This is a genomic window from Chitinophaga sp. CF118 (assembly GCF_900112615.1).
Classification (GTDB): Bacteria; Bacteroidota; Bacteroidia; order Chitinophagales; family Chitinophagaceae; genus Chitinophaga.
This window is the reverse complement of the sequence record NZ_FOMK01000014.1, coordinates 115,344-173,014: the sequence shown is the minus strand read 5'-3', so window position 1 is coordinate 173,014 and position 57,671 is coordinate 115,344. Positions and strand designations below refer to the sequence as shown.

Annotated in this window: 52 protein-coding genes and 1 pseudogene (1 of these 53 only partly in view); 23 read left to right on the top strand and 30 right to left on the bottom strand. The window is 41.3% G+C overall.

Translation table 11 applies throughout. The annotated features are described in order from the left end of the window. Nucleotides 1–70: 70 nt before the first annotated feature. Nucleotides 71–1,051 carry a GSCFA domain-containing protein gene (locus tag BM176_RS30685; RefSeq protein ID WP_255373619.1) on the bottom strand — a complete coding sequence of 327 codons (981 nt, stop codon included), beginning with the start codon at nt 1,049–1,051 and terminating at the stop codon, nt 71–73. A 433-nt stretch (nt 1,052–1,484) separates the two neighbouring features. Between BM176_RS30685 and BM176_RS32300 the strand changes: the two genes are divergently transcribed. Further along, a complete protein-coding gene (locus tag BM176_RS32300; RefSeq protein ID WP_143097958.1) occupies nt 1,485–1,907 on the top strand; it encodes a hypothetical protein in 423 nt (140 codons plus the stop codon). Nucleotides 1,908–1,970: 63 nt separating this feature from the next. On the opposite strand, the gene BM176_RS30680 is transcribed toward BM176_RS32300, so the two are convergent. Next, on the bottom strand, nt 1,971–2,807 hold the full coding sequence (locus tag BM176_RS30680; protein WP_090108225.1) for an AraC family transcriptional regulator: 837 nt from the start codon (nt 2,805–2,807) through the stop codon (nt 1,971–1,973). An 87-nt stretch (nt 2,808–2,894) separates the two neighbouring features. Here BM176_RS30680 and BM176_RS30675 point away from each other — a divergent pair, with 87 nt between their 5' ends. Further along, nucleotides 2,895–3,287, top strand: a complete 393-nt coding sequence (locus BM176_RS30675) for a DoxX family protein (RefSeq protein WP_090108224.1) — start codon at nt 2,895–2,897, stop codon at nt 3,285–3,287. A 66-nt stretch (nt 3,288–3,353) separates the two neighbouring features. Next, complete coding sequence (locus BM176_RS30670) at nt 3,354–4,301, top strand: polysaccharide deacetylase family protein (RefSeq protein ID WP_090108223.1); 948 nt, start codon at nt 3,354–3,356, stop codon at nt 4,299–4,301. Between the two features lie 60 nt (nt 4,302–4,361). Here the strand turns inward: BM176_RS30670 and BM176_RS30665 are convergent, their stop codons facing one another. Further along, nucleotides 4,362–5,237 (bottom strand): alpha/beta fold hydrolase, encoded by an 876-nt coding sequence (locus tag BM176_RS30665; protein ID WP_218162315.1) that lies wholly within the window; start codon nt 5,235–5,237, stop codon nt 4,362–4,364. A gap of 97 nt (nt 5,238–5,334) precedes the next feature. Here BM176_RS30665 and BM176_RS33020 point away from each other — a divergent pair. After that, nucleotides 5,335–5,562: pseudogene (locus tag BM176_RS33020) on the top strand (helix-turn-helix domain-containing protein); the annotation flags it as partial. On the opposite strand, the gene BM176_RS30655 reads toward BM176_RS33020, so the two are convergent. The 7 genes from BM176_RS30655 to BM176_RS30625 all read right to left on the bottom strand — a co-directional run bounded on the left by BM176_RS30655 (nt 5,555) and on the right by BM176_RS30625 (nt 11,885). After that, on the bottom strand, nt 5,555–6,394 hold the full coding sequence (locus tag BM176_RS30655; RefSeq protein WP_090108222.1) for a hydroxymethylglutaryl-CoA lyase: 840 nt from the start codon (nt 6,392–6,394) through the stop codon (nt 5,555–5,557). The pseudogene BM176_RS33020 and the gene BM176_RS30655 sit on opposite strands and share 8 nt — an antisense overlap. A 77-nt stretch (nt 6,395–6,471) precedes the next feature. Continuing rightward, the gene (gene rlmB / locus BM176_RS30650) at nt 6,472–7,260 is read right to left on the bottom strand and encodes a 23S rRNA (guanosine(2251)-2'-O)-methyltransferase RlmB (protein WP_090108221.1); all 789 of its coding nucleotides are present in this window, start codon (nt 7,258–7,260) and stop codon (nt 6,472–6,474) included. 21 nt (nt 7,261–7,281) lie between these two features. Beyond that, complete coding sequence (locus tag BM176_RS30645; protein WP_090108220.1) at nt 7,282–7,839, bottom strand: NUDIX domain-containing protein; 558 nt, start codon at nt 7,837–7,839, stop codon at nt 7,282–7,284. A 105-nt stretch (nt 7,840–7,944) separates the two neighbouring features. Then, on the bottom strand, nt 7,945–8,877 hold the full coding sequence (locus BM176_RS32645) for a GNAT family N-acetyltransferase (RefSeq protein ID WP_177230601.1): 933 nt from the start codon (nt 8,875–8,877) through the stop codon (nt 7,945–7,947). Nucleotides 8,878–8,920: 43 nt separating this feature from the next. Next, complete coding sequence (locus BM176_RS30635) at nt 8,921–9,823, bottom strand: EamA family transporter (RefSeq protein WP_090108219.1); 903 nt, start codon at nt 9,821–9,823, stop codon at nt 8,921–8,923. Nucleotides 9,824–9,894: 71 nt separating this feature from the next. Beyond that, nucleotides 9,895–11,292 (bottom strand): pyridoxal phosphate-dependent decarboxylase family protein, encoded by a 1,398-nt coding sequence (locus tag BM176_RS30630; RefSeq protein WP_090108218.1) that lies wholly within the window; start codon nt 11,290–11,292, stop codon nt 9,895–9,897. A gap of 104 nt (nt 11,293–11,396) precedes the next feature. After that, complete coding sequence (locus tag BM176_RS30625; protein WP_177230600.1) at nt 11,397–11,885, bottom strand: methylated-DNA--[protein]-cysteine S-methyltransferase; 489 nt, start codon at nt 11,883–11,885, stop codon at nt 11,397–11,399. Between the two features lie 66 nt (nt 11,886–11,951). Here BM176_RS30625 and BM176_RS30620 point away from each other — a divergent pair, with 66 nt between their 5' ends. Beyond that, nucleotides 11,952–13,379: an aminotransferase-like domain-containing protein gene (locus BM176_RS30620; protein ID WP_090108217.1), complete on the top strand. Its 1,428-nt coding sequence runs from the start codon at nt 11,952–11,954 to the stop codon at nt 13,377–13,379. Nucleotides 13,380–13,390: 11 nt separating this feature from the next. Here the strand turns inward: BM176_RS30620 and BM176_RS30615 are convergent, their stop codons facing one another. The 8 genes from BM176_RS30615 to BM176_RS30580 form a co-directional block, all read right to left on the bottom strand. Further along, a complete protein-coding gene (locus tag BM176_RS30615; RefSeq protein ID WP_090108216.1) occupies nt 13,391–14,506 on the bottom strand; it encodes an ABC transporter permease in 1,116 nt (371 codons plus the stop codon). After that, complete coding sequence (locus BM176_RS30610) at nt 14,503–15,597, bottom strand: ABC transporter permease (RefSeq protein WP_090108215.1); 1,095 nt, start codon at nt 15,595–15,597, stop codon at nt 14,503–14,505. The genes BM176_RS30615 and BM176_RS30610 overlap by 4 nt, the downstream gene beginning before the upstream one ends. A gap of 11 nt (nt 15,598–15,608) precedes the next feature. Continuing rightward, on the bottom strand, nt 15,609–16,352 hold the full coding sequence (locus BM176_RS30605) for an ABC transporter ATP-binding protein (RefSeq protein ID WP_090108214.1): 744 nt from the start codon (nt 16,350–16,352) through the stop codon (nt 15,609–15,611). Between the two features lie 24 nt (nt 16,353–16,376). Continuing rightward, complete coding sequence (locus tag BM176_RS30600) at nt 16,377–17,294, bottom strand: ABC transporter ATP-binding protein (protein ID WP_090108213.1); 918 nt, start codon at nt 17,292–17,294, stop codon at nt 16,377–16,379. Then, a complete protein-coding gene (locus tag BM176_RS30595) occupies nt 17,275–18,195 on the bottom strand; it encodes an HlyD family secretion protein (protein WP_090108212.1) in 921 nt (306 codons plus the stop codon). Before BM176_RS30595 ends, BM176_RS30600 begins: the two co-directional genes overlap by 20 nt. A gap of 6 nt (nt 18,196–18,201) precedes the next feature. Continuing rightward, nucleotides 18,202–19,428 (bottom strand): TolC family protein, encoded by a 1,227-nt coding sequence (locus BM176_RS30590; protein ID WP_090108211.1) that lies wholly within the window; start codon nt 19,426–19,428, stop codon nt 18,202–18,204. Nucleotides 19,429–19,478: 50 nt separating this feature from the next. Further along, nucleotides 19,479–20,087 carry a TetR/AcrR family transcriptional regulator gene (locus tag BM176_RS30585; RefSeq protein ID WP_090108210.1) on the bottom strand — a complete coding sequence of 203 codons (609 nt, stop codon included), beginning with the start codon at nt 20,085–20,087 and terminating at the stop codon, nt 19,479–19,481. A gap of 205 nt (nt 20,088–20,292) precedes the next feature. Continuing rightward, on the bottom strand, nt 20,293–20,562 hold the full coding sequence (locus BM176_RS30580) for an ArsR/SmtB family transcription factor (RefSeq protein WP_090108209.1): 270 nt from the start codon (nt 20,560–20,562) through the stop codon (nt 20,293–20,295). 83 nt (nt 20,563–20,645) lie between these two features. Between BM176_RS30580 and BM176_RS30575 the strand changes: the two genes are divergently transcribed. Then, nucleotides 20,646–22,094: an aminotransferase-like domain-containing protein gene (locus BM176_RS30575; protein WP_090108208.1), complete on the top strand. Its 1,449-nt coding sequence runs from the start codon at nt 20,646–20,648 to the stop codon at nt 22,092–22,094. Between the two features lie 46 nt (nt 22,095–22,140). On the opposite strand, the gene BM176_RS30570 is transcribed toward BM176_RS30575, so the two are convergent. Further along, nucleotides 22,141–22,752 carry a MarR family winged helix-turn-helix transcriptional regulator gene (locus BM176_RS30570; RefSeq protein WP_090108207.1) on the bottom strand — a complete coding sequence of 204 codons (612 nt, stop codon included), beginning with the start codon at nt 22,750–22,752 and terminating at the stop codon, nt 22,141–22,143. Nucleotides 22,753–23,020: 268 nt separating this feature from the next. On the opposite strand from BM176_RS30570, the gene BM176_RS30565 reads away from it, so the two are divergent. The 8 genes from BM176_RS30565 to BM176_RS30530 all read left to right on the top strand — a co-directional run bounded on the left by BM176_RS30565 (nt 23,021) and on the right by BM176_RS30530 (nt 28,717). Then, the gene (locus tag BM176_RS30565) at nt 23,021–23,533 is read left to right on the top strand and encodes a hypothetical protein (RefSeq protein ID WP_090108206.1); all 513 of its coding nucleotides are present in this window, start codon (nt 23,021–23,023) and stop codon (nt 23,531–23,533) included. Next, nucleotides 23,530–24,195 (top strand): hypothetical protein, encoded by a 666-nt coding sequence (locus tag BM176_RS30560; protein WP_090108205.1) that lies wholly within the window; start codon nt 23,530–23,532, stop codon nt 24,193–24,195. Before BM176_RS30565 ends, BM176_RS30560 begins: the two co-directional genes overlap by 4 nt. Nucleotides 24,196–24,230: 35 nt before the next feature. Beyond that, a complete protein-coding gene (locus BM176_RS30555; protein ID WP_090108204.1) occupies nt 24,231–24,971 on the top strand; it encodes a sensor histidine kinase in 741 nt (246 codons plus the stop codon). Nucleotides 24,972–25,031: 60 nt separating this feature from the next. Further along, nucleotides 25,032–25,697, top strand: coding sequence for a response regulator transcription factor (locus tag BM176_RS30550; RefSeq protein ID WP_090108203.1), 666 nt, complete (start codon nt 25,032–25,034; stop codon nt 25,695–25,697). Between the two features lie 59 nt (nt 25,698–25,756). Next, nucleotides 25,757–26,338, top strand: coding sequence for a histidine phosphatase family protein (locus BM176_RS30545; protein WP_090108202.1), 582 nt, complete (start codon nt 25,757–25,759; stop codon nt 26,336–26,338). Between the two features lie 78 nt (nt 26,339–26,416). Further along, nucleotides 26,417–26,803: a MerC domain-containing protein gene (locus BM176_RS30540; RefSeq protein ID WP_177230599.1), complete on the top strand. Its 387-nt coding sequence runs from the start codon at nt 26,417–26,419 to the stop codon at nt 26,801–26,803. Between the two features lie 85 nt (nt 26,804–26,888). Then, nucleotides 26,889–27,779, top strand: a complete 891-nt coding sequence (locus BM176_RS30535) for an NAD-dependent epimerase/dehydratase family protein (protein ID WP_218162314.1) — start codon at nt 26,889–26,891, stop codon at nt 27,777–27,779. Further along, the gene (locus BM176_RS30530; protein WP_090108200.1) at nt 27,776–28,717 is read left to right on the top strand and encodes an AraC family transcriptional regulator; all 942 of its coding nucleotides are present in this window, start codon (nt 27,776–27,778) and stop codon (nt 28,715–28,717) included. The genes BM176_RS30535 and BM176_RS30530 overlap by 4 nt, the downstream gene beginning before the upstream one ends. A gap of 53 nt (nt 28,718–28,770) precedes the next feature. On the opposite strand, the gene BM176_RS30525 is transcribed toward BM176_RS30530, so the two are convergent. Both BM176_RS30525 and BM176_RS30515 read right to left on the bottom strand, forming a co-directional pair. Beyond that, nucleotides 28,771–29,658, bottom strand: a complete 888-nt coding sequence (locus tag BM176_RS30525; RefSeq protein WP_090108199.1) for an RpnC/YadD family protein — start codon at nt 29,656–29,658, stop codon at nt 28,771–28,773. Nucleotides 29,659–30,280: 622 nt separating this feature from the next. Then, complete coding sequence (locus tag BM176_RS30515; RefSeq protein ID WP_177230598.1) at nt 30,281–32,755, bottom strand: DUF5686 and carboxypeptidase-like regulatory domain-containing protein; 2,475 nt, start codon at nt 32,753–32,755, stop codon at nt 30,281–30,283. 607 nt (nt 32,756–33,362) lie between these two features. Between BM176_RS30515 and BM176_RS30510 the strand changes: the two genes are divergently transcribed. Then, nucleotides 33,363–36,308 (top strand): VWA domain-containing protein, encoded by a 2,946-nt coding sequence (locus tag BM176_RS30510; RefSeq protein ID WP_090108196.1) that lies wholly within the window; start codon nt 33,363–33,365, stop codon nt 36,306–36,308. 303 nt (nt 36,309–36,611) lie between these two features. Here BM176_RS30510 and BM176_RS30505 read toward each other — a convergent pair whose 3' ends face one another. Beyond that, nucleotides 36,612–37,361 carry a hypothetical protein gene (locus BM176_RS30505; RefSeq protein ID WP_090108195.1) on the bottom strand — a complete coding sequence of 250 codons (750 nt, stop codon included), beginning with the start codon at nt 37,359–37,361 and terminating at the stop codon, nt 36,612–36,614. A gap of 220 nt (nt 37,362–37,581) precedes the next feature. Further along, nucleotides 37,582–38,031, bottom strand: coding sequence for a winged helix-turn-helix transcriptional regulator (locus tag BM176_RS30500; RefSeq protein WP_255373618.1), 450 nt, complete (start codon nt 38,029–38,031; stop codon nt 37,582–37,584). Nucleotides 38,032–38,044: 13 nt separating this feature from the next. On the opposite strand from BM176_RS30500, the gene BM176_RS30495 reads away from it, so the two are divergent. The 6 genes from BM176_RS30495 (at nt 38,045) to BM176_RS30470 (ending at nt 46,555) form a co-directional block, all read left to right on the top strand. Further along, nucleotides 38,045–38,926 (top strand): NAD(P)H-binding protein, encoded by an 882-nt coding sequence (locus BM176_RS30495; protein ID WP_090108194.1) that lies wholly within the window; start codon nt 38,045–38,047, stop codon nt 38,924–38,926. A 267-nt stretch (nt 38,927–39,193) separates the two neighbouring features. Then, on the top strand, nt 39,194–40,294 hold the full coding sequence (locus BM176_RS30490; RefSeq protein ID WP_090108193.1) for a caspase family protein: 1,101 nt from the start codon (nt 39,194–39,196) through the stop codon (nt 40,292–40,294). Next, a complete protein-coding gene (locus tag BM176_RS30485) occupies nt 40,284–41,762 on the top strand; it encodes a hypothetical protein (RefSeq protein ID WP_090108192.1) in 1,479 nt (492 codons plus the stop codon). The genes BM176_RS30490 and BM176_RS30485 overlap by 11 nt, the downstream gene beginning before the upstream one ends. A 20-nt stretch (nt 41,763–41,782) precedes the next feature. Then, nucleotides 41,783–44,299, top strand: coding sequence for a S8 family serine peptidase (locus tag BM176_RS30480; protein WP_090108191.1), 2,517 nt, complete (start codon nt 41,783–41,785; stop codon nt 44,297–44,299). 329 nt (nt 44,300–44,628) lie between these two features. Beyond that, on the top strand, nt 44,629–45,960 hold the full coding sequence (locus BM176_RS30475; RefSeq protein WP_090108190.1) for an AAA family ATPase: 1,332 nt from the start codon (nt 44,629–44,631) through the stop codon (nt 45,958–45,960). After that, nucleotides 45,944–46,555 carry an RloB family protein gene (locus BM176_RS30470; protein ID WP_090108189.1) on the top strand — a complete coding sequence of 204 codons (612 nt, stop codon included), beginning with the start codon at nt 45,944–45,946 and terminating at the stop codon, nt 46,553–46,555. Before BM176_RS30475 ends, BM176_RS30470 begins: the two co-directional genes overlap by 17 nt. A 77-nt stretch (nt 46,556–46,632) precedes the next feature. On the opposite strand, the gene BM176_RS30465 is transcribed toward BM176_RS30470, so the two are convergent. Together BM176_RS30465 and BM176_RS30460 are read right to left on the bottom strand one after the other, a co-directional pair. Further along, a complete protein-coding gene (locus BM176_RS30465; RefSeq protein WP_090108188.1) occupies nt 46,633–47,433 on the bottom strand; it encodes an alpha/beta hydrolase in 801 nt (266 codons plus the stop codon). A gap of 9 nt (nt 47,434–47,442) precedes the next feature. After that, on the bottom strand, nt 47,443–47,901 hold the full coding sequence (locus BM176_RS30460) for a DUF1569 domain-containing protein (protein ID WP_090108187.1): 459 nt from the start codon (nt 47,899–47,901) through the stop codon (nt 47,443–47,445). Between the two features lie 248 nt (nt 47,902–48,149). Between BM176_RS30460 and BM176_RS30455 the strand changes: the two genes are divergently transcribed. Next, nucleotides 48,150–50,603: a WG repeat-containing protein gene (locus tag BM176_RS30455; RefSeq protein WP_090108186.1), complete on the top strand. Its 2,454-nt coding sequence runs from the start codon at nt 48,150–48,152 to the stop codon at nt 50,601–50,603. A 22-nt stretch (nt 50,604–50,625) separates the two neighbouring features. On the opposite strand, the gene BM176_RS30450 is transcribed toward BM176_RS30455, so the two are convergent. The 4 genes from BM176_RS30450 to BM176_RS30440 all read right to left on the bottom strand — a co-directional run bounded on the left by BM176_RS30450 (nt 50,626) and on the right by BM176_RS30440 (nt 54,341). Further along, nucleotides 50,626–51,465 carry an alpha/beta fold hydrolase gene (locus tag BM176_RS30450; RefSeq protein ID WP_090108185.1) on the bottom strand — a complete coding sequence of 280 codons (840 nt, stop codon included), beginning with the start codon at nt 51,463–51,465 and terminating at the stop codon, nt 50,626–50,628. 217 nt (nt 51,466–51,682) lie between these two features. After that, nucleotides 51,683–51,889, bottom strand: coding sequence for a hypothetical protein (locus BM176_RS32295; RefSeq protein WP_143097957.1), 207 nt, complete (start codon nt 51,887–51,889; stop codon nt 51,683–51,685). A gap of 276 nt (nt 51,890–52,165) precedes the next feature. Continuing rightward, nucleotides 52,166–52,849: a response regulator transcription factor gene (locus BM176_RS30445; RefSeq protein ID WP_090108184.1), complete on the bottom strand. Its 684-nt coding sequence runs from the start codon at nt 52,847–52,849 to the stop codon at nt 52,166–52,168. Nucleotide 52,850: 1 nt separating this feature from the next. Further along, nucleotides 52,851–54,341 carry a sensor histidine kinase gene (locus BM176_RS30440; protein WP_090108183.1) on the bottom strand — a complete coding sequence of 497 codons (1,491 nt, stop codon included), beginning with the start codon at nt 54,339–54,341 and terminating at the stop codon, nt 52,851–52,853. Between the two features lie 149 nt (nt 54,342–54,490). On the opposite strand from BM176_RS30440, the gene BM176_RS30435 reads away from it, so the two are divergent. Then, a complete protein-coding gene (locus BM176_RS30435) occupies nt 54,491–55,291 on the top strand; it encodes a GLPGLI family protein (protein ID WP_177230597.1) in 801 nt (266 codons plus the stop codon). 49 nt (nt 55,292–55,340) lie between these two features. On the opposite strand, the gene BM176_RS30430 is transcribed toward BM176_RS30435, so the two are convergent. After that, on the bottom strand, nt 55,341–57,671 hold the 3' portion of the coding sequence (locus tag BM176_RS30430) for an outer membrane beta-barrel family protein (protein WP_090108181.1). The gene runs 480 nt beyond the window's last position; the window shows 2,331 of its 2,811 coding nt (coding positions 481–2,811); the start codon falls outside the window, past its right edge — the gene reads right to left on this strand; its stop codon occupies nt 55,341–55,343.

The following is a 57,671-nucleotide window of genomic DNA, read 5'->3' as shown; positions in this document are numbered from 1 at the left end:
CTTAATTTGAGATAACAAGATAATTATTTATTTAGGGATGTAAAGACTCTTTGGCAGCTTGTATTATTCTTCACCCTTCGAAATATGCCAGCTTCTCTTCCAGTTTCAGATAGGGATATTGTTCTATCAACGCCCTTGTCTTCTTCGCATAAGTTTCTAAGAACTTTTTATGTTGCTGGCTTTGCGGGTTAAAAGGCCTGTGTTGCATAGCGCGGTTAAGGTCTTCAATAAGAGGTAATAGTTTTTGCCCTTCGGGCGATAAACAACTGCCCGTAAAATGTTCCCATACATAGTTAATGGCAGTTTCATTCGGATGAACCAGATCATCTTTATAAAACCGGTAATCGCGGAGATCATCTAACACTAACTCATATGCAGGGAAATAAAACAAGCGGTTGAATTTATTGACGAGATGATGTACAGCCTGTAACAACACTGCTTTACTCAGGTTATTCTCCACTACTCCATCACGGACATAACGCACTGGGCTAACCGTAAACATGATTTTAACCTTCTTATTCCGGAAAAACAGGCGGTGCATCATATTATCGAGTGCCGAGATTATCTCCTGCGGAGTCACCAACCTTTTGTGAAATGAAGAAGCGGGTACTTTATGGCAGTTGCCTACTATCCGGTTATTATCTTTTAATGTGTAGATATGTGCAGTTCCCAAGGTGATAAAAAGCCAGTCGGCGTTTTCCAATCGCTCTGTAGCGGCAGCGGCGGCGGTATTCATCTTTAACAATGCCTCTTCAGGATCCAGTGCTGAAAACCGGCTGTGATGATCCCAGCTATGCCACAGGTCTCCATGCTGAAACAACTCGCCTGCTGCATATTGTTTACCATCCAGGTAACGTTGCAGCGCTTCGGCGATATTTAAAGGATTGTATAAGATACCATGTGGATTCACCAGCGTATCAAAATGATGATGCAGCAAACGGTCTCCTATCTCCTCAGCAAAGCAGGAACCCATCAGCAGGAGTTTATCAGGATACTCCAGTGGTGTTGCTATTGGTTCTACGGGAAATGTAAGGCGAAAGTTATTCATCATAAAAATATACTGTCTGCACGCAAATAAGATAAAGCTGCGTCAGCAAAATTAAGCAAAAGAAAGCCAATAAGTTACATATAATTCATACGAAAAACTTTATATAAGTAACTCAAATAGTAGAAAAAGCTAATCCAGGGTTATCAACTAAATATCTTACCATTTTAAGCGTTGAAACTAGCCATGGTACTGCTCAATCCCTCATTTCTTATAAGCTGCTACCTACCTTCCTATAACCTTCTTATAAGGTTCCTATAAGCTAAGCTTATATAAACCTAGGTAGAACCTTATAGGAATGGGCTTGGCAGGATATAAGCATATAGGATTTTGGGGCCGGTTTGTGTCAGCCATTGCGCAAAGTGATGGATTATTCAAAAACGGCTTTAATTACTCGTATTTAATACTTATATTGTATTGAACCATTAAACCCTCCCAAATGAAAAAATTAACCCTTCTACTATTAGTTATGATTATGCTGGGTACAGCAGTATTAACTCAATCAACTGCTCACGACCCATTAAGACCTTCTAACAATCCAACGGGATTGTCATCAATTAAGAAGAATGCCAGAAACTTTTTAGATTGTTCGGTAACACTAACGCGGGGATCAAACCTTTCAGGATCGTGGGTTATCGAATTTATGGGATCATCCGGTAGTTATCAGTATTCTTTTTACAATCGTACAATTACAGTACCATCAGGAACTTACACAGTAGGGATACACCAGGCAGGTAGTAGCTCAGGCAATTATTCCTTTTCGGGAAGTGTTTGTACTTTAAATTACAGTGCCAGCGGAAGTTCGGCCTTATTTAACAATGTGCCGTGTACCTGCGGAGCTGGTAGCTTTTCAGTGAATTAAAAACAGGGAATAATTGAGTGAAACTAAACTCAATTATTCCCTTCCTTAAATATGCTAATCTGACTATACCAACCTAATGGATTTCCTGAATTCAGTTGGACTTAATCCTGCATGCTTTTTGAATAACCGGTTCAGGTGACTGGCATCTGTAAAGCCAAATTCATGTACAATCTCATTCATCTGCATATTAGTGAAACGAAGCCTCCTTTCTATCAATTTCAGCTTATAATTCTGGATGTATTGCTGGATACTCTGATCGGTTTTTGATTTAAAATATTCGCCTATATAACTGGATGCAATATTAAATTGGGTTGCTATTACAGCAGATTTCAATAATTCGGGCGCATAAATATTCTGATGGATATAGCTTAAGATCTGCATAATCTCATCCCTGTTTCCGGTTGAAGGATGCGTTGATTCCATCAATTGCATATTACGGGCAGCAATAGTAATAATAGTATTTACCAGTTGCTTCAACACCTCTTGTTGTTGGGGATGCTGGTTCGTATTTTCCAGTATCAGTCCCTCTACAAGTGCCCTTACCAGTGGTTTGTCACTTATCGTTTTCAGTACACAGCCGGGTAAATGGTTATGTGTATGAAAAATGTATTCCAGTTTTCGCACCCAATCCTGATCTTGTGTTCGTAAATAGCTTTCGTTGAACCGGATAAAAAAAAACCTGGTAAAACTTTCTACTTCAAAACTATGGCTATCCTGTGGGAAAATGACAAAAAACTGATCACTGATATAAGGTAGCCTGTGGTCGTTAATTATTTGCACCCCCTTACCCCCCAAAACAAATACCATTTCAAAAAAAGTATTCTTGTGCTTCTGTATATCGTATTCCCGGATTTCCAATAAATCCAGTTCAAAAGGTTGATGTAAGTTCCGGACTTCCATACTGGCAAAACTACAAATATATCCCCTATTTATACAAATGCGACAGAGAAGGAAGTTGCACTTTTGTTCTGTAAAAAATAAAAATTTATGGACACAAGTGTATATCTTTTATTACGCATTGCAATAGGAACAAGCATATTCGGACACGGCCTGGTAAGACTCCCTAAACTGTCTGCATTTAGCACCTGGATGGTAAACGGATTTGAACATTCTTTACTTCCCAAAGCATTGGTTTTGCCCTTTAGTTATGCGTTACCTATTGCCGAATTTCTGGTTGGATTGTTATTGATAGCTGGCTTGTTTACAAGACCAGCCCTCATTATTGGAGCAGCCATGATGATAATTTTAATCCTGGGAACAACACTTATAGAAAACTGGGAAGCCCTTCCATCCCAATTGATTCATGTGCTGTTTCTGACTATTCTGCTACAATTTATCCAACAAAACAACTGGGCATTGGATAACATCATTAAAAAATAGGATTAATACCAAATGGACACGGCCCGTTATCCTGCCTGAGTATAAAAAAGTAACAAAAAAACTACAATGGGAACAAGACGTAATTTCATTAAACAAGGAACGCTATTAAGCGCAGCCGGTTTAGCAATGCCCCTGGGTGTATTTTCCCAGGCATCTGAGCAACCCCGGACAAGAACAGAAAACTCCAGATGGTCAGATGGTTCAAGATTAGTCGTATCGGTTTCCATGCAATTTGAGGGAGGTGGACAACCAGATAATGCGGAAAGCCCTTTTCCTCAAAATATACAAAAAGGATATATCGACTTACCTGCAGCAACCTGGTATGAGTACGGTTATAAAGAGGGCATACCCAGAATGTTGGATAACTGGGATAAGCTGAAGATAAAAGTAACATCACACATGGTAGGCACGGCTGTATTGAAAAACCCCGGACTAGCCAGAGAGATTGTTCAAAGAGGGCATGAAGCAGCGGCACATGGTATGAACTGGAGTACCCAATATACAATGCCTTATGAAGAAGAAAAGAAATTCATAAAGGATGGGGTCGATGCCATTAAAACGATTACAGGTTTCAACCCTGTTGGCTATAATGCTAATTGGTTACGAAGAGGCCCCAATACACTGAATATTTTGCAGGAACTTGGTTTCTTATATCACATTGACGATATCAGCAGGGATGAGCCATTTATTATCCAGGTAAGGAATAAGGATTTTGCAGTAGTTCCCTACACAATCCGTTGTAATGATATTGTATTAATAGAAGGGAAACATTTTTCGGCAAACCAGTTCACTAATCAGGTGAAGCTTGAATTTGACCAGCTCTATGCAGAAAGTGAATATCAGAGAAGGCAGATGTCTATTAGTTTCCATGATCGCATTGGCGGTACACCGCAAATGGTAAAAGCCGCTAATGAACTGATACATTATATTCAAGGCCATCAGGGCGTAAATTTTAAACGAAAAGACGAAATTGCCAGGATGACGTTAGAGGATAAAACCTCTTTAAGAGAGTGATATTATTAACAGTTTTCGAGGTAAACCAATAGGGTGCACCATACCTGATGCACCCTATTCCTATTTTTTAACTGTTGCAAAAAACTCAGTAAACACTCTTAACATTTCCTCTGGCTGTTCTTCTGGTATATAATGTCCGCAATCAGCAATGTTCACTGCGGTAACATTATCCTCACACATCTTATTCATAGCCCTTCCCATATTCAATCCCTGGGCTTTTTCTCCGCCAATAGCCAGTATGGGTATATCAAGATGTTTTGTACGGGCATTATTCTGCTCACAACTTTCCGGAAAAGACTTATAATAAGCGAAACTATTTGCAAGTCGCTTTTTCCCATTATAGGCTTTAAAGTAATGCTCTATATCTTCTTCCGTAATAGCATCTTTTACTGCAGACTTATTCACAAAGTACCATGTAAGATATTCCCTTTCTTTTCCTTCAATCAGCATCTCCGGCAGTTCCTGAATAGAATGAAAATAAAATTGCCATATTTTACCCGCATTTGCAGGAATAAAAACCTCGTCCGGTATTAAACCAGGTATGCCGGCATCCATTACTATCAGTGATTTTAGCTTATCCTCATAATCAATAGCAAATGCAGCAGCTACCCATGCTCCAATGTCGTGCCCTACCAGATGAACCTTTTCCAGGTGAAGCTTATCGCATACTTCTTTAACAATCGCAGCTATTGATTTAGTATCCGTTTTCTCCGCAATATTATCATTCCCCATCCCCGGCAGATCAATGGCAATCACTCTGTGTTGTTCTGCAAGTGATGGAAATACTTTTCTCCATACATAGGAAGTTTGCGGCCAGCCATGTAATAATACAATTGTACTTTCAGAATTATTACCATCTTCATAATAGGTAACATGCATATTACCGATGGTTATATTTTTAGGTGCGGATAGCGAGTTAATAACAAGATTTGTCATGACATAATTATATTGATAAAATATAATAAAAATAAACTCCTTTCGGATTATTCTGATACCGGGAAAATACAGGTATGCGGATGGCCCCAATGTTACATCTCATTATTTAAGTGATATGCTCCGGACACTTACAGATCAGAATACTCAGCAGCATATCCACAACAAATTAATTGATTGAAAAAGCGAAGGAAAAATTAAGTACTTCTAATAATTCTATAGCAGAAATAGCTTACATGCTTGGCTTGAGCACCCGCAATCTTTTAATAAGATCTTCAAACGAAAAAACGGAATGTCGCCCGTGGAGTTCAGAGAATCATTTAACTAAATACCTTCTCCGCTATCTCCTGCGCCACCTTCAGCGCCCCGATATCCAGTTTCAGCGCTTCATGCTGCCTTACACAGAAATCCAGCAGGTTCTCTGTTGCCAGGTTGCCTACCAGCTCGTCTTTGGCCATCGGACAACCTCCAATTCCTTTAATGGCGCTATCAAACCGCCGGCAGCCCTGTTCGTAAGCCGCAGTTACCTTTTCTTCCCAGTTATGGGGGGCAGAATGGAAATGAGCGCCGAATTCCACTGTGGGATATGCCGGTACCAGACTGGCAAACAAGCGGGTAATTACTTCGGGCGTGGCTACCCCTACCGTATCTGCCAGGGAAATTGTGTGGATGTTCATCTTTACGAGTTCATCTACCCATTGCAGAGCAATTGCCTCATCGTACGGATCGCCATAGGGATTACCAAAACCCATAGAAATGTATACAACAAGCTGTTTGCTGTTTTTGATACAAAGCTCCTGGAGACTGTCAACCAGCTCCATGGAATCTTTGATCGTTTTATTGGTATTGCGTAACTGGAATGTTTCCGAGATAGAGAAGGGATAGCCCAGGTAATCGATTTCATCAAATACCACCGCTTCCTCTGCCCCGCGCTGATTGGCCACAATGGCCAGTAGTTTACTCTTAGACGGTTTGAGATGCGGGATCAGCTGTGCTGTATCTGCCATCTGCGGAATCGCCTTTGGAGATACAAAACTGCCAAAATCGATGGTATCAAACCCTACCTGCAACAGCGCATTCAGGTAATTAACCTTTTCTTCCGTGCTGATAAGCCTGTGCCAACCCTGCATAGCGTCACGCGGACATTCAATAAGTTTCATGTATGAAAAGTTTAAATACCTCTTAGTTTCATGCTATTGAGAAAGACAATGACAGCACCGTATTAACTATGAAAAGTTTAAATACCTCTCTGCTTCATACCCTCGTATAAGATAATGCCAGCAGCTACAGATACGTTAAATGACTCAAAGTTGCCGCTCATAGGAATATGGAATAAGCTATCCGCTGCTTTCAGCAGGGCAGGATAAACACCTTTATCCTCAGAACCCATAATGATAGCGATTGGCTCCGTGAAATCACACTCGTGAAGTTTCTGTTCGGCTTCCATTTCACTGGCTATCACTTTGATGCCATTTAAATGAAGGGTATCTATTGCTTTCAGCAGACTGTTAACCCGGCATACGGAAATCTTTTCCAATGCCCCTGCTGATGATTTGATGGCTTCTTCATTGAGGGCAGCAATGCCTTTATCGGGGATGATAATGGCCTGTGCACCGCAACAAACCGCGCTACGGGCAATGGCTCCGATATTACGAACGTCTGTAATACCATCCAGCAACAGGAATAACGGAGTCTGCCCCTGGTCTGTAACATGAGAAATCACATCCTGCAGGTCCAGATAATTAATGTGACCTGTTATCGCAATCACTCCCTGGTGGTTAAAGGAGGTTAATCCGTTCAGCTTCTCTGCAGGAACTAAATTAATGGGGATATTATTCTCTGTGGCCAGCTGCTGAATCATAGGAATGATGTCTCCGCTGGCACCACGTAACATATAAATACGCTCAATAGCCTTGCCAGATTTGATGGCTTCTACAACAGGCTGACGGCCAATTACCATAGACGACGCCTTTGGCCTGGGCGCCTGATGCCGGAAACCGGCAGACTTAAATCTTCTTTGTTCCATTGGCGCAAAGATAACGTTAAATCAAATCTCTCCTTCCAGCAGCATCAGTTTTACCTTCTGGATAGCCGCAATAGAGAGAGAATCAGTGATCTCATGGTTCTTTACCATCTGGTAAGCCGTGTCAAAAGGCAGCTTTTTAACAAATAACAGCTCCGTCTCCTCCGGCTCAGCAGTACGCTGTTCCAGCTGACGGGCCAGGTATACTACTCCAGCTTCATCAGATACTGAGTTGGAAAGATGGATATGGATGATGGGCTGCCAGCTATGGGCTACCAGACCGGTTTCTTCCAGCAGCTCCCTTTTTGCGCTCTCCAGGGGATCTCCCCCGAGGGGACCTCCTCCTTCCGGGATTTCCCAGCTAAACTGCTCCAAAGCAAAGCGGTACTGGCCTACCAGGTAGATATTATTTGCTTCATCCAGAGCTACTACCCCTATTGCGGCATTCTTGAAATGCACTACACCATAGATCCCAGGACCACCCGCCGGGTTGAGTACCTGGTGTTCTGTAACCCTGATCCAGTTATTATCATATTTCCTTTCGCTGGCAAGTATTGTCCAGGGGTTGTGTTTTACGTCCATATTACAAATATAATACACAAAAAAAATACCGCCCCCCGGGATTAACCGGGAGACGGTGTCAACCAGATGTACGGCGGTAAATACCTTTGTTCATCATACCTAAATCTAAATCGTATCTTCTATAATATCTTGTATTTGCTTTAAGTGATGCTTTAAATGCGCGACATAGTCGGTCACCAGGAACAATAATGTTACCGGTTCCCGTTGACCTATACTACACTGATGTTGAAGCGCTATTGCTGGTATAGTTCGAATAGTTAGCATCAGGTGTTGATTAAACCCTGCCCACAAATTTATTAAATCCTGCCAGCCACTATGCTGCCATGCTTGTCCCTTAACCCAAAAATTCTGATCGTATGTAGGTATTTCCTGCAAAGATATTTGTTGTATTCTTATAAAACGAGTGTTATTATTAATTCCTGAATCAATCAGATGCCCAATTATCTCTTTAGGACTCCATTTTCCACGGGTAGAACGCTCTGCTGCAACGGCTTCTGGTATTTTCTGCAGTACCGGAAAAATTTCTGTTACAATCTTTAATAATTCATCGGCAATGGCATAATGAACGTTCTGCTCATCGCGCAATAACTCCATTTTTATCGTGCTCCGCAGATATCTGTCGGGTTCAAGAGGTATTTCCCGGAAGCCTAACCGCTGATACATATTGATCGCAGGCACCAGCTTGGTATTGGAATACAGGATAACTTTCTTAAATCCCATTTCCCATGCCAGCTTGATAATATGTTCTGCCAGTTTCCAACCTATCTTGTTTCCCTGATAAGCCTCATCAACTGCCATCTTGGACATCTCCACAGTTTCATCGTCTATCTTTTTCAGAGCTACGGTACCGGCTATATCAGATCCTACCGCTGCAAAAATGATCGTTCCTCCGGTATTAACAATATACTGGTCTGCTTTTTCCAGTACTTCCACGTCTACTGGCTCCAGTATAAAATATTTTCTTATCCAGTGCTTGTTAAGCCTTTCAAAATCCGGCAGGTAAGCCGGTGAATAAGGCAGGATTTCTACAGCTTTCATATCTGCTTGTTTCTATGAATATCAAGGTTTACAAGAATAGTTTTCATGCCTGCTGCTTGCTTCTGCTTACAGCATATTTCACAATATATACCCCTCCTAATGTAACCAGGCAGGAAATACAGGTAATCCAGTTCAGATGTTCTTTCAGAATTACCCATCCCAGTAATACTGCCACTATCGGATTAATATAGGCATATACCGAGGCCAGGGATGGCGGGAGATTATTCAGCACAAATACATAAGCCGAATATCCCAGGATAGATCCTATAAAGATCAGATACAACATGCTGCCCCATAATTCCAAACTTGTACCTGCGGTGGGGAATGGCTTTCCCATGATCATAGCGGTGATTACCATTACAATCCCACTGAATAACATCTGGAATCCGGCGCCATACAGGAAGTTAATCTTCAAAGCCCAACGGGTGGTGAGCACAGAACCCAGTCCCCAACTGATACAAGCTATCAACGTAAGGATGATGCCTAATCTGAAATCAGGATTCATCAAACTTGGCAGATAATCATAAAAGATCCCCCCTACGCCCAGGAAGCCTATCAGCATACCTGCGAGCAACAGTATGGATAAACGGTTGCGCTCTACCAGGAAATAACCAAAGATGGTGATCCAGATCGGTACCGTAGCTACGATGATAGCACATAATCCGCTGGGTATATATTGCATGGCCCAGGTGATCAATCCGTTACTTAAACATAACATCATCACACCTATCATGAATAAACGCGACAAGATAGTTTTATCGGGCAACTTATATCCCTTCAGTAAAAAGAATGCTGTTAATAAGATCCCTGCGCTTGTTTGCCGCAATCCTGCCAGCATCAAACCGTGTATATGCCTTACTCCTATCCTGGAAGCCAGGTAGGTAGTACCCCAAAAAATACTTACCACCACTAATGCGATGTAAGCGTTTGTGTTGGACTTTTTCATATCTTATATCTATTATAAACCTACTACTACAAATCTTATTTCGTATCAAATTTTGTATAACCGGCCAGATACTATACCTTCTCACACTCCATACTATTATAAACGGATTGCATTTCTTCCCAGGCTATTTCCACATCCTGCTCCGTTGTACGCCAGTTTACCAATGCGGCACGAATGCCTGGTACTCCCTGATAAACGGTGGAGGTCATGAATACTATGCCTCTGGCAGATAATGCTGCTAAGAATTCATCTACTGCCGATGGATCTTTTGTGGTGAAACAAACACCACATAATCTTACCGGTGCCAGTAAACGGAAATTGTCGCTTTTATCGATGAGATCCCCCAATTGCTTGCTGAGTCGGATATTATTACCGATGATGTCTGCATATCCATCAGCACCATACGCGACCAGCGAAGACCATGCTGGAAGTGCACGCAAACGGCGGGAGTTTTCCGGGGTGTAATGACTGAACTTGAAATCTTTTGCAGGATCGCCGAGATAAGCAGCTCCTGCATTCTTGAATGATTCCAGTTGTAAAGAAGGATGCCGGGTAAAGATCATGGCGGCATCGTAAGGAACGTTTAGCCATTTATGTGCGTCGACAGTAATACTGTCTGCCCACTCCCAGCCCTTTAATAAATGACGGTAGTCCGGATGACATGCAGCAAAGGCTCCAAAGGCTGCATCTACATGCAGATAGAATCCATATTGCTTTTTCAGTGCAACAATTGCTTCGAGATTATCATAGTCTACCGTATTGACGGTCCCTGCACTGGCAACAAAAATGACAGGCTCACCTTTATGTTCCTCAAGATAATTTTTCAGTGCCTCAATATCTACTGATTCACGATCCGGCAATGCGGGCAGCTGCACAAGTGCATTTCGTCCGAATCCCAGCATGGCCATTGATTTCACAGTACTTGAATGCGGAACGCATGATAAGATCTTTGCGGAAGATAATGCTCCCATCCCTTCCTGCGCTACATCCACGCCCAGTTGCACTCCCAGCCACTGCCTTGCGATAGCCAGTCCGGAGAAGTTAGACATTGTAGCGCCTGAAGTAAAGCATCCGAAAAAAGTATCGGGCAATCCCAGTAATTGCCGGAGCATGGTCAGCGCATCTATTTCTACCTGGTAGGCAGGGCCATCTTTATCCGCAGCATTCATATCTAATACACTTGTAAGCCAGTCGCCCGCCAATGCCGCAGTCGTAGTACCCCCTGTTACAAAGCCCCAGTAGCGGGCTCCCGCATTCCCCGCCAGATGTGTTTCAAAACGTTCCCTGAACTTTGTGAATGCATTATCTGCACCCAGTCCGTGTTCAGGCAGATTAAAACCGGCATAGGAACTTTGCTCTCTTCTTACGGGCAATGTATCAATACCTGATAAGAAGGATGCACTAAAATCTTTTACACGTTGCAGCAAATCATCTGTTTGTGTAAGGTCGCGTTGAAGTAAGCTATTCATATGAGGTCTCTTTTTGGCTGTAAATTCAAGACCTCAAAATTGGAACAAATAGTGGAGATAAAACAGATTCAGTTTTGTTATTTTCGACCAGATCAGATTATGTGTTAAAACAACAGATTACTTCCATATTTCTTTTTCATCTCATGGTCCAGCAACCATTTCTTTCTCCATAAACCACCTCCAAATCCTACCAGGGAACCATTACTTCCAATCACCCGGTGACAAGGCACCACAATGACCAATTGGTTCTTTCCATTAGTAGTGCCCACGGCCCTTATACTCTTGGGATTATTGATCCTTTTGGCCAGTTGCAGATAAGAAATAGTGTGCCCGTAAGGAATGGCAATCAGTTGTTGCCACACTGATTGCTGGAATGGTGTACCCTGTTGTTCAATGGGGAAAGTGAAGGTTTCCAGGGTACCGGCAAAGTAGGCTTCCAGCTCTGCAATACATAACCGGAATACTTCCGGAAGCGTAACGGGTTCAGTAACAATACCTTCTTTAAAAGTAATTTCATTGATGGTTGTATCATTACCCCGGATGGTTAAGGGGCCAACAGGAGAAGGCATAATATGCGTGTATATTTCCATCATACAACTAAATTACAAAAACAGATTCATTTTCTGTACTTTTGACCAGATCAGATCATTTTTAATATTATGCTCAAAACTGCAGAACACCTTTATCTTCAGATAGCTGATAAGCTGGAACAGCTGATTGCCAAAGATGTATTAAAGACTGGCGACAAACTACCTTCCGTACGCACCATGAGTGAAGAACAGGGTGTGAGCATGAGCACCGCCTTCCAGGCATATTACCACCTGGAAGGAAAAGGACTGATCGAATCAAGACCCAAATCAGGTTACTACGTGATCTATTGTGCACGAAGATTACCTGAGATGCCAAAGAAATGTGAGGCTGCTAAAAAACCGGCAGAAGTGACCGTACATGAAATGATCTCCCGCCTGTGCCTGCATTCTACTAATAATGATTTGCTGAAATTCTCTTCCGCCATTCCTCTGGCTAATATGTTGCCTACGGCCAAACTCTCAAAAGCAATGATCCAGGCCATGCGGAGCACCGATGCAACAGGCTTAGGCTATGAACATGTACAGGGAAATGAACACCTCCGCAGGCAGATAGCAAGAATGTCTATTCTGTGGGGTGGCGCAATTAGTGAAGAAGATGTGATCACCACATCCGGTTGTATAGATGCATTAAACCTTTGCCTGTCCGCCGTTACACAACCTGGAGATACTATCGCTATTGAAAGTCCGGCTTATTTTGGTTCCCTTCAACTGGCAGAAAGCCTGGGCTTAAAAGTCCTGGAAATACCCACCCACCCCGTTACCGGCGTGGACCTGGAATACCTGGATAAAGCCATTCCCCGCTTTAAAGTAAAAGCCTGTCTGTTCGTGACTAACTTCAATAATCCACTGGGAGCATGCATGCCCGACACACATAAACAGGAACTGGTACGGCTACTCGAGAAACACGATATTCCATTGATAGAAGATGATATCTATGGCGATATGTATTTTGGGAAAGAACGACCGGCAGTATGCAAAACCTTTGATAAAAACGGACTGGTGCTGTTATGTAATTCCTTTTCCAAATCACTGGCTCCGGGATTCCGTGTTGGCTGGACTCTTCCCGGCCGCTATAAAGAAAAGGTACTGCAATTGAAACGAATCCGCTCCATTTCCTGCGCATCTCTTCCGGGGGCTGCTATTGCATATTTTCTGGAAAATGACCGGTATGAACATCATCTTCGTAATACTCGTAAAACATTACATACACAATACATGCGCCATTTGCAGGCCGTAACAGATTACTTCCCGGAAGATATCTGTGTTACCCGTCCACAGGGAGGTTATGTGTTATGGATAGAACTCAATAAACAGATCAATACCTTTGAACTCTATGATCAGGCATTAAAGCAGAAGATCTCTTTTGCCCCAGGTCGTATCTTCTCTCTGCAGGAAAGATATGGTAATTGTATGCGGATAAGTTATGGCAACCCCTGGAGCAAACAGGTGGAAGACGGACTGAAAACACTGGGCCGGATGATTAAAAAAATGAGTTGAGTCCGGCTTCACTAAGCCGTTTTCCTGTAGTTTAATATGGCCCAGCCATTCAGGACTACTGCAAAACCAGCTACTTTCAGCAATGACAAACTGATATCGCTGAACCGGCTGCCTTTTAAAACTATCATTCTCATCACATCTATAAAATAGGTAACTGGTGTCATCCTTGCAATCACTTTTGCCCAGGAAGGCATATTATCTACCGAAATAAATAATCCACTCATGAGCATGAATATCATGATAAAGAAAAAGGCCACAAACATTGCCTGTAGCTGCGTATCACTATAAGTAGAGATCAACAGACCGAAACCTAACAGCGCCACTAAATATACTGCCAGGAAAGCATATAACAGGAACAGGTTACCCACGGGAATAATACCATACACAAGGCGGCCAATCAGCAATCCCAGTGTAAAGTCGATCATACCTATCATCCAGAAAGGAATCAGCTTGCCCAAAATAAACTCCCATTTCTTCACAGGTGTTACATTGATCTGTTCTATTGTACCTACTTCTTTTTCTTTTACAATATTCAGTGAAGCAATAAAACCGCATACCATCGTCACCAGTAATACTAATATTCCCGGCACCATATACAGTTGGTAATTCATGTGAGGGTTGAACCAGTTGGAAGAACGGAGCTCAATACCTGTATTTAACTTTTGCTGCGACAGCAGCTTTAAACGGATCTCACTATTAAAATCTGCAATGATCGTGTTCAGGTAATTGCTGCCTAAACCTGCTTTAGTCCCGTTAATAGCATCGGCCGCAATGTAGACAGGCTGCATTCCTTCTTTAATCAGGCGTTCTTCAAATTTATCAGGAAACTCCAGGATGAGATCTGCTTTCTCACTCTCAATCTCTTCATGTACTGCACTGGGAAAAGAATAGTTGTAAGATACGATCCGGAAATAACCGGAAGAAGCTATTTTAGCCACCAACTGTTTTGAGTAGGGAGAATAATCATGATCTACGATTGCAAGATTAATATTTTTGATATCGAAATTAGCCGCCAGTGGCATAATCAGCAACTGGATCAACGGCATAATAAAAATCACAGGCAGTAATCCTTTATCCCTGAAAATCTGCTTAAACTCTTTCTCCAATAGAAATTTCAATGTTCTCATGACAGACGGGTTTTAAAAGTTTTTATGCTGATAGTCAGCAGTACAATGGTCATTCCTGCTAATATTAATGTTTGTTTCCACACGGCACCAAATCCAAGTCCTTTTAACATCACCGCTTTCACAATGAAATAAAACCACCTGGAAGGAATAAGATTCGATATCAGCTGCAATGGTAAGGGCATATTCTCCAAAGGGAAGATAAAGCCTGTAAACAGGATCGTAGGCAACATCATCCCCATCATTGACATCAGCATAGCTATTTGCTGGGATCTGGCCACAGAAGAAATTAAAAGACCCAAAGAAAGGCAACTGATAATAAACAGCGTACTTTCCATAAACAGTAAGACTAAACTCCCCCTTACCGGCATATCCAGTAAAAAAACACTAAGCAACAAAATGATGATGAAATCCAATAACGATAATACCAGGTAGGGCACTGCCTTTGCCAGTACTACATAAGTAGGGTTGAATGGAGATACTAACAGGATTTCCATTGTCCCGTTTTCCTTTTCCCTTACAATGGATACGGAGGTTAATGTGGTGCATATGATCATCAATACCAGAGCTATCACACCCGGTACAAAATTCATAGAACCGTTCAACGCCGGATTGTAAAGCATTCTTAAAACAGGCTGAATCTGGTAAGGAATCGTTACCATTGGTTGAATGGACTGCTGATAATCATTGATAATGGCGGTCAGATAATTAGTCAGTGTCTTCGCAGTATTAGGATCTGACGCATCCGCCACGATCTGGATCTGAGCTGTATTTCCATGCAGCAGGTCATTTCCAAAACCGGGAGGGAATACTACAGCACAGCGGATCTCCCCTTTTCTGAAAGCAGCACCCATATCATCCCCTTCTACAATACTGAAGTAAGTACTGGCTCTGATTTTCGCAATAAGCTGTTCAGAATTCACATCCTTTGCATTATCAATCACAATGATCTTTGCATTCTTAATTTCAGTAGTGAGAGCATAACCGAACAACAGAATCTGCATCACTGGTAATCCAAAAAGGATCAGCAATGTTCTCCTATCTCTGAATACGTGATAGAATTCTTTCCGGACAAATACCATGAACTGTTTCATAATTGTCTTTTTTAATCGGCTGTTCGTTTAGCTCCTCTCGCCAGTGCATAAAACACTTCGTCCATCGTTTCTGCAGAATATTTCTTCTTCAGATTCGCGGGTGTATCCAGTGCATCTATCCTTCCATCTACCATAATAGAAATCCTGTTACAGTATTCCGCTTCATCCATATAATGTGTAGTGACAAAAATGGTGATTCCACTATCAGCAGCATCATAGATCAAATCCCAGAACTGCCTGCGGGTAACAGGGTCTACACCTCCAGTAGGCTCATCGAGGAAAACGATTTTTGGCTGATGAATGATAGCCACTGAAAATGCCAGCTTCTGCTTCCAGCCCAACGGCAGATCGCCCACCATTTTCTTAGACTCATTTCCCATGTTTAATTTCGCGATCAGCTCATCTCCTTTTTCCTTCAGCTCCTGATTCGTTAAACCATAAATACCACCATAAAAACGGATATTCTCTCTTACAGTCAGGCTCTCATACAACGAGAACTTCTGACTCATATAACCAATATTCTTTTTGATAGATTCCTGCTGGGTAAATACATTAAAACCTGCTACAGCAGCTTCTCCCGAAGTGGGATATGATAAGCCGCAAAGCATCCGCATGGCAGTCGTTTTACCTGCACCGTTAGCGCCAAGAAAACCAAATATCTCACCACTGCTTACATCGAAAGAGATATTATCTACAGCAACAAAATCACCAAAACGTTTTGTGAGATCCTTACAGATGATCGCCTTTTCATTCATGATTTGTAATAATTTAATAAGGGGTTAACTGGCTCCTCCTGTTTGTAGCAACCTTATAAAACAATCTTCAATACCCGGTGTGATTTCTTTCAATACCACGTCCGTATATCCCTTCTCTTTCACATATGCCAGCAATTCAGTTTCACCGGAAACGCCGGAAATATGCAGGTATTCGCCGAAAGCATAACAACTTCCATACGCACGCAGGTCTTTTAACAACTGGTGCATCTTTGCCGACTTGATTGCATATAGCTTATCCGGGTAAGCTGCTTTGATAGCAGCAGGTGTATCGATAGACAAAATACTACCACTCTGTATTAATGCGATTCTTTCACATAGATCCGCTTCGTCCATATAAGGCGTAGATACCACAATCGTGATGCCTTGTTCTTTCAATCGCTGCAGCATATTCCAGAACTCTTTACGGGATACCGCATCCACGCCAGTGGTAGGTTCATCGAGAAACAGTACTTCCGGGCGATGAATAAGGGCGCAGCATAGTGCCAGTTTCTGTTTCATTCCACCGGATAATTTACCTGCCCTTCTTGTTTTAAAAGGCGCTATCTGCTCATAGATATCTTTAATGAGTCCATAATTCGCACTCACGGTTGTACCAAATAAGGTAGCAAAGAAATTCAGATTCTCTTCTATGGTCAGATCCTGGTACAGGGAGAACTTACCCGGCATATAACCTACACAACGCCTGATCTCTTTATAGTCTTTCACTACATCAAGACCGTTCACGGTGGCCGTTCCTGAATCCGCCAGCAGTAAGGTGGTTAAGATCCGGAATAAAGTAGATTTACCTGCACCATCGGGGCCTATCAGTCCGAAGAGTTCTCCTTTCTTTACAGATAAAGAGATCTCCGTTACAGCAGGTAATTTGTTGTAAGTTTTTGTGATATTATTAAGTATGACTGCGTCAGAATTTTGTTGTGGCATACATCCCTATTTTAAGATAGCCATCATTCGGTACTCTTATTTTAATCGCATATACCAGGTTGGCCCGTTCTTCTTTCGTCTGAATTGTTTTAGGTGTGAACTCCGACTTATCCGAGATCTGCGAGATCACTCCTTTATATGTTTTGTTCTCCACGTCGGACATAACCTGTACCGGCTGTCCGATTTTTATCTGTGGCAATTGCGCACCGGTTACATATGCTTTCAGCAACAGCGTATCCAGGTTAGCTATTTTATACAATGGCTTACCAATAGCTGCCATTTCTCCTTCCAGAGCGTAGCGGGCAAGTACGGTACCAGCAATGGGGTTCACGACTACACCTTTCCTGATCTGGTCATCAAATTGTGCAATTGATTTTTCAAGTGGTGTTTTCTCGCTCAGCACACCACGGTTCTGGGTAGCCACGTTTGTGGCATTTACGGTCAGTTGTTGCCGGGTCACGTTCATCTGTTGTTGCAACTGATCTATCTGTGCATTGAGATCATCCAGTTGTTTCGGCGTAGCGGCATCTGCTTTCACAAGATTTTCCGTCCGCTGTTTTTCATGTAGTAGTTGTTTCAGCTGTGCCTCCTGAACGACCAGTTGTTTCTGTATCAAAACCAGCTGAGGCTGAACATTTGTAGTCTTTTCACTGAGTGCTGTGATAGATGCTTTTACCTGTTCTTTTTGCAGAGAGATGCCTGTCACATCGATCTGTCCGACTACCGCACCTTTATGCAGACTGTCGCCTTCTTTCACAGTAAAGGAAAGCAGTTGTCCGTTTTGCTGTGCAGAAACGATTACTTCATCGGCTTCAAAGTAGCCAGCAGCATCTCCTTCATCCTTTTTACCAGAGCAGGAAGCAAGGAGTAGTACGATAGATAATATTTGAAAGTGTTTCATATGCGATTAATTACCAGAAGTGTTTTTACTGTTATATTGTACCTGCAACAGCTGGATCTCGTGCAGGGCAAGGTTTTGACGGGCAAGGTTCTCTGCATTTACCTGGCTGATATAATCGTGGGAGGTGATTACACCATTCTCTAACTGGGCCACAGCCGCATTCTTTACCGATGTACGTAAGTTGATAATCTGCCGGTCCTGCGTTATCATATCATCATATTGTTGTGCATCTATTTGTTGCCGTGTTAATGTTAAACGGGTATTAAAGAGGAAGGTTTCCTGTTGTACATCTACCTCCTGCCGGTTGATGCGCAGCAGTTGCCGGTTGTTCCTGAGAGTGTACAGGCTGTTCAGCGCCCAACTGAAACGGATACCACCTATACCATAAAAGCCGAAGCTGTTATCAATAATGTTGAAAGTAGGGCGACCATATCCTCCCTGTGCAAAGGCAGTTATTTTAGGGAGATAATTGACCCGCAATTGTTTTTCCCTGATCCCGAATGTTTGCTTTTGCTGATTATATAGTTGCAGCTCCGGTCGTTTAATCTCTACGGCAACTGGTATAGCAGAAGGTTTTACCAGTTCTGTCACCGGCTGGTTAATGAACAGTGCCAACATCTGCATATAGCCTTTCCTGGTAGTTACCAGTTGAGTGCGCAATTGCTCTGTATTTAACAGTTCTGCCTTCAGTTCATCTAGACTACTTCTCAATGCCGTACCATTATCCACAGCCCCCTGCATTTTATGGATACCACTTTCGATATCTGTTTTGCGCAGATCGTTCTGTTGCAATTGTTCATTTGTCAGCAGGATACCAAAGAATAACTGGCTCACCCGTTCTCTCACAGCATACATGTTTACATCCAGTTGTTGTTGCTGGGTAGCGGTATTGGCTTTTTCCAGTTCTTTCTGGTATTTGATAGTACCCCCATCGTAGATGGTCTGGGTTATCTCTGCCTGTACTTTGTACTGGTCTTTACTTAATTCAGGAAGCCCAGGCAGTGGGAAGTGGACTACATCCGATTGATAAGTAGCTTGTCCGGAAAAGGTAAGCTGCGGCAAATAACCTTTGGCAGCATTTTCAACAGAATAAGCACCGGATTTGCTGATCAGTGATAATTGTTTGATCAGCGGATAGTTTTGTGCAGACAGCTGATAACACTTATCCAGTGTAAGCGGCTGTGCCATTACCTGCGTACTTAAAAGCAGGAATATCCAGATGGGATATTTCATATTCTAACTATTTAATTTAACCACTTGGTTAATAACAAGACAAAAAAATATTACACTTTTATCCAGGCAAAAATGACTTCTGTAACGACCTTTTTCCTATCCTCCATCACCATATTATATTGTACGTTATCCAATTGTAAAATACCCTGTGCGATAGGGCGGCCAATAAAAGGGAATACGCATAAGGATACTATATTAAGGAATAATTGCACAGGGCTTACTTCCCTGATCGTGCCTTGCTTACCCGCATCTACAATATCTTTCATGAATTGCAGTACATTCGGAAAATGCTGTTGTGATTTCAATCGCTGTACAAACATTTCCGGTTGCTGATTGATCTCATTCAGCACAAACATTGGTAGATAGGGGGCTTCCATGATACCGTCTATATAATTATCAATGATGGCAGGGATCTTTTCCAGTAAAGGCATTTGCTGATTGAGGACCATCCCCAGCCGGCCTATTACCTTACCTATTGCTTCATTGAATACAATCTCAAACAATTTGTCCTTACTACGGTAATAATAGTGAAGCATAGCCTTGTTGATGCCTGCCTCATCTGCAATGTCCTGCATACGGGCGCCTGCCAGTCCACGCGTTATGAATATCTTTTTGGCCGCTTCAATGATCAGCTCCTCAGTATTTCTATCTTGTGCCATTTAAACTAATTGATTTAACCATTTGGTTAATACAAAAGTAAAAGAAGATATTAAGACTTCAAAATTAAAAATATTGATTGATGATCAACATTTGCAGGAAGATTCATGTTTTATTGACAGTCAGATGATTAGGGGATTCAGTTCAACCTTTTGAAGAATATAAGGAGTTTATGTACTGATTATTGAATCAGCCTGATAGTATTTTTCAACTCAACCTTTCGAAGAATATAGAAAGGAGTTTCATCATCTCCCTATTAATTGTTAATTGTACTGTACGGCCTGTTTTATCATAGATCAGTACACCGCTGTCTACCAGGATCTTTATATGATGGGAAACGGTAGGTTGGGATAAGCCTGTTAACTCAGTAATTGCACAACATTGAATAGCAGATTGTTGTGCAGCAGCCAGCAATATAGATAACCGGTGCTTATCCGCTATAGCATTAGCCGCTTTTTCTAACATTACTGCATCCATCGGGTAAAAATATTGAAAAATCTCAATAAAACACAACCGGAAGATTCATTTCTACGTATATACATGATACTTGTCAGCCAACAATGAAGAGTTTAAGGCATGCGCACTTGCAGCTGTCGTTTAACAGCAGAGAGCCAATTTACCAGCAGATCAAAACATACATTGTCAGTGAAATACAACGGGGAAGACTACTTCCCGGGGTGTTGTTACCTGGTACACGCATTTTAGCGAAGCAGCTGAAAGTGAACCGGAATACGATCATTATGGTTTATGAACAGCTTACGGCACAAGGCTGGCTCACTTCTCAATATAAAAGTGGTACCCGGATAAGTGATACCATGCCCGCAGGACGGCAGCCAGATAAACCGGTCCATATCGACATTCCCTTTAACAATTTTACGTTTCCGGTTACCCAACCTTATTCCAAAGGTGATTATGAAATAGCTTTTGATGATGGTCAGCCGGATTTAAAGCTAACACCTCTGCTAACAGAGATCACCAAAGAGTGCAAACGTTTGTTGCAACGACGTACCAATAAACAACTCCTTCAATATAATAGTGAACGCGGCAATGAGAAACTACTGCTGGAAATCAACGGTATACTGAATAATGATCGCGGACTGGCCATGACACCACCCAATATCTGTATCACTTATGGTCACCAGTTATCCATTTACCTCACCGCCCGGACCTTAATAAAACCTGGTGATCATATAGCAGTGGAGCATCCTGGTTATCAACCTGCCTGGCATACTTTTACCATGGCAGGGGCACAATTACACCAGGTGGCTACAGACGGGGAAGGTATTAATATTGAGCAACTGGAAAGCCTCTGTAAAAAACAACAACTAAAGGCGGTCTATGTTACCCCTCATCATCAGTACCCTACTACGGTTCCCCTCTCTGCTACTCGTCGTAAACAGTTGCTGGCACTAAGTGAGACCTACCATTTCATGATCATCGAAGATGATTATGACCATGAATATTATTTCACAAAAGATCATATCCTGCCGGTGGCGGGAATACAGCAGTCAGGTAATGTCATTTATATTGGCACACTCAGTAATAAGATTCCGCTCAGTTTTGTTTGTGGTCCGGTGGCCTTTATTCAATCACTGGCTGCTTCTCATATGATGATCTATCAACAGGAAAATCCTGTATTGGAACTAGCGGTGACCAACCTGATGAAAAGCGGAGAACTCAGGAAACACCAGCATTATACACGTACGGTTTACCAGAAGAAAATGGAAGTGGCCGCCGGCATTATCAGTACGGAGTTTACAGGGGTTGCATCTTTTACCAAACCGTTAGGAGGATTAGCCGTATGGCTGGAACTATATACTACCTGCACACCAGATCAGCTGTCGCAGAAATTACAATCGGCCGGGATGAATGTAGTTAGTCCTTACCGCTATTATGATCCATTATATAATGGTCCGCTTGGTTTACGCCTAGGTTATGCCTCAATGGAGGAACCTTTATTAATAAGAGGACTGGAAAAAATGAGTAAGGTACTTCAACAATTGGGATAGTCCATATAGTCTGGCGGGATTCAAGCCCGGAACATGCAGATATTAATCAGGATAAAGTAGAGTGGTAGCTACAGTCCAGTTGTAACTCCGCAGATAACAATGATTTTTTCAGGAACAGGCATTCATGTTGTCTTTTCTTATTCCCGTTATAATGTGCACAGTTAAAGCACATCCTTTGTACACCACCTTTATCGGCAGTCAGTAATCCTGTAATGATCGAATAAACGGAATGGTATAAGTTGTTTTTCTCCTGCTCCGGCTTTTTGTCCAGCAGATCTTTTAGCTGGCCCATATATTCACTTGCCTGTTTCATTAGTTGCATCCCTGTTCCGGTAAGCACCAGGGAATAGCTTCGGCGGTCCCGTTTATCAGCATGCATTTCCAGTAAGCCTTTGGATACAAGAGAACCTACGGCATCACTGATGGTAGGGCGGCTCACCTGCAACTCGGAAGCGATGCTAGCCGCTTTATTTACTACAGGAGGATGATACCCTACAAAAAGCAGAATCTGTAACTGTAAAGGGGTGATACCGAGCATTCTCGCCTGTTCCCACTGCATGGCCTTCAGCATATCACTGAGCCGTTGCAGGGATAAAAGCAGTCTCGCATCGATGTTTGTAAGCAATTGTTCCGGACTAAAGTTGGTATTCCTTTTCATGTAAAAGCGTGTAAAAGTACTACGGCCCCTTTACCCATCGCAGTACCAGATAGTTATTTTTTGTTCACTTTCTGGACTATCCGTGCCGTATGCTCTTTTTTCTTATCTTTAATAATAATCACCCCAGACAGGACACGTACTGTAATTTCAATGAACTGATATCAGGTATTTATACGCTTTTTTTTCAGCAATTCTACCCGGGACCATACCGGCTATATGAACTAGTTTGCACATTCATTCATTAAAACATAAACCACAATCATTATTTATGAACCAGAATTCTATTCGTAATATCCTCCTCCCCATCATCCTGGTTTTGGTCTTTTCTCAGTGTACCCCTCCCCAAGGTGATTTTAAAATTCCTTTTGATGCGGTGAAAGCCAGCAGACATGTAATTTCAATGGAAGAAGCTGAAAGTCTGAAAAATGGTTTCCAGGATGCAAAAAAAGAGTTGTACGCCAGGATTCCCGGCAAATACCTGGACAGCGCTTTTAACCTCCCTGATGCAGAACTGTTCAACAGGGATGCTCTTGCCGCACTTCTGAATGCAAAAGGTGCCAAAAATCTGCGTATTTACCTGGGCAGGGACGAAAAAGGCCAGGTGCGCTTTGTATTGCTACCAGTTGATTCTGCCGGCGTAGACATCCAGGTAACCCTCATTCCTGGCAACAGGGCCGTGAGCGTACCCGGTATTTCCAGTGCAACCGCCCAAGGTGGTGCCCAGGCAATGGAAAGTGGTCAAAGGTGCCCTCCTCTCTGTAAAACTGTAGAAACTAAATGAATACAATAGGCGCTTTCCTGGTAAGCCAGACTGTTCTTATTCCATTATTGATAGGGCTGATCCGCTTCAACAGAACTGTTGCCAGCTTTCAGCCCTTTCTTCTACTACTGGCACTGGCTTTTATTTCTGAAACAATCAGTTATATCTGTATCAAAGAACTTGATACAAGTAATGCAGTTCCTTTTAATCTTTACGGACTGGCAGAATCTATGGTGATTCTTTACCAGTTCTATATATGGGGTTTCCTGAAAAGGAAACGTGTTCTGTTCATTGGCCTTGTGGGCGGACTGGCCTCTTTATGGATAACAGAGAACCTGGTATTTAATAAGATAGAAGCTTTCAGTCCGATGTTCCGGGTAGCTTATGCTTTTATAGTGGTGTTGCTCAGTATTAATGAGATTAACTTCATGATTGTCAGGGATAATAAGAACCTGCTGAAAAATTCCCGTTTCCTGGTGTGCCTGGGATTTATCACCTTCTTCATTTACCAGATCATTTATGAAGCCTCTTACTTTGTAGGAACTGATTCTTCCGCTGTACCGTTAAAGATCATTTTTATGTTTAATTATATCAATGGTTTTGTAAATTTGATCTATGCTATAGCCGTTCTCTATATTCCCGTTAAGGAGGAATATTACTTTAACAAACATTTTGATGCATAGCATACCCCGCAGGCCAGGCCTCAAAATGATACCCCATGATCGACAAAATTTTCTTTACGACCGTCTTCATTTCCTTGCTGATTGCCATCATCATTATCTTCTTTGTGGTGTCTATCATTCTTTATCATCGCAGGTATATCCAGCTACAACGGGAACGGATAGTGGCAGAAATCACCATCCTGGAAAATGAACGTAAACGTATGGCAGCAGATCTGCATGATAGCATGGGCCCTCTCCTTTCCACCATCAAACTAAATATCCACAGTATTCATGTAACGGATGAGCATGATCAGCAGATCATTGAAAAGTCGGGCAGATATATTGATGAAGTAATCCGCAGCCTCCGGCAGATCTCTCATAACCTGTTGCCAGCAACCCTGGAGCGCAAAGGTTTAACGGAAGCTCTTCATGAATTTATCAAACAAATATCCGATAAGCAACTACTAAACATTCATTTTCGCACAGCCGGAAAAATTGACATACCGCAGGAAAAAGAGATTCACGTATTCAGAATCATTCAGGAAATAACCCATAATACGCTCAAACACGCAAAAGCTACTCAATTACAGATAGTACTGAGCCGGGAAAACGGTTTTTTCCTGGTGTTGGTAAAAGAAAACGGGATTGGCTTTGATGTAAAAAAGATGAAAATGGAATCTACAGGGCTGGGAATGAAAAGCCTGGCTATACGCACGGATATCCTTAATGGTTCACTGTCCATCGATTCTGTCCCAGGTCAGGGAACCAACTATTTCATTCAAATACCAGCGGGATGACGTATATTTATGGCCATATAATTTATTGAGAGCCACTTCTTACCCCAACATTTAATCTAAATGAATCACGACATCCGATTAGTGATTGCTGATGATCATGAAATTTTCCGTGATGGATTAGCATTGATGCTTTCCAGACAACCAAATATTGTACTGGTAGGTCAGGCTGGAAATGGCCGTGAACTCCTTGAATTATTAGATACTGTGGAAGCAGATGTGATCATGACTGATCTGAAAATGCCATTGATGGATGGAATCACAGCTACACGGGCTTTACTACAAAGAAATGCCAGCAGCAAGATCATTGCGCTGTCTATGTTTGACGAAGAAGAACTGATAGTAGAAATGCTGGAAGCCGGCGCCAAAGGTTACCTGCTTAAAAATGCCGACAAACAGGAGATCATTGAAGCTATCACCTGTGTATATGGCGATAATATCTTCTACTGTAAGCAAACCTCTGCCAGGCTGGCCACCTTGATTTGTAAAAGCCGGTTTAATCCTTCCAGGGAACAACCGCCTTCCTTTACTGAAAGAGAAATAGAGATCATCCGGCTGATATGCCAGCAGTTTACTGCTCAGCAGATAGGCGATAAAATCTTCCTCAGCAAACGTACTGTAGAAGGACACCGTACCCGAATTCTCGAAAAGATGAATGTTAAAAACACTGCCGGCGTCGTTGTATTTGCCCTGAAACATAATATTATTAGCGAAACGGAACTACTTTAGCTATAAATCCTGCCTTCCCCTGCTTATCTTTACTGCGAATCAATCGTTTTAGAGCATTTATGACACGTATTGCCCTTATCCGTCACGGAAGTACCGCATGGAATAAAGAAGGTAGAATGCAGGGAAGCACTGATATTCCTCTTGACGCAGAAGGGATCATGCAGGCTCAAAAGCTGGGTTTACGCCTCTCCGACGAACATTGGGACCTCGTATATTCCAGCCATTTATCCAGAGCCAGGCAAACCGGCGAGATCATAGCCGCACAGCTTGGTATCCCCGACTTCTTCCAGGATGAACGTCTCAGAGAAGTATCCGGCGGACAAACAGAAGGCACTTCCGAAGAAGAAAGGATCGTTAAATGGGGTGCCGACTGGCGACAGCTGGAACTGGGCATGGAAACAGAAATAGCCGTATGCAACCGGGGCCTCGCCTTTATAGATGACCTGCTGGAAGAACATGCCGGAAAACATATCCTCATCGTTAGTCATGGCAGCTTTATCCGTCACCTGTTACGTAAACTGGCCCCTACTCTCACTATCACAGAACATCTCAAAAACACCTCCGTTACCCGCTTCAATATCAAAGACAATCTCTGGGACTGCGAACTATACAACTGCACTAAACACTTGAACGAAGTGTAAGATTGTTTTTGCAACAATAGTTCATTTATATATCTTTGTCGTCCTCCTTTAATGCCGAGGGCGACAAAACTGATAAATATGCGAACCAATATTAACTGGGATGCCATTGGCATCGGAGCATCATTAGCCTGTGCTATACATTGTGTATTACTTCCTGTCATCTTCACTACGGTTACATTATTCGGTATAGAAATATTGGAAAATCCTTACCTGGAAGGGCTTACGCTACTTGTATCCATGAGTGTTGGCGGATGGGCTATCTGGCGGGGATATAAAAAACTTCATCATAAGAAAAATCTCGTTGTTTATTTCTTCATGGGATTAGTGATGATGATGGCAGGCAATTTTGTTTCTTTCAAACCGCTAGAGATGGGACTGAAAATAGTGGGTGCTGTTTTTATTATCACAGCACATGTAAAGAACTGGAAAGCCTGCAAGCATTGTGAGGTGTGTAATCCTGAGTAATCTGTATAAAGTACCATTTTCTCCGAGAAAGTGTCTATAGTTACGTTGCCGTACGGTCGAACTTTGTTCTTCTAAATAAGAACCAATGACAATTAAGAAAGTTTTCCTGACAGGAGCCAATGGTTATATTGGCGGTACTATAGCACACTTATTAGTAAAGAAAGGTTATGAAGTAGCAGGATTGATTCGTAAGCCGGAACTGGCAGCTGCGCTGGAAGCACAGGGAGTAAGAGCAGTAATTGGCTCGATAGATAATGCCACATTATTGAAGAAAGAAGCATTAGCCGCTGATGCAGTGATTCATACTGCCAGTACTGCAGACACCTTCCCTATCGATACTTTTATTGACGCATTAAAAGGTACCGGCAAAACGTTGATCCATACATCAGGTTCCAGTATTTTAGGTAAAAAAGATAAGGGCGAAAAATCTGGCTTTATTCATACGGAAGATTTCCCTTTAGACCCTGTTTTAGAAAGAGTATCCTGGGTGGGTTTAAACAACCATGTGCTCCGGTCTGCCACTGAAGGCATCCGTTCGATCGTGATAGTACCTACGATGATATATGGTGAAGGGTTGGGCCTTCACAAAGAGAGTATTCAAATTCCTTACCTCTGGAAATTATCCAAAGAAAAAGGCATTGGTATTCACATTGAAAAAGGCGAAAGTATCTGGTCTAATGTACATGTTGTGGATACAGCACAGTTATATGTTGATGTATTGGAAAAGGCAACTGCAGGCTCTCTTTTTTATGTTGAGAACGGACAGGCCAGTTTTAAAGAAATAGCACAGGCTATCAGCAAAAAACTGGGAAAAGGGAATACAGCTGCTTCTATTTCTATGGATGAAGCCGTTGCTTACTGGGGACCTGAAATGGCCAACTTCGGACTGGGAGCCAATAGCAGGTGTAGTGCGAATAAAGCCAGGGCTATGGTGGGATGGCAACCAATATATAATTCTATCTTTGAGTATATATGAAATCAGACGGTAAACATATTCCAACATATACTACCGAGAGTTTTAAGGATAAATACTTTGAGGTAGATGCTAGTAATGATACTGCCCGCCGTAGTAGAGTATCACATTTTGAGATTCATCGCAGAGATGATTATCATTTCAAATGCAGGGAAATCATTCCTCCCAACCGGCTGGATTTCTACATGATCAATTTAATTACCGGTGGAGAAGGAATCAAAACTTTCGGTACGCAGGAATACTACCTGAAACCGGGTATGTTATGTTTTGTATCTCCCGGTATGATTACTTCCTGGCAATCGCTTGTAGATAATCATGCTGGATGGTTTTGCATTTTTACTTCGGATTTTCTGCAACAGGATGATTTATCTTCCTATCCATTTTTTAAGATCGGCGGCAATGCCGTCTTACACCTGGACGAAACACAATTACAATATTTCAATAATTATTTCCGGGAGATAGAAGAGGAATTCAATGGTGATAGTCTGCAGCGACAGGATATCATTAAAGCCTTTCTTACCATCATTCTGAAGAAATCACAAGGGATATATGCTTCCCCCTGTATCTACGACAATAGCAATGCAGGGCTACGTCTCACAACTACCTTTACCAAATTGTTCGAAAAAGATTTCGAGACACTTCAGAAGCTTAAAGCTACCACGTTCAGAAGCCTGGGAGAATATGCCAGGCTTCTGAACGTTTCTCAGAATCATCTGAATGATACTGTCAGACTGATTTCCGGCAAAACGCCAGGCACACTTATCCGGGAAAGGATTATTAAAGAGGCCTCGCAGTTGCTGATCCACACACAACTGAGTATAGCGGAGATTTGTTTCTTATTTAATTTTGAAGATCCTTCTTACTTTACCCGTTTCTTTAAACGGTATACTGGAATAACCCCTAAGCAACATCGTGAAAAGGAGAAACAGTTGTTAGTGTGATATATTTTCACTTCGTCATTCGCTACTAATATCCCCTTAATGCAGTAAGTCGGTTACTTTCCGGCCTCACTTATAATTTTCTCTACTTCATGAATAGGAATACTTAGCACTTGAGAAATTAATTCTGAAGCAAATCCAAGTTCATTCATCCTGATAGCCGTTTGCTTTTGCGTTTCCACCTCACCTTCCACTTTCCCTTCCATTTTACCTTCTTCTCTTCCTTCCATTTTTCCTTCCTCTCTCCCTTCTCTTCTCCCTACCCTATAAAACACATCTTCTTTTACCTTGAAAAATGTTCTTGTTGATATCATATGCTCTAGTTTAAGTTTAACATTGTCATTACATAATTGCGCTAAGACACGCAGCTGATTATTATGCTTCTCCTCTGCTAAATCCCCATCAGCAGTGGCACGGATCTCCTTCAAAATATTCCCTAAAGCCGTCTCTATATCATCATTTCCGAAGTTAGCTAAAATTGCAAATACTTTTACTTCAGGATCTTCTGATTGCAGAAAAAATTTATAATCAATTTTATTCAACGGAATTATCTTATACCAGAATCTTAAATTCTTGTGCTTAATTGTAGTCTTCATAGTAACGGCGCCCTTCCCTATAAAAATTACAAATTGTTTAACTGGTATACGGTATTTACGATACAGCATCACAGCATATTCCGCCATGCGATATGCCATGTTTTTATCATTCTGAGATTGCCATTCTACATGCAAGATAAACGTACGGTTTTTCCGGTCTGTTATTCTCTTAAGTACATCCGGTTTCCTTTCCTTTGTGTACTGCAGATCATCCGGCATTTCACGGCTTTCAGAAACATCTAAATTCAGGACCCCCTTTATAAAAACAGGCAATACGGATTCCATATTTTCCTTCACAATCTTATCATATTTATTTGCCTGCTTCAGGTCTATAATAATTTCTTCCATTTAACTAAATGAATGATTAACAAATTAGCACCTAATTTTTAAATGGGGAAGCGAGCATGCAATTGGGTAACAAAAAAGAGCAGCGATGATGTTGATCACCAAGCCTGCTCCAAGGTTTTTTCTAATTTTGGTTTCGTTTTACGAATGTAAGGAAATAATAAATTCAATCACAAATTTTTTTGTTAATCTCCGGGTATAAACTATTAATACTCTGGACATACAGTCTCTATTTTAAACAAAAAATAAGTTTTGAGATTACTTAATAAGTAAATATTACAGGCTTCAGATTTTTGGGTAAATATAATGGGTGAGCTGGTGATCCATTCTTTGTGTATTTGATACAATAAGCATTTGGAAACATCGAAATAATCTGGAGATTCCTTTCCAAATAATAACCTCCATTGCCAAAAAAATAGTTACACAGCAGCAATCATTAGACATTATTTCCAAATGTTGATCATTCTCTACTTCAATAGGATCTTCCACACTCATCATAATTACCTGGGTTTCCGTTTTGAAAGCTAAAAGATTACCAACATAAAAACCATCTACAATCGAAATTCAGGACAGCGCCTCAAAATATCAAGTCATTGTCAGCACCTAACCTCCGATGGAAAATTTATTAGAAATCAAGCCTGAAACTTCCAAACACGCCAAACCTTTGTCCACTTTCCTCTGTTAAAGGTGGTGGTGTAAGACGCCATACAAGGTCTATCCGGAAGAATTTAAAAATATTATCTACCCCCGTTCCCACTTCTGTATAAGGCGCCTGTTCCAGTGTACGGAACATATATCCCCGGTTAAAATTCAGTGTCTTATTTCCGGAAGACAGACTTCCCATCACACTTTTGGCAGTCCAGAACTGTCGAAGCTTAAGTTTCTTTATCAGTGGTATGTAATTGAATAATCCTCCACCAAGGTTGTGCATTAGCGAGATACCTGCATACTGATCACTGATGAATTCAAAACGGTTCATCATATTAAATCCATGATCACTGTAATAATAGATCTCATTACCAGGATGAACTGTCAGCAGGTAATATGGCAGGGTACCCCATATTTTTCCTGCATATACATTAAAATCCAGTTTCCCCCACATGCCTAATCGCAGATGATTTTTATAGATACTTGCAGATAATTTATGAAATGCCCTTGCATACTCTCCCTTACCGGCAACACCGATTTCATATCCCATCGTGAAAGCAGGATATTTGCTGCTTATCAGTAACCTGTCAAATTTTCCTTGCACAAAATGCTCTCCCGGTGCATATTGTAGTTTTATTGAGCCGGAAACCGCATCGCTGAGTATAGCATCCTGTATCCCATCCTTCATTATATCAATAACCGGTAATGGCGCAAAAGGATAGTAATGCTGCAGAATACCTTTGAGTTGCACAGAGAACCCTCCGTTCCATTCCTTATAATACTCCAAACGCTTTTCATCCCGCAACAGGAATTTTTGTCTGATACCCGGTTTACGCAACAGCATAACGAAAATATTATCTGTGCCCACTTCCTCTTTTCCTTTATCCTGTATAACCCCATTGTCGAGCTCATGTAAGTAAGTAGCCTGCAGATAAGAACGCGGAGACCTGGATAACAGCCACAATGCGGAAATATGCCCTTTAAAGGCTACATCATCCACGCCATAGGCCAGGTGACCTTTGAAACGCAGATACCGGTTAAAAACGGGGGTAGTGGCAAGATCAACACGTAATCTTTTGCCTTCCAACTGATTCATACTAAACATGCGATATACAGGGCCTATTTCCAATGGTCCGTATTCTTTTTTACCAGTAGCCAGGAATTTTACCGTATTGGTATAAGTGCGGAATAACGGAATAGTTTTAAGTGTATCCATCATTGCGTAGACCATCTGTTCATGTTTGCGAAGAGGCTCCATGCGCAGACTGTCCCAGTGTTTCCGAATATGTTCCTCCGGCCGCAATGCAGTTTCTACTACAGCTTCCTGCGTTTGCCTTGCTATCACACTGGCTATTGCCGGGTTATTGAAAAATATACTGTCATACCATAAGCTCCTGCGTCCTATCAAATGAGGCATCTTTTTGCCGGGGGGATTTATATCCGCTATCATTTTATCTTTTGAGAGGAACCATACACTATCTGTTTGCTGTGTAAATTCCTGTACTACGGACAATCTGCTTATGAAATTGATATTAGCCTCTTTGTCTGCCAGGAGCGAAATCCTGCTGATTGCAAATGAGGTATCATGCACCCAAATTTCTCCGTTAAATACAAGTTCCGCTGGTCTTTTGGGAACAAATCCAATCCGGAAACACCTTTTTCCGCGGATGTATTGAGTATCCAGCAGCTTGTAATTGTAAAAGAAAGGGGCATTGTCATGAACCGGACTCACAAACTGTTTATCGAACAGGGTGATATAGTTATCATACACATTTACCTGCTGATACATACCACCCATGTATTCCTGTATAGTGTTTGTATTGATACCAGATGTACGATGTGCGCTGATAACCTCCTTCTGCTTTGCCGGCGAGCGCTGACGATAAAATGATGAATACGTTTCCGAAAGGAACACCGGCAGAAAAGGCTTTTCATCAGAAGTGCTATCAATATTATTTAATACAAATTCAAATGGTTTCAACCACCTGTTACCGGTAATGTTTTCCTTCCTGAAATTGGCAATATCCACCTCTATCTTGTTATAAATATTACAGGAATAATCTCCGAGTGATGTCATGTTATGCACTGGCTTCTCCCGGATCACTTTACGCAGAATTATCAACGCCGGATTCACGCCGGCATTTACTACAAATTGCTTCATGTTTACCCCTCTTCCCAGTTCAAAGTCTATGACCAGCACCTTTTTATTCCTGTCTATCCGTTTCATCGCAGCCGTGTATCCCAACAAAGAGGCTGTGAGACTATCTGCTGGTAATTCAGCGAACCTTAGTTCAAAATGGCCATTTTCATTCGTACGCGTACCTGTTGCAGTCCCTTTGAAATAAACATTAGCAAACGGCAATGGTTCTTCTGTCTGCAGGTCTTTTACCATGCCGGAGATCATCCATTGAGCACTTAATCCATCTATCCTGGCAAAGATCAGCATCAGCATGAATAAACAATATGGGTTATAACAAAGAATACAGGCTATTCTTTTGGAGTAAAATCCTGATTTCATCATTCGAGTACAGTGACGTCATTTAAACAATACAGGCATCACTGGTAAAACGGAGAATTTATCAGATACCCCTATAGTAAGACTTAAAATGTTCTCATAGTAGAAGAAAATATCTTCATACATTATGAAGGTGGTTTTATAAACAATGACTGCAAAATAATGAAACTTCCCTTTCAAGTGATATCACTTCTTAATGTGTAATAGTGTCTTTATAAAGGATGATAAAAGTCATCCTACGTTCATCCTACGTTTTTAACGTAGGATGAACGTAGGATGTTCGAATCTCTGCTTTATCTCAGCAGGTATTTTTTTTGTTCCATTTAATTCTTTATCGCCGCTGAAGTTAGTATTTGATGATTGCTCAGGCAAATTCAAAATACGTAGTTTTACGCTTGTCAATATTTAAGAAAGTACATAATTTCGAAACTGTTGTTATAAGAAGATTTTTTTGATACCCCAAATAGGAAAAAACTTACTCATTAGCCGGTAAACCCCAGGTTACCGGAAGCCTCTATTATTAATCATTCTTAAATTTGACTATATGTCACATGTAACTGGTACTGTACAACCGTTACCAACCCCTTTAATCATTGGCCCCGATGCAGGTTTACCTACAACTACTTTTCATCCGGATCCCGCACCTGCGCCTGGCGGACTGAAATTCGCCATCCTTCATTTTACAAATGCTATTTTCCCTGCGAATAACAGACTGGAAGTGGATCTGGGTTATGATATGGATGTATTTACAGCTGCCGATGGAACAGACTTCTGGACACGACCAATTAATGTGAGTGCATTTTCAGGCGGCAATATTCCCATCCGCTATATCACAAATGGCGCGCCAAATGGGAGTGTGAATTTAATAGCTTATGGCCGTGGGGAAAGGCATGCCGGTATACAAGATCCTACTGCGCTTTCTAATAGCGATCCCTTTTTACTTGATGCTACATATGTAGAACCTGACTATGATCCATTCTGGTTTTGTACTCCTCCAAATCCCAATTGGGAAAATATACGATGCGAAACAAATACTTCTGATATAAGACGTGTTGTTGCCCGTAGTGTAGGAATGATCATTCATGCAGATCATGATGATCATCTTTCCACCTGCTCGGTTACACTGATTGCGGCAGACCTTATTATTTTTGCGGGACATTGCATTTCAGATGATCCATTGGAAATCGGAAGTGCTTCTGTCATTTTTAATTATGAAACAGAATGTGGCGGTGCACGACCCGTTGGCTATAGCCCGATGTTTTTTAAGGTGAAAAAATTGGTGAAGCATCGCTTTAGTGATCCTCTTTTTCCTGGATTTGACTATTGCGTATTACAATTGAAAACACCACCATCTGGCATTCCGATCCCTCCTATTCAAATGCGGCACGATTTGCCTGGCGTTGGTGAACAGGTATTTGGCGTTCATCATCCCAATGGGGCGGTGAAAAAATTATCAAGACCTCATACTTCCTTTGCTACAATCACCAGCAGTAATACAACCGGCGTTCGTGCAAACCTCGATGTATCAGGTGGCAGCTCCGGTTCCGGATTGTTTGATACGAGTGGCAGAATACTGGGCGTTCTTTCTAACGGTGGTCCCTGTAATCTTAGCTATTTCCCTGTAGCTACTGCTTTACAGGATATTGCAAGCACGGCAACTCCTTCTCCGGCAAGAGATGTGATGATCGTATTTGACCGCTCAGGCAGCATGTCATTATCTGCCGGAACAGGGAAAACAAAAATTCAGGAGGCCAGAGATGCGACCTCCCTGTTTGTACAATTAATCCGCGCGGGAGCTGGCCACAGAATAGGATTGGTATCATTCAGCACTTCTGCGCCGGTTCCACCGGCATCACCTGATTTTGGTGTGACTGCGGTTTCAAGTGGTGCGAAAATGTCGCTTATTGGTCCGGCGCCATTTTCTGCTGGTATCGTTGGAAGCCTGACACCAGGAGGAAACACTACCATTGGTGGTGGTTTACAGGCGGCACATGCCCATTTTCCGGCTCCGGGAAGTAATCAGAGGACGATACTGTTAATGACGGATGGCCTGCAAAATACGCCTCCTATGATTGATACTGTTGAACCTTCGCTTGGTGACACGGACATCAATGTAATAGGTTTTGGGACAGAATCAAGTCTTGATGGAACATTACTCAGCCGTTTATCGGAACGGCACAACGGTATCTATACGAGGGCCGGAGATCCACTTGCACTGAAGAAGTTCTTTGCGATGGCTTTTGGAAATATCTTTGAATCAGGCACGCTGGCAGATCCAAACTACTTTTTGCCGGCATCAGCGGCACAGGCTAAACCGGTTGCGTTTTCTGTGTGCGGAGAAGAGACTATTACAATTGTAGTGGGTTGGGATAAATCAGAATCCCAGTTGTATATAGAACTGATTTCACCAGGCGGTGTTTCTATTAGTCCTGGTACTGCGGGTATTGAAAGCTCCACCGGCAATACATGGACCTTTATGCGGGTAAGCCTACCTCATACAGGTGAACGCGATGGTACCTGGCAGGTAATTGTACACCGTGTATTTGGTGGTGGTGAATTTCCTCCTCCACAGGTGGACCTGAACTATTTCATTAACATCATCGCAAAAGGTGGTCCTATGTTGCGATTCATTGGTGAAAGAAAGAAATACTATACCGGCGATTCCTTTAATCCAATAATGGTACTGCGGTATGATAACGGTACCTTCCCCGAAAATGTATCCATCAAAGTTACTGCTACCCGTCCGGCAGACAGTATCGGAAATGTTTTAAGCAAGGCAAGGCTTCGCAACCCTTCTGCATTGGATGCTGACACGATTCCTGCACGACAGGCAACTATGATAGCTTTGGAAGCAGAAAGCGGTAACCCAATTGTTAAATATACAGATGATACCTTCGATCTGCTGGATGATCCTGCAAATACTGGCGGCGTATTTGAATCTCATGGCATATTGGGCAGGGACCTAAAAGATCTCCTGCGTACAGAAGGGAATTATACTTTTCATGCGTTGGCCAAATATGGCGACGGTTGCATTGCAACAAGGGAATTGATGTGGAGTATTCATGTTGACTGTGGCATTGATGCGTCAAATACAACGATTCAAACCACTGTGATTGCAACATTGCCGGATGGCAAACAGGAAGTAAAAATAACGGTAACGCCTAAAGACAAATACGGTAATAATCTCGGCCCCGGCAGGACAAATGATCTTCCGGTTACAGGTACACCGGGAAGCTCTGTTACAGGAGTTATAGAAGATAATGGTGATGGCACTTATAGTGTAGTAGTGATATGGGATCCTACTTCCGGTACTCAACCAGGCGTTATAATAACACAACCCGGCCGGCCTCCTGTTGTAGCAGGAGTACCATGTCCTCCTCCACCTCCAAAAGAAAATTGTAAAAAGTGGAAGAAGTGGTTTTATCTTTTATTATTACTGCTGCTGTTCTTATTACTTATTGCAGGATACTTGTTGATTAAATTATGCTAGGTTATTCATTGCAACATTAAAGGAGAATGCATATCTACATCACCGAAATAAAAGAACCTGTATCGCGCTTGTGATACAGGTTCTTTTAATTATACAGATCGCTTTGAATTCAAGAGAGATTGTGGTCTGTACCCATTTGACAGTAATTCAATCTGACTTTATCAAGCGTATGAGTTTTAGTTTTTTATTCGACGGTATCAAGCGTAGATCAAATGGGTAAGGCCCATAATTCTCCACCTGAATCCCTCCGATATTCAAACTGCTCCTTTAATCAATTATTTACTGAGCTTGCATTTTACGCTATCATCTCGCAAACAATAATATCAGCTTTATAATCAGTAGTATTATCCCAATAATTCCCCATACCGACAACTGTCCACCACCTGAACTACCCTGTGAAGCTGATATAGCATTGGCCTTCTCATTTGCATTTACCAATGTTTGATACAAATTATCCGCATCATAAGTTGCCTGCGCATCACATTTCAGCTGTCGCAAATTTGTAGCGATGCTCAGTGCCAGCGAAAAATCTTTGCTGATCAGCAATCGCACAGTCGTCATGATCTGTTTACAGAAATCAGTACGGATAGATTGAAAATCCTGTGGCAGATAATTCAGCAAACAGATCGTTATAATACCTGTATGCTCTTCCAGTTCGGAAGGGATAATAGGACCATCCGATTGTATCTGATTGTTGGCAAACTCAAGTTGTTTCAACCTCTTAGCCAGGAACTGTTCAATAGTTGAAAAAGCGCTTTGCTTATGTGCATCATCCAGTAGAAGTGGGTTTGCTGCTATATCGCTTATCAGATTGGTATCCCTGGTTTCAAAACACCGTATCACTGCCGCTGTGTATACAGATTCAAAATAAGGAGAAATGAATGCAAGAAATTTTGGTTCCTTGTAAATCTCTTCTTTAGAGAATTTAGAATTTTTGCGCAACGCTCCCATTTCAAGAAAATAGGATAATGCAGGATCATTACTGATAAAGGAACGAAAAGACTTTTCCTCTTCGGAAGCCCCCGGGCCCCAGGATTGACTGTTGTATTTCATTGGGTATAGAAATGCTTAAAGGGTTGTGGGATAAATGCTGAAATATTGTACCAGCTGCAATATACATTATTTTTAATATGTATTGAGAGAAATGGGTTATAACATTCAATAAAATCCGCATCGGGAAGCACTTTGACTATTAAAAATCAATGATTTGCACTATTAAATCAATTGGGAAAAGGAATCCATCAACAGCTTATACAACCATCGTATACACAACCTATCCCGGAAATTCCTCCAGACTTCTATACCCTCCCATTGGATTTTCATCTGTAGCCCATACAGCCATCGCATACAATACCGGCTTTAAACCCAAACCAGACGATGTAAGAGTGTAAGTAACATATGGAGGAATAACTGGCTTCGCCTCTCTGGAAATCAAATTATCAGCTTCTAATTGCTTTAACTGCTGAATCAATACTTTCTCTGTTATAGCGGGGATTCCTTTTCTCAATTCATTATATCGCTTGCTGCCGGATAACAATTGCAGCAGGATAATGGGTTTCCAATGTCCGCCAATCCTTTCCATTACATATGTAATAGGACAGTCTCTAAAAACTGTCTTCTTATTCTCCTGAATAGTTGAATTTTCTTTCACCAATGTCATAGATACATACTTTAGGGTAAGTACTTGTATAAAAGTAAGTGCAAATATACCTTTGTCAAACATAAAATCAAAATATATGAAAATCACACTCACAGGGTCAATAGGCAATATTAGCAAACCTCTAGCTAAACTATTAATTAGTAATGGACACCAGGTAACGATTATCAGCAGCAACCAGGATAAAACAGCAGAAATTGAAGCATTAGGCGCTAAAGCCGTTATTGGTTCAATAACTGACGTAGCTTTCCTTACAACAGCATTCTCCGGAGCAGATGTAGTATATACTATGATTCCACCGAATTTTGGTGTAACCGGCAGCTACCGGGAATATATGGGAAGTATCGGGAAGAATTATGCAGAAGCAATCAGGAAGTCGGGCGTAAAACGCGTGGTTAATTTAAGCAGCATGGGCGCCCGGAAAGCATTAGAGATAGAGACTTTTGCCGGAGCATATGATGTAGAAAATATACTGAACGCTTTGGAGGGTGTATCTGTAAAACAAATTTGCGCTCCCTACTTCTATTTCAACTTCTATAACAATATTGGAATGATCAAAAACCAGGGATTCCTGGGTGCAAATTATGCCAGCAATACAAGAATGTTAATGGTGCATCCTGAAGATATTTCGACCGCCATTGCCGAAGAAATCCAACAACCTTTTAATGGCAACAGTGTACGATATGTAGTCAGCGATGAACGCACTCCCGGAGAAGTAGCGACTATTTTAGGTACCGCTATCGGTAAGCCGGAACTACCATGGATACAATTCAGTGACGAACAGGCTTTGGGTGGAATGATGCAAGGTGGAATACCTGAAGGAATTGCTTCAATATTTATAAAAACCGGTACTATGCTAAGCAGTGGAAAATTATGGGAAGACTATGATCTAAACAAACCTTCAATTGCAGGTACCAGGAAACTGGAATCCTTCGCAAAAGAATTTGCTGCCAGGTTCTAAGCAAAGGCTTGAAAATTCAATACAGACCTTGTAAACATGGCTCAGAGATTTTGTAATTACATCTCGAAGCCATGTTTTCTTTTTCATATATATATCAATTATACTTGTTCAACTCCTTCCAGTAGTTTAATTTTATATTCAGATACAACACCCCAACACTAATTGTGATTTTAGGATACTAGAGATTGTCATTTTGTAACTGTACACCCCAGATTTCACCATAAATTTACTTATGGAGTGATTCATTATTTTTAAACACCACCCCAAATGAACGACATCTTAACTGCCACGGCTCCCCCCGTTGCTCCCGCTTTTACAGGTATCTGCAAAGAAGCTGTTAACGAAAATATTGCTAAAGGATTACCGGTGAATACACAGGATTATGCCATCATTATTGGTCTAAATCATTACCTGAATCTGAAACCACTGAATGGTCCTATTCCTGATGCATGCAAATTAAGAGACTGGCTTGTAAGTGCCGACGGGGGTAATCTCCTCCCCAATCATTGCCTGCTTATTCCATCTGTAGATAATTGTGTTACGCCGGACCAAACTCATATTGATCTCGCACTCTCTAAACTATTTAACCTGGCTAAAAACGGACAACCCAGACGATTGTACTTCTACTTTTCAGGACATGGCTTCGGGGCTAACTGGGAAGCAAATGGTATGTGTTTGCCCATCTGGTCGGAAGAATTATACAATGCGGCGCTTTCCTCAGAAGCATACCTCGACCTGCTTGTGGAATCAGACATCTTTGAAGAGATTTATTTCTTCATGGATTGCTGCCGCGATCGCAGAATTAATTCCAAACCTCTACCACCAATGTTAGGCACTCCCGGACAACCCGGAGGAAAGTCGATGGCATTAGTGTTATATGCATCGGAATATGAAAACCCTGCGTGGGAAGGCCTTGCAATCGGAAATGGAACGATGAGCGCACATGGCTATTTTTCCCGGGCACTTCTGGAAGCATTGAATGGTGCCGCTGTGAATAGTCATGGAGATATTACTATCGAGAGTTTTATCAGCTGCGTGAAAGAAAAAACAGAGAACTATGCACAGCAAAAAAATCAAAACCAAAGCGTGCGTTATGATATCCGCAATAACAATAAAAGCCTACAGTATGTGCTTTATAAAACCAACCGGATACCAGGGACTGATGTGAGCATCCGGTTTAATACTGCGGCCCATATAAAACTGGATGGCCCTCTGCTGACTGCTATACGGGAAGATGATGTAAAGGCAGGTGATACATGGCAGCTTCGTCTTGAAAAAGGTTTTTACCAGATCTCCGAGATGGCTTCAAAACGTCATGAATTTATCACCATTGATGGTACTACTAAAACTGTGACGTATGATTTCTGATAATCCCTGCAAACTGACTGTCCGCGCTATTGGCATCATGTCGGACTTTGCACACCTGACCGTCTGTAACGGTTTTTTTGAAGATATCGCTAAAGGATACGAATGCCTGGAAGTATGGCTTCCACAGGGAATCTACGGTATTACATTAAAATTGGACGGACATGTAATCAAAGAGAATATTAGATTAGAGGGTGATACCTATCACGAATTTAAAACACCCCCAATCTACTCTTCCCTGGTTGCCGAAAAATTCGAATCATCGCGTGAATATTATACTTCAAATGCAGTACGCTATAGTAAAGAACCTACTGTTAATTCCGGCATCAGTGATGGAGGATCTATCTTCCTGTTTTTCCGTTATACTGATTTCGTCAGCAGCCAGGAATTGAATAAAGAGAGAAGACCGTTGGGAGATGGATTTTCGTTGCTGGATGGTAGTCGTAAGGTGTTATACCGCCTGCTGGGCAATAACATAAAAGAAGATCTTTATAACGGATGGATGGCTTTTAATGCTGTATTATCCGAAGGACTTTACTACCTGCATTACAGTGGTCGCTCTCCTAACCCTGCATGGGAAAACGACCAGGGACTGCCTGCCAGGGAAATACCACTACAGGTGTTTAAAAGTAAAAACAGCTGGCAAACACAGGTGTTCCTCACCTTTGGCAAAGGTCCCATCTTCCCATCCATGAGTATTTTCATTGCCCCTGCTGAGCAGGGATTTAATAATAATGATGAGAGTAATTACAAGATAGATGGTGTTCGTCATAAATTCCACAATGGCGTTTATTATGTACCGGAAAAAGTATTGCGTGAATTTGAGCAGGGACAATGGACATCTCCGATGAAAGGATTACTGGCAGCATACGTATACTTTAACAGCCCGGAAAATACCTATGATAACCTATTCAGGAATATTCTGAAGGACCTCCCTGCTATACTGGGCGAAGAAACACCTGATATCAAAGCATTGCAGGTACTGGCAGCCCAATACTTTAAAGAACCTTTACCAGCAGTTAAAATCAGTGAACCGGGAATGTTCCTGGCAGGTGCAAAAGCAACTATCAAAGCCTCTATCAAACAACCGGATATTATACCGGATGACAGTCCGATGGAAAATATTGCAGACAATCTTTACTGCGATATGGTATGGACTTCTTACCTGCCCGATCCATTACCTTTAGCAGAGATCACAACGGCCAACATCGCTGATGTAATAGAGCGCATTATAGGAAGTGAAACTTCACCGGAAGAAATCGGAAAGAAACTATTAAACTCCCGGACCGTAAGTACACTCCTGTATTACATTGACAAACTGGATAATGATACAGATATTAATGACCTGGCTGGCAGGTTACAGATTCCTCCGAATGTGGTAAGAAAAACAATCAGTCATATTCTTTCTTTCTCAGATAGTATCAAAGACATTCAACAATTTAATATCAGCAAGCTAAAGAACTTACAATAATCATCCCAAAAACGAAACAAATGACACCCCAGAGTTATTCACTACACATCGGCCTGAATGCCGTAAATCCTGATAGTTATGAAGGATGGGACGGACAACTTTTTGCATGTGAGAATGATGCAAAAGTATATAAGTCCATTGCCGAGAATGCAGATTATAAAGCCATCCACACCCTGCTTACAAAAGAGGCTACGTCTGAAAATGTGTTGAAACACCTGGATGATGCTGCCAAAAAACTGCAATCAGGTGATATCCTTTTTCTCACATATTCTGGTCATGGTGGCTCCATCATAGACGTCAATAACGATGATGAGGATGGCTTTGACGAAACCTGGTGTTTATACGACCGGCAATTAATAGACGATGAACTTTTTGAAAGCTTCAGTAAGTTTAATCCTGGTGTACGCATTCTCATCTTTTCTGACAGCTGTCATTCCGGATCTGTTTCTAAAAATGTTGCTCCTATCAAACCAGATACTCCTGTAGATCCCAAAACGTATATGAGAAGTCGCCTGGCTCCTATGAATGTACTGATCCGCACTTATAATAAACATAAGGACCAGTATGACGAGATCCAGGAAAAGGCCACCAAACGTGCAGAAGATATTGGTGCTTATGTGATCCTCTTCGGCGCCTGCCAGGATAATGAAGAAGCGATGGAAGTATGGGGTAATGGTATGTTTACTGCCAAAGTAAAGAAAGTGATGGCAGGAGAAATCAAGAGTTATTCTGATCTCTTTTCTGCCATTAAAAAAGGATTTTCAATAGAGCAACATCCTAATTTATTCCATTATGGGAATAAGGATTACAACTTCCTTTCGCAATCCCCTTTCTGTATTAATGGCAAAAAAGCGGTGATCAATACACCGGAAGCTCCTTCCGTTAAAGAAGATGAAGATGAACTGATCATTTCAAAACAAAGCAAACAACGAGCGCGGGCAAAAGGTGCTGTTCAGTCCAATAAATACGAACTGCAATCCGTTGACAAAGCATCGGGCAAGGCATGGGACAAAGCCTATGAGGCTTATCTCGCGGATCCTGATGTACGATTTGCAGAACCTAATATCAAGTCGCCTTATCTAAAGCCTACGGCCGCCCGTGCGCAGGAAGAGCATACAAATGAATACATGAAGAACTGGCCTCCCCCGGAAGCATCTCCAAATGAATTCATCTGGCATCTGGATGATGAGCATTCCCAGTTGAGGAAAGCATATGACGCCGTTATTGCCAAACATGGAGCTGGTGCGACTGTCCGCATAGGGCATATCGATACCGGTTATATTCCCGGTCATCCTTCCACACCCACTCATCTGCTTACAGACCTGGGTGTGAGTTTTGTAAAGAACGAATTCGGGGAAAACAAAGGGATTGACAAACTGAACTCCGGTTTTCCAGCAGAACAGGATGGCCACGGTTGTGCCACTCTCGCACTGCTGGCAGGAAAGGAAATCAGCGACACAGATTCTTACGCAGGATACAAAGGCTTATTTGGCGCCGTACCTTTTGCAGAGGTTATTCCCATCCGCATCTGCGAGACTGTCTTCAATCTTTTTAATGCCAATGATGTAGCTGATGGTATCGATTATGCAGTAAATTATGGGTGTGAAGTCATAACAATGTCGATGGCCGGATACCCCACCAAGCGTGTAGCTGAGGCAGTGAACAGAGCATATGAGAATGGCGTGATCGTAGTCACCGCTGCTGGTAATAACTTCAAAAGTGGTATTGCCAAATTAACACCTAAAGCAGTACTTTATCCTGCACGTTTCGAAAGAGTAATTGCAGCAACAGGCGCCTGTTATAATCATGAGCCATATGACCTTGACGTGAACCCCTGGTTCCGTTCCCGCTCTGCCGGTGGAGAACTCATGCAGGGCAACTGGGGGCCATCAAGTGCCATGCAGAAAGCTATTGCCGCCTATACTCCCAATGTAGCCTGGGCCTCACAAGATGAGGAATTCCGCTTCCTCCGTTCCGGTGGTGGCACCTCTTCAGCAACTCCTCAAGTGGCAGCGACAGCTGCGCTATGGATAGCGTATAACCGTGATAATCTTCAGAGTATCAAAGGTACCTGGAAAGTAGTAGAAGCGGCAAGAAGCGCCATTTTCAATACTGCGAATAAAACGTATCCATCTTACCGGAAGTATTATGGCAATGGTATCATCCGTGCCTTCGATGCATTGACAGCATTCGATTTCGATAAGGTAACAGAATTACAACCTTCAGCAAAAGCAAAAGTCGGGTTTACCGGACTGGGAGATTTTTTCAGCGGATGGTTCAGAAGCAGGGCAGCTGATGATAATAAAGATGTACATGATTATGAAGGATTGAAAGAAATGGTATCGCTGGAATTATTACAACTCATGCACAAAGATCCGAACCTCATGCCTTATGCGGAAGAGCTGGACCTGGAGAAAGATGAAACATCGGCTTACTTTGCTGCAGCAGGTACGAAGAAGGCTTTTGCAGAGAAAGTGCTGGAGTCTGAATATGCGTCGGATTTTATAAAGGATCTGATGAAAGGGATTCTGGGATAAAGGAAATACGGATGTTGCAAGTGATTGTAACATCCGTATTTATTTATGATTTACTCTTAGATAATTGCTATATCTCTATTAATGTTTTTTATATCGTTTAAATAATAACTACTTCAACACTATCCATTTCACCCGGTACCTATTCCCTTAATATTCCATTTCACTTTGATGCGCTTTATTCCTTAAAACACCTCTTTTAAGGAATTATTTATCCCAACGAGTTCTGAAAGATTAAAATGATCGGCAAGGAACCTTACTACAAAGAACGTGTTTTTCCCACTTTTTATTCCTTATATTTGTAACCGACTTTCATTTTAGCTCACAAAATCATGATAATAAGCTTTTCTATAAAGAATTTCCGTAATGTAAAAGACAAGGTTACTTTATCCTTCGAGCCTGAAAGCTCCAAAGATCTAGAGGGTTATTACATCACTGAACCTATTCCCGGGCTGAGGTTGCTTAAACTTGGCTTAATCTACGGTCCTAATGGTTCTGGAAAAACTACCATACTGAAAGGGCTAGAGTTCTTACGCCAATTGATTATTAACCCGGCATCCCAAAAACAGGAATTATTGGAATTCAGTCCATTTTTATTCGATGAGCAAACACCAACACAAGAATCCGGTTTTGAGCTAACATTTGTTCATAAACAAACGAAATACTATTACGAAGTTACTTTTACTAAAGAGGCTATCATATATGAACACCTTGATTTTTACTCCCCTAAAAAATCTTTGGTGTATGAACGGAGCACGGACAAAGAAAAACAGCTCTCTAAAATTAAGTTTGGACCTAAAGCCAAAATTAATAAAGCTCATGAAGCCACGCTGGAAGCCAATACGCTATGGAATAATACTGTGTTGGGAGGTTTTTTAAAAACCAATATAGATTCTGATGAATTGAGAAATGTGACAGACTGGTTTCTTAGGGTGATGCGAAATATGATCACCCCAGAAACAGATTTGAGTTTTTCCATAACCCAAGGGTTAGAATCAAGTGATATCAATAAGAAAAACATCATTCAGTTTCTAAAAAAAGCAGACTTCAATATCAGCGATATTGCACTGAAAAAAAAGGTAATAGAGTATAGTGAAGAAGTTCGTGATTTAATAAAAAGTATTAATAAAGTTGTTTATTCTAAACTTCCTAATCCAGAAGGTATTGAAGATAAAGATAGTACAGAACGAATAGAAGTACACTTTCAGCACTCAATTTTAGTCGGAACTAAAGAATCCAGATATAATCTTCCATATACTGAAGAATCCGAAGGAACCCAGCGTTATTTCCAGCTTAGCGGACTACTTGACCAAATGCTGCGTAAACAAAACGTGATAATGATTGATGAGTTAGAATCTTCATTACATCCGGATTTGCTAAAACATTTCCTTTTACTCTTCTTAGTGAATGTAAAAGATTCACAGGTTATAGCCACTACACATTACCGGGAACTCCTGATGGAAAGGGATATCCTACGGGACGATGTGTTATGGTTTACAGAAAAAGGTCAAAACGGCAGCATGGAACTATACTCACTCAGCGATTTCGATTCCAGTGTTGTACGTGATACCACATCCATTTTCAATGCCTATAAATCCGGAAAACTGGGAGCTGTACCTCAATTGAGTGATTATTACTTAAACACGAATGATGGCGAGGAATAACACTACAAAAAGGGGGCTGGGAAGGAAAACATTTGCAATTATAGTAGACGGTGAAACTGAACTCTGGTATCTGCAGATGCTTCGAAGACATGAAGCTTTGCCTGGTATATCTATACAACCTGAACTTCCAAAAAAGAAAACCCTTGCCGAACAATTTGAAACAGTAAAATCAAATGCAAAGATTTATGACCATTCAATCTGGGTCATAGACCTTGATGTAGTTATTGCTGAAAACACTGTTGATGAGCTCAAAACCTATTTAGAGGAAGTAAAGGAAAACAAGAAAATTAATATATTGATCAATACTCCATGCCTGGAATTTTGGTTCTTAATGCATGTAAAAGATACAGGGAAATATTATCCCTTATGTGCTCCGGTAGGCAATGAACTAACAAAAAGTGATCCTTTGAAGGATTATGCAAAAACTGAAAGATATTTCGTCAGGACTAACCCTGACATCTATAAAAGACTAAGGCCCTACTTAAAAACAGGAATAGCAAATGCCATAAAACGTGGTGATTTTGATATTGAAGACCCTCAGAAAGCTAAAAGTGAAATGTATAAATTGTTTGAAATTCTGGGTATAAAATTATAGTGATACGACACCCCAGGCGTCACTATGTATCACGCCTGAATTTCATTCAATCAATATGCTGATATGTTGATCCTCTTTTAAACAGCATTATTAAAGTATTCAATAATCTTGTTCTTATAAATATCCTGATAAGCTGATTTCATAATTGCTGTATGCGGAGCATCCTTAACCGTCCATAACTCTGTCGGCACGGGGCTATTTGCCTTCAGCCGCTCTCCCATTTCAACCGGCGTCAATTCATCGGCATAAGAATAGATCAATAACAATGATTCCAGATTCTTGGCCTCTTTTATCCGTTCAACAGGTCTGATCTTTTTCGCATATCGTGGCAAAAAGAAATTCAACACTTTCAGCATTTTATAGGCAACAGGATATTTAATCCAGAACTCTTCCGTTGTAGTGGAAGCACTTTCTATTATTGAAAATTTAAAAGGATGTGACTGATCAGCAAAAGAAATGATGGCCCATTGTCCGCCTAATGAAATGCCGTGATATCCCATAGGAAGATCTGGTGTAATCTTCTGGGCTTCTGCCGCTATTGCCAATACATCTTCAAAATAAGAGAAGCTACCATTTGTGCTTTCACCAAAACCATTAAAATCGAAGATCAAGGTATTGTAACCATTGTCTCTCAGCAAATCTGTATATCCGTTTTTGAGAAAGAAAGCTTTGGCCTCTTTTCCCATGGGATGCCCTAAAAGGATTGTTGCTTTAGGTTGCGGTGTTCTTGCTTTTGCAAAAAGTCCTTTTATTATACCGCCAGATTTGCTTTTGGCAGATACCTCCTGCCAGTCAATCTTTTCCTCTTCAGTGAGGGGACTCCTCCATTTTACCATGAAAGAGCCTACAAATGGTTTTTTAATGAGTTTGTACAGCATATTTTTATTCTATTTGCCAAACTGGGATAGATGATGATCAAGGTGTTTATACAACATGTTATTCCATTCGGTGATATTTAGCGGACCAAAGGAAAGTGATTCCTTTCCATCAAATTCACGTTCTCCCAATTGCTGTGTTTTTCTGATATATCCGGCCAGCCGGGCTTTTTCTGCTGCAAATTCTTTGGGACCTTTCATAATAAAAGCTGGGGCTGTAGGGCTATTCCTTTTGTATGGTATTTCAGTTACCACTTTATTTTTCACAAATAGTTTTAATATCAACTTTAAAAAAGCATTAGGTTTAGGATGTTTATTCTCGTAAATCATTTCATAGGTAACATTGCAATGCGCCAGCATTTGCGAAACATTCATTTTACCCCATAGTGGGTTTGTTTCGGCAGAAAGATTATTAATTCTTTCAATTACTGAATCTGCTACCTTTTGATCGAAAATATTTGGTAAGGCCATATATTTATATTGAGATTACTATTGAACCAATAGACAAGTAAGATACTAATAAATATTTATTGTCAATGAAAGCATGGTCACCACTCCCTCCGGAATTACCTGTTTACTCCTGGGGCTAAATCAGTTATCGATATATGTTAGATAAAGCCGAATGCAGAAGTTAATACGATTACCTATATTCGCATTATAAAGGATTCTATATCAGAATACCTGTTTCAAACCTGGCCAACTAGAAAATTCACCGACGAATGAAGCAAATTTTAATGATTATTGCGCTTATAGCTATCTCTATTTGCAAGTCTGCAGCACAAGACAGTTTGTATGATGGTGGTTCAACTTTTGTTTGCGGATTTGCAAGAATCGAAAAGGGTAATAACCATTTTTATATAGATAGTCTGAACAATATTGCTTTTGATGATATACTTAATGCAACAGATTTTTCCACCTCTTCCTTCAATGGAATAAATGAAGATACGTCTTTATATATATTGCCAGAACGCTTTGTTTTAGTGAGAAAAAATGGGAAGTCTGGCGTATTAACCACTCAGGGAAAATGGATTCTGGAAGCTAAGTATGACACTATAGACACACATTGGCAATATGGGTGGACAGTAACACTGAATGGTAAAAAATCGATGTTTACTCCATCTGGATTTCTGTTGCCTTTCCGTTTTGAAGACCTGGATAATCTGGATGATAATTACTTTGATGTAAAACAAAATGGCAAATGGGGTATTTACAGTAAAAAGGACGATCGCATGGTTGTGCCTTTCGAATATGAGGAATTCGACTACTGTTATGGTTGTGAACAAAAAGGTGATTATGTTTTTGCAAAGAAAAATGATAAATGGGGCGTGGTGAATTTTAACAATGAAGTACTGGTTCCATTTGAGTATGATCACGAACACCTCAATATGCGCAGTGATGAATGGGTAGAATGCCTTTATAAAGATGGTAAACAGTTAAGCATTAATCTAAAAACAAAAGTTGTAACACCATACGAAGATACAGATGATGATGAAGGTGACAGTGATATGGCGGCTGGATTTATACGTCGTAGACAACATAACAAATTGGGTATGCTGAACACCCAGGGTAAATTGATACTGGATTATCAATATGACTATATCCGTTATGATGCAGATAGTTCCGGCAATTACCTGCCAGCCCCTTATGTGAGCATTAGTAAAAATGAGAAATATGGTATTGCTGATACTACGGGAAAAATAATTGTCCCACCCATATACGATGAATGGTTTGGCTGCAGTTACAATAAGCTCCTGTTTTCTTCCTCCAAGAATGAGAAGGACATCATACTGAATCTCGACGGGAAACCCGTACTACCGGATATGAGTTATGACGAAATGGATGATCTGCAGGTTGGTCCGGAAGAAAGCAAGGACGCCATCACTTTGGTTAAATTGAAAAAGAACGGACTATATGGCTTTTACAATCCGAAAACAAAGAAGCTGATCGCACCGAAATACAGTGATCTGGATAGTGATAGTTATTCCGGACAGCCTTATCTGATAGAAGCTACCTATCAGAAAAAGCACGGATATCTGGATACAGACGGAAATATTGTAGTCCCGCTGGATTTCGATTATGTATATCATCCGCAAAAAAAGCTGGTATCCGTTACCAGCGGCATGAAAAAAGGAGTGTATGATATAGAACAGAAGAAATTACTCATTCCGGCAGAATACGAAAGCATTGATGAATTTCCTGATAGTACACTGTTTAATGCTGTTCAGAAAAACTTTACCGGGTTGATAGACTTTTCAGGAAAAATTATCTGCCCTGTAAAATATGATGTCATTTACGCTTTAAACGGTGATAATTTTTTATTGGAAAAGAAAGAACCTATTACTTCTGCAATCACATACGATCTGTTTAACAGACACACATTGCAAACTACCCCTCTCCCCTATGATAATGTCCGGCCAGCCGGAGAAGGGTTACTACTGATCGTTACCACGAAAGGAAAACAAAAATTACTGGATGCTGCTACCGGAAAAATAATACAAGGCGAATACTCAGAGGACAATTTCCCGGATTCAATTAATACGTTCGATAATCATCTCTCGGCAATCATTAAGAATAATAAAACCGGGTATATCAACGCAGAAGGGAAAATTGTTGTACCCATCCAATATGATCATACAACCTCGTTTCACAATGGTGTGGCAATGGTTATCAAAGAAGACGACAGCAACGGAACACTTTTATATGGCTTTATAAATAGTACTGGTAAAATAATAGTACCTGTAACATATCCTTTTGATAATGAGAAAGATGTGTATGATTACTTTCAAGAGGGTTTCCTTTTGCTCACGAAAAAAAATAACGGCTATTTACTGGGTTACGCACAGCATGATGGTCATATATTAATAGCTCCGGAATACAGCAAGATTATCCCGGAAAAAAACGGGAATGGCTACCTGGTAGAAAGAGACAGAAAATTCGGCATACTCGATAGTACCGGCAGGGAAATATTATCCCCTTCTTTTGATGATATTATGCTGGAAGAACAATTATCCTACAGCAATATTATAATGTTCGCTTTCCCCATACTGGCTCAAAAAAATGGTGAATGGCAATATTATACAGCGGCAGGAAAACCCCTGCCACTGCATATAAAAGGTCATATACCATTTGTTCAGCCGGAACAATCCGGGGGAATACCTACTGCCATTCAGTAAGCGATTGTGCCAAACTTTGTGTTTATTTTTTGAGGAATTCTTCAATCATGGCCGTCACTAAAGCCGGTATTTTACTGTGTTTATCTGCTGCGCAGATCTCTCCTATGTAATCCCCATGTCCGCATGGCAAGATTGCCAGTTGGGCATGTGGTAGCGTACGTGATAATTCCAGTGCGTGTTCCACACGTATCACTTCGGCATCACCATTTATGACCAGTGCCGGAGCCTGGATGGCCTTTATATCTGCGTCGCTGATATCTTTAAAGGCCACCATTCTGGCCACGTCGCGGTCAAACATCGTTTGCAGTCCTTTGGGATCCGGATTGGCTTCCAGGTAAGCCTCCTTCAGCGGCTGAGGCATATGGTCCAGGGAAACATGTTGAAAGCCATCAAAGAAGCCGGGCTGCATACCATCACGTTTATAAGAGGCTGCAAGCAGCACCAGTTTATTCACCAATTCCGGGTGCCGGATAGCGATCTGCAGAGAGGTGGTGCCCCCATTACTAAAGCCCATAATATCTGCTTTTTCGATATGGAGTTGCTTGAGCAGGGCTGCCACATCATCGGCATCCTGTTCAAAGCTCAAAGGGCGATCGATATCGAGAGTATGCCCATGAGCCTGCAGCTCTACAGCTATAACCTGATGTGTTTTGGCGAGTTCCGGCAGGATTCTGCCGAACGTAGACATTATGGTAGAGCCCCCACCATGAATCAATACCAATGGCCTGCCATTACCGTGGATCTCATAATACATTTTTAAACCGTTCACCGTTGCATATTGGCCTGTTTGTTTGTGCTGTGCATTCATTTGTAAATGGATTATCATCAATGAAAGTATAATTATTGCTACTCTGCGTTGCATGAGATGGCTCTTTTTGGATGACACAAACTTACGCACATATAAATAATTACAAGGGATGTAAATATGCCAATTTACAGGGGTGATTGCGACAATAGGGTTCAGGGGCATGTATTTATAGCAAGTCCGGCACCGGCACTGTAAGTCCCCACTACAGTACCGGCCTGTGTTTCCACAGCAAGGCCGACTTACAATAATAATGTTGTATCAGCAATACCGGCTACCGGTACTGCTGATAATTCAGAGTGAAATTATCAACGCCCGGAATTCCACCGCTAAGTGTAAAAGGAAAATCATGAGAAGACTTCTCATTCAATGCTCTTAAATGCACATAGACATACCCTCTTTGTGCAAAGGCAGATGGCATAGATAATAATAAGGCAAACGAACACATTGCCCATAAAGCTCTGTTAGCAACTCGACTCATAAGTATAGGGAAATAGGAGAATTACAGAGGCTTAATTCCCCTCAATATTTTCATTGTCCTAATAAATATTTTCATTGTTCTACCCGTAAATATAATAATTTGTATCTTAAACCAATATTATTAATAAATAATATTAAAATACTTGCTACCAAATAGGAACTACAATATCCTTCGTTTAGTTATAGAACAAAGTTATCTTCATAATGGAATAATCAGGGGCACTAAATGTTAAAATATTCGGTATAAAATGTTGCGTTAATATCGATAATCGGGTTTTCAACTCAGTACAAACCTGTAGCCAATACCCTTTATCGTTAGTATTTCCAGGCTTTCATCTTCTTTCAGACACACGCGTAACCGGGTAATGTACACATCGAGATTACGGCTGTTAAAAAACGAATCATTGCCCCAAAGCAGGTTAAGGATACTTTTTCTATCAATAATACCATCACGGTTCTCGTATAATAGCTTGAGCAACTCACTTTCCCTGTATGATAGCTTTTTTTCTTCATTTCCATTGACCAGCACCTGGCGGTTGGTATAGAACCGGAACTTGCCTATCCTTATATGATCTATGGCGGGGGAAGATGGCATGTCCGTTTTACGTAATACATTATCTATGCGGACAATCAGCTCTTCCAGGCTAAAGGGTTTACGGATATAATCATTACCACCCAGTGTAAACCCTTTTACCAGATCGGCCGTTTGTGTTTTGGCCGTCAGGAATAAAATTGGAACCTGAGGATTTAGAGTGCGTATTTCTTCCGCAATTTCAAACCCGTCTTTATTGGGAAGCATTACATCAAGTATACAAACCGCCGGGTTTAGCTGTTTAAACAACTCCAGTACTTTAGCTCCATCGCTCTCCATTGTTACCTCAAAACCCCGGCCTTGCAGGCTTTCCTTTACGATTTTGCCCAGGAATAATTCATCTTCAGCATATAGAATTTTAACGCTCATCTTATATTATTTTATGCTTGGCAATCATACGGCCCCGATCGTAGTAAATGACTGGCGCTTCTACAAAAGGAAGCTTAACGGAAAAAGTACTGCCTTTATCCAGTTCACTTTCTACCTCTATAAAGCCCATATGACGTTGTACGATATGCGATACATAACTTAAACCAAGGCCATACCCTTTTATATTATGCCGGTTGCCACTGGGTACACGAAAAAACTTTTCGAATATCTTACTTTTGTATTCTTTGGCAATACCCACCCCGTTGTCTGTTACACGTATTTCCAGGTATTGCGTATGGTCAATGATATGGATCAGGATTTCCGGGTCTTTAATACTATACTTTAAAGCATTGTCCAGCAAATTGTAGAGTACACTTGTCAGATGCAGTTTATCGGCAGTAATGATAAAATTTTTACCGGTTGTTTCCAATGCCGTGACGGCCTGTTGCTTTTCAAACTGTAGTTTCATAGAGACCATCACACTTTTTGCCAGTTCTACGAGATCAAACTGTTCTTTGTTCAATGCTATTTCCCTGTTCTCAAACATCGACAGCTTTAGTACTTTATCAACCAATAAACCCAATCTTTGCATTTCATGGGCCGATATATCAAGGTACTCTTCTGTTCTTTGCGGATCTTCCAATACATTAAAACTCTTTAAGGCTTCAATGGCTACACTTACCGTGGCAATAGGTGTTTTCAGCTCATGTGTCATGTTGCTGATAAAATCGTTCTTAATCTGCGCCAGCTTTTGTTGTTGTTTCAGATTTCTGTATAACAGAAGAAAGGATAATATGGTTACACTCAACAGTAGAAATGAAATCAGGATGGGCTGGCCGATACGTTTAAGCAGATACCAGGTATTGTTTTCAAATAAAACCTGGTAACTGACAGGTTTTGTAAAACCAATAGTTACAATATTCCCTTCCAGATTATCCGGAAATGGGCCGTAATTTTTCTCTGTTGTATCAGCAGGAAAAGTATTTATACTGAAAGGCAGATTTATCTTTTCCCTATTCAGCGCTTTATGGTATCTATCCACAATCTCCTTTACGGTAATAGAATCACGGAGGGAGTCTACCCCTGCCAGAAAATCGAACACCGTTTTCCCGGGAGCTCCATTACTTGCCCTGTAGTGTACCTCAAGTGAATCACTATCCGAAAGATGAGGGGCTTTCATAGTAATGAACATTGCTTGCTTAATCCGGGGTTTTGTGGTGGAAGAATCCCTCAGTTTCTCCTGCAACACATTCGATATGCTTATAACACCTTCACGATCCTGTACAGGAATACTCATACCGGAATCCATTTTTAGTTTGGCAGCCTGCAACCGGAAGATCGTTTCCCGGAAAAGTACATTGGTGCGGGTGGCAAAAAGTTTTTCTTCCTCCCGGTAATTTTTCCTCAGCCAGTAAACCTGGAAAGCGGTGATAACCAGAATAGTCAGCGTAATCAGGAAACCAGTAACCGGTATGGAAAGTTTATATCGCACCTGTTGGATTATATGTTTTATAATAGCAAATGTATCGCTTCCTTTTTCCCGACAGCAAGAGTATTAACCTTAATTAACATTAAAGCAAGGCATGTTAACCTATGTTCCGCCAGGAACTGAATAGCTTTATTTTCTTAAAAATACACAGAATGAAGAAAATAATTTTTACGTTATCCATGGGTCTGGCGTTATTTACAGCCAATGGCCAGCAAAAACAAGGCAGGGCCTTGTATGAGCGTACAGTACAAATGCAGATGCACATGCAGGGTGTAAGTGATGAAGAGGATCGCCTGCTACCCCGCTCTCACAAAGATAAACTGGAAGTATTGTTTGGTAATAACCAGTCGCTACGCCGCACTGCAAAAGACGAAACGCCTGAAGAATTCACTCCGGACGAAGGTGGTATGCAGATCCACATGGAGGTAGCAGACGCCAATGATGTGACTTATATTGATTTCACCACAAACCAGGTGGTGGAACAACGCGAGTTTGCTGCGAAAAATTATATTATTGCCGACAGCATCCATAAGTTGAACTGGAAGTTAACCGGCGAAACCATCTCCATTCTAAATTATCCCTGTCAGCAGGCGATAGCCCAACACATTGGTAAACGCACTATCACCACCATGGAAAATGGGCAGATGAAAAGTGAGGAAGTAGCAGATACATCCAATATTAAAGTTTGGTTTACGCTTTCCATTCCGGTACCAGCCGGACCAGAATACCAGGGACAATTACCAGGCCTTATCCTGGGTATTGACATAGACGATGGCCGCACTGTTTACAATGCCATTGACATATCCGCCCCGACAGATCTATCTGTTATTAAACAACCCTCCAAAGGAAAAAAAGTAACTGTTGAAGAATTTACAAAAGAGCGTGATAAAGTGGTGAAAGAAATGCAACAAAACAATCGTGGAAGGGAAAAAATGATCCGTATAAATGGATAAATTAAAAAAGCCTGTATCTCACTTCTGATACAGGCTTTTTTTGTTTTAATCAGCGGCGTATTACTTTGAATCCGCCTCCCGGGTTATCTGCAGAAAGGCCATACTTGCTTAGGCTATAAGTAAAGCTAAGTAAGAAAAAGCGTTGCAGGTTCTTTATCCGGCTGTCTTCAATATAATTCTGATTACTGCTACGACTGATGCCTACATTTTCATTCAGCAAATCAAATACACTCAACTTCAATTCTCCTCTGTTAAAATGCAGAAACTGTCGACTAAAAGCCGCATTCCATAATGGTACACGGGTATTAAAGCCATTTGCACGCTGACTGTTAATAGTATAAGTAAAACTAGTTGTAAAATAAAACTGAGCTGGCAGCTGCCAATTGATTTCACCTTCATAAAGCTGTGAAAAATAACTGGTGTTAAGGGCTGCCTGCAAAGAATACCTGGTCTTATAATAATTAAAGCCGCTACTGAGCGACAGGTCAACTTTATCTGAAGGGTACAGATCTAAACGTATCGCAGGCCCCAGGCTCATGGTACTGATAGTATTTGATGCGGCATTGATAAACTGTTTTGTTTTGCTATATCCTATATTGCTGCTAAAGTTGACCGAACCTTTCAGCATACGCAACGGCAACCCCAGGCTAATATTTCCGGTCATATTGTATACACCATTTACATTTACCGGCCGGGTATGTTTAATTCCCAATGTATCCACTATATCGTAGTTCACGATTTTATGCTGCGTTTCCTGCAGATTGAAGAAGGCAAACAGGTTTTTATTTTTGAAAGGATTAACGGATATAAAATTCAGCTGTACAGCATGCGTAAACTCCTGTTTCAAATCAGGATTTCCTTCGCGGATATTGAGCGGATCAGTAATATCGGGCACAGGCTGTAGTTGCGACATATTCGGCTGCTTGGTAATAGCCGCATAATTGATATTGAGATTGCGGTAACGGGTAAAATCGTACTTCAACCTGAGTGATGGTAGCAGGTTATAAAATGTTTTATGAATAACCGAATCTCTGGTACCTGCAATAATCTTTCCTTTTAATTCAGCCTGTTGCCAGTTGACGCCTACAGCCAGGCTGATTCTTTTTTGCTGTGTACGCAGGCGTAATCCGGCATTGGTATACCCATAAGTATTTTCAAAATTATTGGTCAGATCAGCGTTAAGCTGATCGTACTTACCGTTTTGCTGATTGTAATCATATGTCTTTTTATCAGACGTACTGCCGGTATTACTCCTGCCCAAACTGAATTCAAGCAACGAGCGCTTAAACACAGGTTCAGTATATACAGCGCGTATGTTATAGTTGTTCAGCATTCCCGATATGGAATTACGCTGGTTGATGGAATCATAGGATGTACCATGATTGAAAAACTGATTGACAGATAGCAGGCTGCCATTACTTTCGCTGTTATTGAAGGTAGTTTGCAGACTGAGTGAAAACGTTCTGCCTTTGCGGGGGAATTTCTTCCTGAACAATATATCATTGCGAAAATTAGTACCATGACCCAAAGAATAGTTATTACTGAAACCCTGATTAGCCAGTTGTTTATCTTCCGAAAGCGTTTCATAACTGTTGTAACTGTTGTTGCAGGTTTCCTGATAACCGATGGAGGGCGATATTTTAATGGAATGAAAGGAATCGATTCGAATATCCGCACTTAGGTTGAGACGATGGCTGTTATTAAGATTGTCGCTGATGGAATGCTGGTTGTAGAAATAAGAAGAATCTGGCAGAAAATACTGACGTGTCACCATACTTTCCTGGTAAGGGTTATAACGGTTATAAAAATAATTGCTGGTGAAATCAGTTTTATTCCCGATAATGTTATTGTAGTTTACTCCACCACCCCAGATAGTTTTGATGCCATTACTGTTAGTATTACCCATTAGTACAGAAACAGGATCATCCGTATTTAAGGTAAGATTGATATTTCCGTTACCACTTTGGCGTTGATGATTTAGTTCTCCGGTAAAATTCATCAGGTCGATAAAAGAGAATCCTTCCGCATTGGTATTATTAGCCATACCAATGGCAGAAAACTGCCGGGCTCCTTTAAAGGAATTAACATTAAAACGTCCTTCATACCTGTGGTTGGTACCACCGCCAGCACTGGCTTTACCAAACAGACCTTTCTTTTTATCCTGTTTTAGTTTGAGGTTGATGGTTTTTTCGTTGTTGCCATCGTCAAAGCCGGTCAGTTGGGCAGCATCGCTCAGTCGGTCGTATACCTGCACTTTATCTACCGCATCGGCAGGTAGGTTTTTTGTAGCGGTTTTAGGATCAGTACCAAAAAACTCTTTGCCATCTACCAGTACACGATTTACTTTTTGTCCCTGGGCTTTTACCGTACCATCTTTATC

Bases quoted from the DNA above. Each gene is read 5' to 3' on its own strand.
- BM176_RS30445 (WP_090108184.1), bottom strand. From the start codon at position 52,849: ATGAGCGTTAAAATTCTATATGCTGAAGATGAATTATTCCTGGGCAAA.
- BM176_RS30450 (WP_090108185.1), bottom strand. From the start codon at position 51,465: ATGCAACGCAGAGTAGCAATAATTATACTTTCATTGATGATAATCCAT.
- BM176_RS30475 (WP_090108190.1), top strand. From the start codon at position 44,629: ATGATAATAAGCTTTTCTATAAAGAATTTCCGTAATGTAAAAGACAAG.
- BM176_RS30470 (WP_090108189.1), top strand. From the start codon at position 45,944: ATGATGGCGAGGAATAACACTACAAAAAGGGGGCTGGGAAGGAAAACA.
- BM176_RS30600 (WP_090108213.1), bottom strand. From the start codon at position 17,294: ATGCCACAACAAAATTCTGACGCAGTCATACTTAATAATATCACAAAA.
- BM176_RS30500 (WP_255373618.1), bottom strand. From the start codon at position 38,031: ATGTTTGACAAAGGTATATTTGCACTTACTTTTATACAAGTACTTACC.
- BM176_RS30680 (WP_090108225.1), bottom strand. From the start codon at position 2,807: ATGGAAGTCCGGAACTTACATCAACCTTTTGAACTGGATTTATTGGAA.
- BM176_RS30560 (WP_090108205.1), top strand. From the start codon at position 23,530: ATGAATACAATAGGCGCTTTCCTGGTAAGCCAGACTGTTCTTATTCCA.
- BM176_RS32645 (WP_177230601.1), bottom strand. From the start codon at position 8,877: ATGAAAGCTGTAGAAATCCTGCCTTATTCACCGGCTTACCTGCCGGAT.
- BM176_RS30620 (WP_090108217.1), top strand. From the start codon at position 11,952: ATGCTCAAAACTGCAGAACACCTTTATCTTCAGATAGCTGATAAGCTG.
- BM176_RS30590 (WP_090108211.1), bottom strand. From the start codon at position 19,428: ATGAAATATCCCATCTGGATATTCCTGCTTTTAAGTACGCAGGTAATG.
- BM176_RS30515 (WP_177230598.1), bottom strand. From the start codon at position 32,755: ATGCTGATGCTGATCTTTGCCAGGATAGATGGATTAAGTGCTCAATGG.
- BM176_RS30585 (WP_090108210.1), bottom strand. From the start codon at position 20,087: ATGGCACAAGATAGAAATACTGAGGAGCTGATCATTGAAGCGGCCAAA.
- BM176_RS30455 (WP_090108186.1), top strand. From the start codon at position 48,150: ATGAAGCAAATTTTAATGATTATTGCGCTTATAGCTATCTCTATTTGC.
- BM176_RS30530 (WP_090108200.1), top strand. From the start codon at position 27,776: ATGAAATCAGACGGTAAACATATTCCAACATATACTACCGAGAGTTTT.
- BM176_RS30505 (WP_090108195.1), bottom strand. From the start codon at position 37,361: ATGAAATACAACAGTCAATCCTGGGGCCCGGGGGCTTCCGAAGAGGAA.
- BM176_RS30670 (WP_090108223.1), top strand. From the start codon at position 3,354: ATGGGAACAAGACGTAATTTCATTAAACAAGGAACGCTATTAAGCGCA.
- BM176_RS30635 (WP_090108219.1), bottom strand. From the start codon at position 9,823: ATGAAAAAGTCCAACACAAACGCTTACATCGCATTAGTGGTGGTAAGT.
- BM176_RS30435 (WP_177230597.1), top strand. From the start codon at position 54,491: ATGAAGAAAATAATTTTTACGTTATCCATGGGTCTGGCGTTATTTACA.
- BM176_RS30610 (WP_090108215.1), bottom strand. From the start codon at position 15,597: ATGAAACAGTTCATGGTATTTGTCCGGAAAGAATTCTATCACGTATTC.
- BM176_RS30535 (WP_218162314.1), top strand. From the start codon at position 26,889: ATGACAATTAAGAAAGTTTTCCTGACAGGAGCCAATGGTTATATTGGC.
- BM176_RS32300 (WP_143097958.1), top strand. From the start codon at position 1,485: ATGAAAAAATTAACCCTTCTACTATTAGTTATGATTATGCTGGGTACA.
- BM176_RS30630 (WP_090108218.1), bottom strand. From the start codon at position 11,292: ATGAATAGCTTACTTCAACGCGACCTTACACAAACAGATGATTTGCTG.
- BM176_RS30665 (WP_218162315.1), bottom strand. From the start codon at position 5,237: ATGACAAATCTTGTTATTAACTCGCTATCCGCACCTAAAAATATAACC.
- rlmB (WP_090108221.1), bottom strand. From the start codon at position 7,260: ATGGAACAAAGAAGATTTAAGTCTGCCGGTTTCCGGCATCAGGCGCCC.
- BM176_RS30655 (WP_090108222.1), bottom strand. From the start codon at position 6,394: ATGAAACTTATTGAATGTCCGCGTGACGCTATGCAGGGTTGGCACAGG.
- BM176_RS30465 (WP_090108188.1), bottom strand. From the start codon at position 47,433: ATGCTGTACAAACTCATTAAAAAACCATTTGTAGGCTCTTTCATGGTA.
- BM176_RS30460 (WP_090108187.1), bottom strand. From the start codon at position 47,901: ATGGCCTTACCAAATATTTTCGATCAAAAGGTAGCAGATTCAGTAATT.
- BM176_RS30580 (WP_090108209.1), bottom strand. From the start codon at position 20,562: ATGGATGCAGTAATGTTAGAAAAAGCGGCTAATGCTATAGCGGATAAG.
- BM176_RS30555 (WP_090108204.1), top strand. From the start codon at position 24,231: ATGATCGACAAAATTTTCTTTACGACCGTCTTCATTTCCTTGCTGATT.
- BM176_RS30495 (WP_090108194.1), top strand. From the start codon at position 38,045: ATGAAAATCACACTCACAGGGTCAATAGGCAATATTAGCAAACCTCTA.
- BM176_RS30545 (WP_090108202.1), top strand. From the start codon at position 25,757: ATGACACGTATTGCCCTTATCCGTCACGGAAGTACCGCATGGAATAAA.
- BM176_RS30685 (WP_255373619.1), bottom strand. From the start codon at position 1,051: ATGATGAATAACTTTCGCCTTACATTTCCCGTAGAACCAATAGCAACA.
- BM176_RS30615 (WP_090108216.1), bottom strand. From the start codon at position 14,506: ATGAGAACATTGAAATTTCTATTGGAGAAAGAGTTTAAGCAGATTTTC.
- BM176_RS30565 (WP_090108206.1), top strand. From the start codon at position 23,021: ATGAACCAGAATTCTATTCGTAATATCCTCCTCCCCATCATCCTGGTT.
- BM176_RS30540 (WP_177230599.1), top strand. From the start codon at position 26,417: ATGCGAACCAATATTAACTGGGATGCCATTGGCATCGGAGCATCATTA.
- BM176_RS30490 (WP_090108193.1), top strand. From the start codon at position 39,194: ATGAACGACATCTTAACTGCCACGGCTCCCCCCGTTGCTCCCGCTTTT.
- BM176_RS30605 (WP_090108214.1), bottom strand. From the start codon at position 16,352: ATGAATGAAAAGGCGATCATCTGTAAGGATCTCACAAAACGTTTTGGT.
- BM176_RS30625 (WP_177230600.1), bottom strand. From the start codon at position 11,885: ATGATGGAAATATACACGCATATTATGCCTTCTCCTGTTGGCCCCTTA.
- BM176_RS30550 (WP_090108203.1), top strand. From the start codon at position 25,032: ATGAATCACGACATCCGATTAGTGATTGCTGATGATCATGAAATTTTC.
- BM176_RS30510 (WP_090108196.1), top strand. From the start codon at position 33,363: ATGTCACATGTAACTGGTACTGTACAACCGTTACCAACCCCTTTAATC.
- BM176_RS30575 (WP_090108208.1), top strand. From the start codon at position 20,646: ATGAAGAGTTTAAGGCATGCGCACTTGCAGCTGTCGTTTAACAGCAGA.
- BM176_RS30525 (WP_090108199.1), bottom strand. From the start codon at position 29,658: ATGGAAGAAATTATTATAGACCTGAAGCAGGCAAATAAATATGATAAG.
- BM176_RS30485 (WP_090108192.1), top strand. From the start codon at position 40,284: ATGATTTCTGATAATCCCTGCAAACTGACTGTCCGCGCTATTGGCATC.
- BM176_RS30595 (WP_090108212.1), bottom strand. From the start codon at position 18,195: ATGAAACACTTTCAAATATTATCTATCGTACTACTCCTTGCTTCCTGC.
- BM176_RS30570 (WP_090108207.1), bottom strand. From the start codon at position 22,752: ATGAAAAGGAATACCAACTTTAGTCCGGAACAATTGCTTACAAACATC.
- BM176_RS30645 (WP_090108220.1), bottom strand. From the start codon at position 7,839: ATGGACGTAAAACACAACCCCTGGACAATACTTGCCAGCGAAAGGAAA.
- BM176_RS30480 (WP_090108191.1), top strand. From the start codon at position 41,783: ATGACACCCCAGAGTTATTCACTACACATCGGCCTGAATGCCGTAAAT.
- BM176_RS30675 (WP_090108224.1), top strand. From the start codon at position 2,895: ATGGACACAAGTGTATATCTTTTATTACGCATTGCAATAGGAACAAGC.
- BM176_RS32295 (WP_143097957.1), bottom strand. From the start codon at position 51,889: ATGAGTCGAGTTGCTAACAGAGCTTTATGGGCAATGTGTTCGTTTGCC.